Source organism: Arthrobacter sp. MYb229 (genome assembly GCF_002975405.1).
Lineage (GTDB): Bacteria > Actinomycetota > Actinomycetes > Actinomycetales > Micrococcaceae > Glutamicibacter.
On record NZ_PCPS01000002.1, the window covers coordinates 519,045 to 576,715 of the forward strand.

45 protein-coding genes (2 of these 45 cut by a window edge) are annotated in these 57,671 nt (G+C 61.4%); 20 read left to right on the plus strand and 25 right to left on the minus strand.

The window, feature by feature from the left end:
• From CQ019_RS08815 to CQ019_RS08830, 4 genes are all read left to right on the plus strand, one after another.
• Nucleotides 1-469 carry the 3' portion of an SDR family NAD(P)-dependent oxidoreductase gene (locus CQ019_RS08815; RefSeq protein WP_105569476.1) on the plus strand. It extends 221 nt beyond the left edge of the window, so 469 of the gene's 690 nt are visible here — the last part of the coding sequence; its start codon lies beyond the left edge, outside the window; its stop codon occupies nt 467-469.
• 2,281 nt (nt 470-2,750) lie between these two features.
• The gene (locus CQ019_RS08820; RefSeq protein WP_105569477.1) at nt 2,751-8,444 is read left to right on the plus strand and encodes an SdrD B-like domain-containing protein; all 5,694 of its coding nucleotides are present in this window, start codon (nt 2,751-2,753) and stop codon (nt 8,442-8,444) included.
• A 196-nt stretch (nt 8,445-8,640) separates the two neighbouring features.
• The gene (locus tag CQ019_RS08825) at nt 8,641-10,035 is read left to right on the plus strand and encodes a copper amine oxidase (RefSeq protein ID WP_105569478.1); all 1,395 of its coding nucleotides are present in this window, start codon (nt 8,641-8,643) and stop codon (nt 10,033-10,035) included.
• 233 nt (nt 10,036-10,268) lie between these two features.
• On the plus strand, nt 10,269-10,916 hold the full coding sequence (locus CQ019_RS08830; protein ID WP_105552649.1) for a 4a-hydroxytetrahydrobiopterin dehydratase: 648 nt from the start codon (nt 10,269-10,271) through the stop codon (nt 10,914-10,916).
• A gap of 110 nt (nt 10,917-11,026) precedes the next feature.
• Here the strand turns inward: CQ019_RS08830 and CQ019_RS08835 are convergent, their stop codons facing one another.
• The 4 genes from CQ019_RS08835 to CQ019_RS08850 all read right to left on the minus strand — a co-directional run bounded on the left by CQ019_RS08835 (nt 11,027) and on the right by CQ019_RS08850 (nt 15,080).
• Nucleotides 11,027-11,686, minus strand: a complete 660-nt coding sequence (locus tag CQ019_RS08835) for a GntR family transcriptional regulator (RefSeq protein ID WP_105552650.1) — start codon at nt 11,684-11,686, stop codon at nt 11,027-11,029.
• A gap of 127 nt (nt 11,687-11,813) precedes the next feature.
• On the minus strand, nt 11,814-12,806 hold the full coding sequence (locus tag CQ019_RS08840; protein ID WP_105552651.1) for a transketolase family protein: 993 nt from the start codon (nt 12,804-12,806) through the stop codon (nt 11,814-11,816).
• On the minus strand, nt 12,807-13,685 hold the full coding sequence (locus tag CQ019_RS08845) for a transketolase (protein ID WP_374954789.1): 879 nt from the start codon (nt 13,683-13,685) through the stop codon (nt 12,807-12,809). It lies immediately after the preceding gene.
• Between the two features lie 57 nt (nt 13,686-13,742).
• A complete protein-coding gene (locus tag CQ019_RS08850) occupies nt 13,743-15,080 on the minus strand; it encodes an MFS transporter (protein ID WP_105569479.1) in 1,338 nt (445 codons plus the stop codon).
• Between the two features lie 246 nt (nt 15,081-15,326).
• Between CQ019_RS08850 and CQ019_RS08855 the strand changes: the two genes are divergently transcribed.
• Both CQ019_RS08855 and CQ019_RS08860 read left to right on the plus strand, forming a co-directional pair.
• Nucleotides 15,327-16,100: an SDR family NAD(P)-dependent oxidoreductase gene (locus tag CQ019_RS08855; RefSeq protein WP_105569480.1), complete on the plus strand. Its 774-nt coding sequence runs from the start codon at nt 15,327-15,329 to the stop codon at nt 16,098-16,100.
• A gap of 274 nt (nt 16,101-16,374) precedes the next feature.
• Nucleotides 16,375-17,448: an alkene reductase gene (locus CQ019_RS08860; RefSeq protein ID WP_105569481.1), complete on the plus strand. Its 1,074-nt coding sequence runs from the start codon at nt 16,375-16,377 to the stop codon at nt 17,446-17,448.
• Between the two features lie 91 nt (nt 17,449-17,539).
• Here the strand turns inward: CQ019_RS08860 and CQ019_RS08865 are convergent, their stop codons facing one another.
• The 7 genes from CQ019_RS08865 to CQ019_RS08895 form a co-directional block, all read right to left on the minus strand.
• Nucleotides 17,540-18,349, minus strand: a complete 810-nt coding sequence (locus CQ019_RS08865; RefSeq protein WP_258137290.1) for a transporter substrate-binding domain-containing protein — start codon at nt 18,347-18,349, stop codon at nt 17,540-17,542.
• A gap of 145 nt (nt 18,350-18,494) precedes the next feature.
• The gene (locus CQ019_RS08870; RefSeq protein WP_105569483.1) at nt 18,495-20,021 is read right to left on the minus strand and encodes an ABC transporter ATP-binding protein; all 1,527 of its coding nucleotides are present in this window, start codon (nt 20,019-20,021) and stop codon (nt 18,495-18,497) included.
• Nucleotides 20,014-20,865, minus strand: coding sequence for an ABC transporter permease (locus CQ019_RS08875; RefSeq protein ID WP_105569484.1), 852 nt, complete (start codon nt 20,863-20,865; stop codon nt 20,014-20,016). The genes CQ019_RS08870 and CQ019_RS08875 overlap by 8 nt, the downstream gene beginning before the upstream one ends.
• Nucleotides 20,858-21,811: an ABC transporter permease gene (locus CQ019_RS08880; protein WP_096286113.1), complete on the minus strand. Its 954-nt coding sequence runs from the start codon at nt 21,809-21,811 to the stop codon at nt 20,858-20,860. The genes CQ019_RS08875 and CQ019_RS08880 overlap by 8 nt, the downstream gene beginning before the upstream one ends.
• Before the next feature lies 1 nt (nt 21,812).
• On the minus strand, nt 21,813-23,357 hold the full coding sequence (locus CQ019_RS08885) for an ABC transporter substrate-binding protein (RefSeq protein ID WP_105569485.1): 1,545 nt from the start codon (nt 23,355-23,357) through the stop codon (nt 21,813-21,815).
• Nucleotides 23,358-23,573: 216 nt separating this feature from the next.
• A complete protein-coding gene (locus tag CQ019_RS08890; RefSeq protein ID WP_105569486.1) occupies nt 23,574-24,857 on the minus strand; it encodes an MFS transporter in 1,284 nt (427 codons plus the stop codon).
• 230 nt (nt 24,858-25,087) lie between these two features.
• Nucleotides 25,088-25,570 carry a very short patch repair endonuclease gene (locus CQ019_RS08895; protein WP_258133894.1) on the minus strand — a complete coding sequence of 161 codons (483 nt, stop codon included), beginning with the start codon at nt 25,568-25,570 and terminating at the stop codon, nt 25,088-25,090.
• A gap of 237 nt (nt 25,571-25,807) precedes the next feature.
• Between CQ019_RS08895 and CQ019_RS08900 the strand changes: the two genes are divergently transcribed.
• The gene (locus CQ019_RS08900; RefSeq protein WP_105569488.1) at nt 25,808-26,869 is read left to right on the plus strand and encodes a 2,3-butanediol dehydrogenase; all 1,062 of its coding nucleotides are present in this window, start codon (nt 25,808-25,810) and stop codon (nt 26,867-26,869) included.
• Between the two features lie 130 nt (nt 26,870-26,999).
• On the opposite strand, the gene CQ019_RS08905 is transcribed toward CQ019_RS08900, so the two are convergent.
• Together CQ019_RS08905 and CQ019_RS08910 are read right to left on the minus strand one after the other, a co-directional pair.
• Nucleotides 27,000-28,352 carry an APC family permease gene (locus CQ019_RS08905; RefSeq protein WP_105569489.1) on the minus strand — a complete coding sequence of 451 codons (1,353 nt, stop codon included), beginning with the start codon at nt 28,350-28,352 and terminating at the stop codon, nt 27,000-27,002.
• 45 nt (nt 28,353-28,397) lie between these two features.
• Nucleotides 28,398-29,285 carry a carbon-nitrogen hydrolase family protein gene (locus tag CQ019_RS08910; protein WP_105569490.1) on the minus strand — a complete coding sequence of 296 codons (888 nt, stop codon included), beginning with the start codon at nt 29,283-29,285 and terminating at the stop codon, nt 28,398-28,400.
• Nucleotides 29,286-29,364: 79 nt separating this feature from the next.
• Here CQ019_RS08910 and CQ019_RS08915 point away from each other — a divergent pair, with 79 nt between their 5' ends.
• From CQ019_RS08915 to CQ019_RS08925, 3 genes are all read left to right on the plus strand, one after another.
• Nucleotides 29,365-30,138, plus strand: coding sequence for a FadR/GntR family transcriptional regulator (locus tag CQ019_RS08915; RefSeq protein WP_096286127.1), 774 nt, complete (start codon nt 29,365-29,367; stop codon nt 30,136-30,138).
• Nucleotides 30,139-30,655: 517 nt separating this feature from the next.
• Nucleotides 30,656-31,315 carry a dihydrofolate reductase family protein gene (locus CQ019_RS08920; protein WP_105569491.1) on the plus strand — a complete coding sequence of 220 codons (660 nt, stop codon included), beginning with the start codon at nt 30,656-30,658 and terminating at the stop codon, nt 31,313-31,315.
• A gap of 141 nt (nt 31,316-31,456) precedes the next feature.
• Entirely contained in the window at nt 31,457-32,827 is a 1,371-nt protein-coding gene (locus CQ019_RS08925) for an NAD-dependent succinate-semialdehyde dehydrogenase (RefSeq protein WP_219844250.1), read from the plus strand.
• Nucleotides 32,828-32,892: 65 nt separating this feature from the next.
• Here CQ019_RS08925 and bcp read toward each other — a convergent pair whose 3' ends face one another.
• From bcp to CQ019_RS08960, 7 genes are all read right to left on the minus strand, one after another.
• Nucleotides 32,893-33,372: a thioredoxin-dependent thiol peroxidase gene (bcp, locus tag CQ019_RS08930; protein WP_374954788.1), complete on the minus strand. Its 480-nt coding sequence runs from the start codon at nt 33,370-33,372 to the stop codon at nt 32,893-32,895.
• A gap of 404 nt (nt 33,373-33,776) precedes the next feature.
• Nucleotides 33,777-35,201 carry a GntP family permease gene (locus CQ019_RS08935; RefSeq protein ID WP_105569493.1) on the minus strand — a complete coding sequence of 475 codons (1,425 nt, stop codon included), beginning with the start codon at nt 35,199-35,201 and terminating at the stop codon, nt 33,777-33,779.
• Nucleotides 35,198-36,001: a triose-phosphate isomerase family protein gene (locus CQ019_RS08940; protein WP_105569494.1), complete on the minus strand. Its 804-nt coding sequence runs from the start codon at nt 35,999-36,001 to the stop codon at nt 35,198-35,200. Before CQ019_RS08940 ends, CQ019_RS08935 begins: the two co-directional genes overlap by 4 nt.
• A gap of 6 nt (nt 36,002-36,007) precedes the next feature.
• On the minus strand, nt 36,008-36,973 hold the full coding sequence (locus CQ019_RS08945) for a 3-hydroxyacyl-CoA dehydrogenase family protein (protein WP_105569495.1): 966 nt from the start codon (nt 36,971-36,973) through the stop codon (nt 36,008-36,010).
• 44 nt (nt 36,974-37,017) lie between these two features.
• Nucleotides 37,018-37,485 carry a ribose-5-phosphate isomerase gene (locus CQ019_RS08950; protein ID WP_105552668.1) on the minus strand — a complete coding sequence of 156 codons (468 nt, stop codon included), beginning with the start codon at nt 37,483-37,485 and terminating at the stop codon, nt 37,018-37,020.
• Between the two features lie 29 nt (nt 37,486-37,514).
• A complete protein-coding gene (gene dhaL, locus CQ019_RS08955; protein WP_105569496.1) occupies nt 37,515-39,230 on the minus strand; it encodes a dihydroxyacetone kinase subunit DhaL in 1,716 nt (571 codons plus the stop codon).
• Nucleotides 39,231-39,267: 37 nt separating this feature from the next.
• Nucleotides 39,268-40,257 (minus strand): sugar phosphate isomerase/epimerase, encoded by a 990-nt coding sequence (locus CQ019_RS08960; RefSeq protein WP_105569497.1) that lies wholly within the window; start codon nt 40,255-40,257, stop codon nt 39,268-39,270.
• 115 nt (nt 40,258-40,372) lie between these two features.
• Between CQ019_RS08960 and CQ019_RS08965 the strand changes: the two genes are divergently transcribed.
• Nucleotides 40,373-41,056, plus strand: coding sequence for a GntR family transcriptional regulator (locus CQ019_RS08965; protein ID WP_105569498.1), 684 nt, complete (start codon nt 40,373-40,375; stop codon nt 41,054-41,056).
• A 16-nt stretch (nt 41,057-41,072) separates the two neighbouring features.
• Here the strand turns inward: CQ019_RS08965 and CQ019_RS08970 are convergent, their stop codons facing one another.
• From CQ019_RS08970 to CQ019_RS08985, 4 genes are read right to left on the minus strand one after another with little or no spacing between them, the layout of a single operon-like run.
• Nucleotides 41,073-43,460, minus strand: coding sequence for a glycoside hydrolase family 3 N-terminal domain-containing protein (locus CQ019_RS08970; RefSeq protein ID WP_308727240.1), 2,388 nt, complete (start codon nt 43,458-43,460; stop codon nt 41,073-41,075).
• Between the two features lie 30 nt (nt 43,461-43,490).
• Nucleotides 43,491-44,327, minus strand: coding sequence for a carbohydrate ABC transporter permease (locus tag CQ019_RS08975; RefSeq protein WP_105569499.1), 837 nt, complete (start codon nt 44,325-44,327; stop codon nt 43,491-43,493).
• Nucleotides 44,327-45,247, minus strand: coding sequence for a carbohydrate ABC transporter permease (locus CQ019_RS08980; RefSeq protein WP_219843913.1), 921 nt, complete (start codon nt 45,245-45,247; stop codon nt 44,327-44,329). Before CQ019_RS08980 ends, CQ019_RS08975 begins: the two co-directional genes overlap by 1 nt.
• Before the next feature lie 5 nt (nt 45,248-45,252).
• The gene (locus CQ019_RS08985) at nt 45,253-46,587 is read right to left on the minus strand and encodes an ABC transporter substrate-binding protein (RefSeq protein ID WP_105552673.1); all 1,335 of its coding nucleotides are present in this window, start codon (nt 46,585-46,587) and stop codon (nt 45,253-45,255) included.
• Nucleotides 46,588-46,919: 332 nt separating this feature from the next.
• On the opposite strand from CQ019_RS08985, the gene CQ019_RS08990 reads away from it, so the two are divergent.
• From CQ019_RS08990 to CQ019_RS09010, 5 genes are all read left to right on the plus strand, one after another.
• Nucleotides 46,920-47,933 carry a LacI family DNA-binding transcriptional regulator gene (locus CQ019_RS08990; RefSeq protein ID WP_258133893.1) on the plus strand — a complete coding sequence of 338 codons (1,014 nt, stop codon included), beginning with the start codon at nt 46,920-46,922 and terminating at the stop codon, nt 47,931-47,933.
• A 246-nt stretch (nt 47,934-48,179) separates the two neighbouring features.
• Nucleotides 48,180-49,913 carry an ABC transporter ATP-binding protein gene (locus tag CQ019_RS08995; RefSeq protein ID WP_105569501.1) on the plus strand — a complete coding sequence of 578 codons (1,734 nt, stop codon included), beginning with the start codon at nt 48,180-48,182 and terminating at the stop codon, nt 49,911-49,913.
• Nucleotides 49,914-52,007: an ABC transporter ATP-binding protein gene (locus tag CQ019_RS09000; protein ID WP_105569502.1), complete on the plus strand. Its 2,094-nt coding sequence runs from the start codon at nt 49,914-49,916 to the stop codon at nt 52,005-52,007.
• Between the two features lie 204 nt (nt 52,008-52,211).
• Nucleotides 52,212-52,727 carry a hypothetical protein gene (locus tag CQ019_RS09005; protein ID WP_146113349.1) on the plus strand — a complete coding sequence of 172 codons (516 nt, stop codon included), beginning with the start codon at nt 52,212-52,214 and terminating at the stop codon, nt 52,725-52,727.
• An 8-nt stretch (nt 52,728-52,735) separates the two neighbouring features.
• The gene (locus CQ019_RS09010) at nt 52,736-52,939 is read left to right on the plus strand and encodes a hypothetical protein (protein WP_105569503.1); all 204 of its coding nucleotides are present in this window, start codon (nt 52,736-52,738) and stop codon (nt 52,937-52,939) included.
• 356 nt (nt 52,940-53,295) lie between these two features.
• Here CQ019_RS09010 and CQ019_RS09015 read toward each other — a convergent pair whose 3' ends face one another.
• The gene (locus CQ019_RS09015) at nt 53,296-53,589 is read right to left on the minus strand and encodes a DUF4287 domain-containing protein (RefSeq protein ID WP_105552679.1); all 294 of its coding nucleotides are present in this window, start codon (nt 53,587-53,589) and stop codon (nt 53,296-53,298) included.
• Nucleotides 53,590-53,908: 319 nt separating this feature from the next.
• Here CQ019_RS09015 and aqpZ point away from each other — a divergent pair, with 319 nt between their 5' ends.
• The 4 genes from aqpZ to CQ019_RS09035 all read left to right on the plus strand — a co-directional run.
• Entirely contained in the window at nt 53,909-54,661 is a 753-nt protein-coding gene (gene aqpZ, locus CQ019_RS09020) for an aquaporin Z (RefSeq protein WP_105552680.1), read from the plus strand.
• A 150-nt stretch (nt 54,662-54,811) separates the two neighbouring features.
• Complete coding sequence (locus tag CQ019_RS09025; protein ID WP_096286147.1) at nt 54,812-55,585, plus strand: CPBP family intramembrane glutamic endopeptidase; 774 nt, start codon at nt 54,812-54,814, stop codon at nt 55,583-55,585.
• Nucleotide 55,586: 1 nt separating this feature from the next.
• Entirely contained in the window at nt 55,587-56,771 is a 1,185-nt protein-coding gene (locus CQ019_RS09030; RefSeq protein WP_105569504.1) for an MFS transporter, read from the plus strand.
• A 150-nt stretch (nt 56,772-56,921) separates the two neighbouring features.
• Nucleotides 56,922-57,671 carry the 5' portion of an APC family permease gene (locus CQ019_RS09035; RefSeq protein ID WP_105569505.1) on the plus strand. The gene runs 696 nt beyond the window's last position, so 750 of the gene's 1,446 nt are visible here — the first part of the coding sequence; it begins with the start codon at nt 56,922-56,924; the stop codon falls past the right edge of the window.

Sequence of the window (57,671 nt, forward strand, 5' to 3'; positions counted from 1 at the left end):
CGCGGCCGGTTTCATGTCCACCGGCGCACTAGGCGAAATGGAGAGCGCATCCCTTGCCGAAATGTTCGCGGTGCACGTGCAGGCGCCCGCAGAGCTAGTGAATGTCTTCGCAAGAAGCTTTCCTGACGGCGCACGGGTGATTCTAATCGGTAGCCGAACGATGAGCGGGGTCGCGGGAAAAAGCCAATATTCGGCGACCAAATCTGCCCTCGCCGGATTGTCGAGAAGTTGGGCCATGGAGCTGGCAGGCAGAGGCATAACTTGCAATGTCGTGGCCCCCGGGCCGACCGATACCCCGATGATGATTGATCCGCGCCGGCGAGGGGTTCCTCCGGTCACGCCACCGCTGGGCAGCCTGGTCGATCCTCACGATGTCGCTGCGCTCGTACGCTTCCTGATCGGCGAGCACGGGAAGTCCATTACCGGACAGGTACTGACGATTTGCGGTGGTGCGTCGTTGAAAAGCTAGCGGTATCCTCATAAATTGAGGTCCCACCTCGTTTGGGGTTCTGTTATTGGGGATTGCTCATCTAGATGGAGAGCCGCTTGAACCAACCGTAGTAAATGGTCTGGAAGCTCCATTGGTGCTTTCCGACCACAACCGACTCTGGCAGGTGCGTGATCGCCCACTACACGCGATGCGAATCAATGAGCCGGCAAACCGGCATGCTCCGCCAGCACCGGGCTACATTTATAGCTTCTGGCTACTCCTGATGTTGGACGGCAAGTCTGGCCAGCAGAACGAAAGACTTCTCGAACCGAGCTACGCTTCATCGACGCGGCGAGCCTGTCAGCGGTTTGGCTTGTGAAACCTGAGCCTGATTTGGTAAATAACCCATGTTTCGCGAACCAGAAGGTTGCGTGACAGCGTGTCGTACAGCCATCGGCGACTAGGCAAGGTCGCTCGACGCCAAATAGTCCCAGCATCGCTGAAGGCTTGCTTCTCCGGGCTGTATTTTTTAGTTTATTGGCTTCAGCAATATATCCGCTGAGGTCCCTCGGTAATGGAAACCGAGCAAGGTTTCGATATCGAGAACTGTCGGAGAATGCGTCTCACAGACTGCCTGAATCATCAGAGCCTGAGGAATGTGCAACCCAGCGATAAGTCCATTGGCGCCCAGCATTTAGCAGAAGCCGTGGGGCAAAGCCGTGCGGCTCGTTTCTCGTGAACCGAGACAGCGTAGATATCGCATTCGAAGTGGCGTTTGGAGGTTGTCACACCAAGTCTTCCGCCATGCTCATCAAGCGCTGTTCCGCTGCGGCCATGCCGCCGTCAAGCCGTCGAATCGCTTGTCGAATTCACCGTTCTAGAACATGAGCAAGGTGAGCTGCAACCGTATTGGAGCATGCATAGGCGAGTAGTGCGAGCTCGGCGCATATTTCGCGAAGCCTCTCGTTCCCAGCAACGGCAATCGGCAAGCCCTCGAAGCCGTTGCGCCGGCGATCCCCCGGGAGATCTGACCTGCGTGCTATTCCATCAAGGGCTATCCGGTGCTGAATCTTCCTCCAGTAATACTGGTCGGGGCGGCTGCCAACGATACGAAACGGTGCTCGTGGCTCAGTCTCTTGGTTAGTAATCAAGAAGCATCATGGAGGACCGAATGCATGACTTTGTGTGCGGATTTGATTGGGCGGATTGCGGGGGACGTCTTCTAGAAGTGCTGGCTGTTCCTGGAAGTATCGCCTTCCCCTAGTGCGTTGTTTCAGGCTTTGTCCGTCCGCAGCAGCAACTCGTTTGCAGCGCCAAGTCGCGATCTCCGTACGCAAATTGGCTGGCAGTGGGCAATTATTGAAAAATTACTTGGTAATTTTTGCTAGTCAAATACTGCTAAAAAATGACACCTGCGAGGGTACGCAAGTTCATCTGATATTTTCAATTTCGATTCACTTGACACGTTCTGCCTTGAAAACTCAAGGTTCTTCAGCGAGCGAGACTGCTTCCGCGGAGTTGGCGCAGAGCAGCGAGAGTGAATGAAGGGCCAACAGCCTGCAAAACGTCAGCTGCAGGCAATGGAGTAATTCTTGCGCTTGGCTTGCAAGCTTCTCCATAGGCATAGTAGGGTCAAAATTACTCGCGTTTGACCAATAGATCATCACTTTCACAAGGGGATACTTATTATGTCGACGCAAACTGTTTCCGCATGGGGTATGCGTAAATGCTTTTGCTCTTAGCTAGCTACTTCAACTAACCATGCCTGATGCGTCCTATTGCTGGATCCTTCGCACGAGCGATTGAATGCCAACTATTTATGAGTTTTCGTAACGTCATCCGCTTCTAAATGGACCTCAGCTCCTGACCTGCCGCTCGAATGATCACCGCCCGCTGCGGCGCTCGAACGACTAGCCATCACGCTTTTCGAGCAATCGGCTGATGTTTTTTCGACACGGCACCCCCTCCCTAGCTCTTTGCGCTATTTTTCAGGCCCGCGGCCATCCGTAATTACTTGACCCTTAAACATATAATTGGTTGATAATACTTAAAGTAGCATGTCAGCGCCTAAGAATAAATTAACGTCATTTTAAGAAAATAATCGGAATCACTTGCTTTTCAGCTCACGGCCAGCTTGGATGTTTCTTGGGGAAACCTTGGGGTTAGCGACCAATATGCCGAAAATATCAAGGAGTCTGTCTCGATGCGACGCACTGAGCGTGGAAAGAATGCACCAGCGATAAATGCTGGATGGTGGAGACGACCACTTGCGTTAGGAACAGTTTCATCACTAGCGATCACGTCCTTCGGACTGCCAGCAATGGCAGACATCAACACATCACCAGATGACGCAACCGAATCTGCTGCCAGCATTATCGACCTGAGCCTCCTCGGCCAGGAACTCGCCGGCGGAGGGCAAACTCGGGCGCTATTCCCAAGCGGACCAGCAACCGACGAAGGCGCGCTAAACGCCTCGCTGCTTGGCGGCGAGATGCTGGACCTCGGCGGCCTGCAGCTACCAATCGACCAAATTATTGACTACGGTGAGCTCGGAGCCTTGCTTTCGCGCTCCACCGCAACCGATGCCAAGAACGGCGAAGCAATCACCGGTATTGCCGGTGCCGATGGTTCGGTAACACTGGACGGCCAAGCCGCGGACTTCGGAAACGCAAAGCTTGACCTGCTCTCGCTCTTCCGAGAGACCGGCGTAGACGGACTCACCGACGAGATCCTGAACAAAGCCGAGCTGACCGCCGGAGTCGGTGGCGCGTGGGTGCAGGCTGTTGACGGAGAATTCCAGGACCCGGACGGAGTCGGCGGAGCCGGCCAGTACCGAGTTGCGGAAGCGAACCTCGAGCTTCAGTCCCCGGTGGTGGAAACCGTTGCCGGAACCCTGTACGAGCAGATCGGCCAGATCGATCAGCTCATGGAGGAGACCGTTGGCGGTCTTGGCGATCTGACCAGCATGATCACCAGCATCACCGACGCCTTGCCAGCGGGCGCAACCCTGGACTACACGATCGAATCGAATATGCAGGATGAGATCTTCGACGAGATTCTTGCTCAGCCGATCACCTCGAAGAATGAAATCCTCACCATCGATTTCTCCACCGGCCAGGTGTACATCGACCTTGACAAGGCTTATTCGGGAGAACGTCCAGAAGGCGTGGACCTGCCCGATGGCATCAACAACCAGAACCCGAACACGGAACTGATCAGCAACGAGATCTACCCGATCATCGCCGAATCGGTGCACGATCTGATGGAAGAAGTAGTCGCCATCGCCGTGAGCGCCATTGAGGGCGCACTGGGCAGTGTCACGCTGAACCTCGAAGCCGGAGTTTCGGCGCTGGGCAATACCGCCACCGCCAACTGGAGCGTCAACCTCATGGGCGACGCGCAGCCAGTGGTCTGCGAATCCGAAGGCTTGGGCGGCGCGGCTTTGTGCGCCACGCTGGAGACCGCAATCAACACCGTGGTGGGACCAATCGTCCAGACCGCGCTGGTGCCAATCCGCGATTACATCCTTTCCGACGGTGGCAAGGCCATCTTCGAAACGCTCTTGACCGACCTGAAGACCGGCGCCATCACGCTGCCGATCCGACAGTTGCTTGAGCCGGTCTTCACCCTGCTGTCCCAGGTTATTTCGGTGCAGCTGAACCGCCAGGACGTCACCACTGCTGTGGGCCCAGACGGTGAAGTCACCGAAAGCCTCGAAGTTTCCGCATTGAGCCTGGGACTGCTGCAGGCAGCGGATGCCGGGCGCCTGAACTTCGGTACCGCCGGCGTGCGCATCGATGCGGTCGAGGATGCCATCACTCCGGCCTTGACCGTTGACCCCACCGCAGTTGATCCAGGGCAGTCCACCAACGTCACCGGCACCGGCTTCACCCCTTCGGGCGACGTGCAGATCCAGCTGACCGACGCAGAGGGCAACCCGGTAGGCGAGGCGATCACCGTTCCGGCCGACGAAGCAGGAAACCTGCCGGAGACCGCACTGCCCGTTCCGGCAGATGCAACTCCAGGGGAATACAACGTGGTGGCCACCGACGTCACCACCGGCACCCCGGTGCAGGGCCCGTTGACCGTCAACGACCCGGGACAGACCCCGGAGCCAGGCAACGGCATCATCGGTGACACCGTGTTTGCCGACGCCAATGCCAACGGCGTCCAGGATGCCGGTGAAGCAGGAGTTCCCAACGTCACCGTGAACCTGTTGGATGCCTCGGGCACCGCGGTTCCAAACGAAGACGGAACGCCGCGCAGCACGACCTCCGATGATCAGGGCAAGTACTCCTTCGGAGAACTTCCTGCCGGTGAATACATAGTTGAGTTCGTCGCTCCGGAGGGTTCGGTCTTCGCACCGGCCAACCAGGGTGATGACGACGCAGTGGATTCGGATGCTGCCGAGAACGGCCGCACCGAGGTTGTTGCACTGACCGCAGAGGCGCCAACCACCGACACGGTTGACGCCGGCCTGGTTGCGGATGACGCCGAAAACCCGGATACCCCAAGCATCACCGTTGACCCAACCGAAGTTCCTGCCGGGGACGAGACCACGGTCACCGGCGAAGGCTTCCAGCCAGATAGCACGGTCACCATTCAGTTGGAGGACGCCGAAGGCAATCCGGTCGGCGACCCGATCGAAGCGCCGGTGGACGCCGACGGCAACTTCACCAACGCCCTGCCGGTCCCGGAGGATGCGGCACCTGGCGACTACCAGGTCGTAGTGACCGACGCCGACGGCAACGAAACCACCAACCCAATCACCGTCACCGACGCCGACGGCGCGGGCAACAACGGCGAGCTCGGTGACCGCGTCTGGCGCGACCTGGATGCCGATGGCATCCAGGATGCCGGCGAAGCCGGCCTGGCCGGCGTGAGCGTGAACCTATTGGATGCCGCCGGAACCCCGGTGACCGATGCCAATGGTGCACCGGTAACCGCGACCACCGACGGCAACGGCAACTACACTTTCACCGGTCTTGAACTGGGCGAATACAGCGTTGAGTTCGTCGCTCCGGAAGGTGCCTCGTTCTCTCCTGCAGCAGCCGGGGATGACCGCGAACTCGATTCGGACGCTGGTGAGAACGGACGCAGCGCGGTGATCGCACTGACCTCCGTTGCACCGGTGAACCTGAGCGTTGACGCCGGCGTGGTTGACGCTCCGGCGGTAGAGGACGCAACGGTTACCGTTGATCCGACCGAGGTGGCACCGGGCGAGGAAACCCAGGTGACCGGTGACGGATTCGCTCCTGATTCCGAGACCACGGTGCAGCTCACCGATGGTGAAGGGAACCCGGTAGGGGACCCGATCACGGTGACGACCGATGAGAACGGCCACTTCACAACCCCGCTAGCTGTTCCAGAGGATGCAGCTCCGGGTGAATACCAGATTGTTGTCACCGACTCCGAGGGCAACACCGACAGCACCCAGCTGACGGTGGGCGAACCGGATGATGGCGGCGAAACCCCTAATCCAGATGCCAACGGCGAACTCGGTGACCGTGTCTGGCGCGACCTGGATGCCGATGGCATCCAGGATTCCGGCGAAGCCGGCCTGGCCGGCGTGAGCGTGAAGCTGCTCGACGCTTCGGGCAACCCGGTCACCGACACCAACGGTGCCGAAATCACCGCGACCACCGACGCGAACGGCTTGTACCGCTTCACGGGCCTGGTCTTGGGTGAATACACCGTCGAGTTCGCAGCCCCGCAGGATGCTTCGTTCACGCCAGCAGGCGTGGGAGAAGACCGCGGACTCGATTCGGACGCCGGAGAGAATGGGCGTACCGCAGTGCTGACCCTCACCAGCGCAGCACCGGTAAATCTGGGTGTTGACGCCGGCGTGGTTGACGCTCCGGCAGTAGAGGACGCAACGGTAACCGTTGATCCAGCCGAGGTGGCTCCGGGTGAGGAAACCCAGGTGACCGGTGACGGATTCGCTCCGGATTCCGAGACCACGGTGCAGCTCACCGATGGCGAAGGGAACCCGGTAGGGGACCCGATCACGGTGACCACCGATGAGAACGGCCACTTCACAACCCCGGTAGCTGTGCCAGAAGACGCGGCACCGGGCGAATACCAGATTGTTGTCACCGACTCCGAGGGCAACACCGACTCCACCAACCTGGTTGTCGCGAATCCGGATGAGGGCAATGGCTCCAACCCGGGACAGCTTGGCGACCGCGTGTGGCGCGATGCCAACGGCAACGGCCTGCAGGACGAGGGTGAAGCCGGCCTGTCCGGCGTCACCGTCAAGCTGCTGGATGCCGAGGGCAATCCGGTCAATGACATCTCCGGAAACCCGAAGACCACCACCACCGACGAGAACGGTACCTACCGCTTCGCCGGGCTGACCATCCGCCAGTACATTGTCGAGTTCGACGCCCCGGAGGGTGCATCCTTTGCACCAGCTATGGAAGGCTCGGACCGCGCCATTGACTCGGATGCCGGAGAGAATGGCCGCACCGAAGTTGTCGCCCTGACCAATGTCGCACCGATCAACAACGGGGTAGACGCTGGTGTGGTCGACGCTCCGGCCGCGGAGGAAGCCACCGTGACCGTTGACCCGGCCGAAGTGCAGCCGGGTGAAGAAACCCAGGTCACCGGCGAGGGCTACGCGCCAAACAGCGAGATTCGCGTGGTGCTCACCGACGCAGAAGGAAACCCGGTGGGGGATCCAATCATCTCCACCACCGATGACAACGGACACTTCAGCGTGGCGCTGATGGTTCCAGCGGATCGGGCACCGGGCCAGTACCAGGTGCAGGCCACCGACGCCGAAGGCAACGAAGACAGCACCACCTTGGTGGTTGTCGAAGGCAACGGCAACGGCGACGGATCCGGCAACGGCTCCATCGGCGACTTCGTCTGGTTCGATGAGAACGCCGACGGACTGCAGTCCGAGGGCGAGCGCGGCCAGGGCGACGTGCGGGTGAACCTGCTCGACGCCGAGGGCAACGCGGTACTTTCCACCGAAGGCAACCCGATCACCACGGTGACCGGCGAGGATGGAATGTACTCCTTCGCAGGATTGAACCAGGGCCAGTACACGGTTGAATTTGTGGCACCGCAGGGCGGAACGTTCTCGCCTTCGGCCGCAGGGGATAACCGCGCAGTCGACTCTGATGCCGGCGACAACGGCCGCAGCGCCGTGGTCACCCTCTCGCAGTCCGCGCCAACCACCACCGAGGTTGACGCAGGCATCACCTTCCAGGATGGCGATTCGGAACTGAATCCGGAGTTCACCGTGAACCCCGACAATGCAGGTCCGGGCGACACCATCACCATCGATGGCGAAGGCTATGCGCCGAACACTCCGATCGTGATCGAACTGCGTGACAAGGATGGCAATGTCATCCACGAGATCGAGGTTGAAAGCGACGAGAACGGCGAGATCCACACGGAACTCGTCATTCCGGAGGACATCGAAGACGGTGAGTACCAGATCGTCACGGTTGACCCAGATGGCAATGAGGAGTCACGGAGCATCACGATCCGCGACACCCCAACCGACACCTGCGCAACCGAGACCGCGCTGAGTATCAACCCGACGCAGGTGAACCCGGGTGAGAACATCACCATCAACGGCACCGGCTACACCGAGGGTGAGACCATTACGGTAGAAATCACCGGCGTGGACGGCAAAACCATCGAGCTCTCCCTGGCCGAGGCCAGTGCCAAGGGCATGGTCGTCATCGACGAGAGCTGCGCCTTCGAACTGAAGGTGCAGATTCCGGAAGACGCCGAGGAGGGCACCTACACCGTCAACACGAAGGATGAAAACGGCAAGGTCCTGGACTCCGGCGACTTCCAGGTTGTTGGCAACGATGGCTCCGGGAACGACTCGGATAACGAGGGTTCGGACCAGAATGGTTCGAACGATAGCAAGGACAAGGACGGCCTGGCTAACACCGGTGCCGAAGTTGTCTGGTACTCGCTGCTCGGCCTACTGGCCGCCGCTGGTGGTGTAGTCCTGACCATGGCTGCACGTCGCCGCGGCCAGCAGAGCTAAGGAAATAAGCGGCTAAGCCCCGGACCTGCTGGCAGCAGGTCCGGGGCTTAGCCCGCAAATATTTCCGCAAAGCCCTCACCCCGCTGGTGTGTGTCCAAAGAGATGGGGAACCCGGATGACCGGGTTCCCCATCTTGGCGCCTCGCCCCGGATAATGAACTGACAATAAACGCCTCGAAGTAAGAAGCCTTTGAAGTATGAGTGAGCTCGTGAATAGAAGCCTCTTGAGAGCCGCCGGCTTGCTGGCCGGCGCAGCAGTGCTGGTGTCCTGCCAAAGCTCCTCGGCAGCAAATGACCAGGGCACCGCGGTCCGTGCGCAAGCAGATCAAGGTGTCACCTCGCGCGTGATCAGCGAGCTGTCCTGCTCCGAGGGGTCCGAAGCGCTTGGCCAAGACATGACCAGCGGCGCGAACTGGTCCATGTGCTTTTCCGTAGACATCAAGCTGGGAATGGTGCTGGAGAACGTCACCTTCACCCCGCCCAACGCCGAGCCGATGGAGATCATCGATTCGATGTCGCTGTCCCAGCTTGAAGTTCCCTACGATGACGGTGGCCGTTCGACTTCGGATATCACCAGCGCCGGATTCGGCGGCGGAAATATGCACTCGCTGACCGAGATCGAATGCCCCGGAACACTGGTCAGCCACGGCATTCCCACCATCGGGGACGGCAGCAAATACGGCGAGATCGAATCGCGCCCGGTGCTTTGCAGCGATACCGTTGACGGCGGTCTCTCCTACCGCTCCGCCGAGGTGGGCCAGCTGCTGGCCAAACGCAAGAACGACTGGCAGCTTTCGACCGTGTCGAAGGTTGGCTGGTACGAGTACCTGAACCAGGTGACCTTCGGCGCCGATGGGAGCATCCGGCCGGCCTTGGGCGCCACCGGCGACCTGTCCCCGGTTGACTACAGCGACGCCGAGCATGGCGCCGCCGTGGGCGAAGGCGAGGAGCACCATGCCTCAAGCCATTCGCACAATGCCGTATGGAAAATCCATTGGGCCCTAGGCGGCACCGGTGCCCAGCAGGTCGAGCAGTACGATACCAAGGACACCAACGAGTCCGGGGAGCAGTCCCCAATCGTTGAAGGGAACTACACCAAGATCGGCGAGCCGGCCACGGCGCAGTGGACCGATGCGCGCTGGTGGAAAGTCTCCGCACCCGGGATGCTCAATGCCGACGGGCACGTGATGTCCTATGAAATCGACATGGGGAAAACCGACGGGTTCAGCTTTATCGATGACGAGAAAAACCATGGGGCGGACGGCGCAACAGACTACGACGTGGCTTTCACCAACGCTGATGACTGCCACATCTATGCCACGTACAACCGAGGCACTTGCGGGCGCGGCGTCTTGGACTTCGTCAAGAATCAGTCCGGGGAGAAGCTGGCGGATGTCGTGTCCTGGGTGGCGGTGGGCTACCACCACGTACCGCGTGATGAAGAGCAGTCACCCATGGAGGTGCATTGGCAGGGCTTCACCATGGTTCCCCGTGACCTGACCGCGCAACGCCTCGACGTTCCGGAAGAACGCAGCGAGCTGAACGGCAAACCCGAGGACTGGCAGGGCCAGTTGCCGCCCGAGGGAAACTAACGGCCAGTGCCGGGGGTGTCCTCGTCCGGCGTCGAGTGTGTTCCCAACGCGCCGCCGCCCGGGCTGGGAAGTACTGAAACCAGCGCCATGGGGTTTCGATACCGAGCCGAAAGCAGATGACTAATTGTCGCCAGGCACTTCAAAGGACCTGGCGATGGTGGGAGACTAACGGTATGCGAGAGTCGTAGTTTCGCGGTGACCGCGAATTCGTGAATGCACGAGAGGCGAGGACCATGTCGGATAAAGACGTTTTGGATCAAGCAACCCGAGAAGCCAAATTATCGCAGCTGCCGCACTGGCGATATGTGCTGGGAGTTCTGCGCACTGCCTTCAAATGCCCCTCAGCTGCCGTGGCCTTGGAGTTCTTCGCCGAAATCGGCGCCTTGGCCGAAGAGGCCAACCATCATCCGGATGTGGATTGGCGCTATGACACCTTGTTCGTGTCACTGGTCTCGCATGACGTCGGGGGAGTATCGCTGCGCGATACCCAGCTGGCCGAAAAGATCTCCGAGCTCGCCGAGAAGCATGGTGCCCCGGCGAATCTGAATCTCATTCGGCCGGTGGAAATTGCCATCGATACCGATGACCGGGAACAGATCTCGGAAATCTGGCGCACCGCGCTGGGCTACAAGGAGCAGCACGACGGCAGCCTCACCGACCCGTACGGGCGTGGACCGGCGATCTGGTTCCAAAGCACCGATACGCCCAATGACAACCGATTCCATGTGGATGTCTCGGTGCCTCATTCCCACCATTGGGACATCATCGACGGGCTCAAGCTGGTCGGCGCCAGGCTGAATCACGACCATGCGCCGAACTTCGTGGTGGCCACGGATCCGCAGGGAAACAGGCTCTGCGTTTGCACCGAGATGGGCCGCTAGGCCGGCCTGCCCCCTCGCCGGTGGCCCTCGCCGTCGCGTGGCGGGGCACTGGTTTATTGGACGACTGCGCTGTCGAGTTCTGACCGAAGTTGAGCGCGGCTTGAGCGCCGCTAGTTCATCAGGGTTTCGGCGGCAATGCGCATATGCTCGGCAATTTCCGCATTCACCGCAACACTGTCCCCGGCCTCGATGGTGTCGACCAGCTTGAAGTGTCGGGCGACATCCATGTTGCGCACCCCGCGCTCGAATCCACCGAACATGATGGACATGCGGATGGAACCTTCGAGCTGTTCCCAGGCGTGCAGCAAGGTGTCATTCTCTGAAAGCCGGCACAGGGTGCGGTGGAATTCGAGGTCTGCTTCGATCCGCTCCTCGATTTCGTTGCCTGCCAACCGGTCCATGTTGCCCACCGCGGCGCGCAGCTGTGCGAGGGCATCAGCCAGATCCTCGCGCTGCAGCAGCGTTGTGGCCGCGAGGCTTTCGAGCGAGGCACGGACCGCAAAGATGTCCTGGATTTCCTTGTTGTCCAGGTGGCGAACCGAGAGCCTTCCGCGTTCGCCGGCGGACACCAGGCCCTCTTGCTCGAGCTGGCGCAGCGCCTCCCGCAAGGTGCCTCGGCTGATTTGCATCGAGGCAGACAGTTCGGTCTCCACCAGATGGGTGCCCTGCTGCAACTCGCCGGTGGTGATGGCACGGCGCAAGGCAATCAGGGCCTGCTCGCGCAGGCTCTTCTTGCGAAGCCCTACCAGGGAAGAATCGGCGATGGCCATTGAGTGCCCCTAAAGATTGGAATCCAACTGTTGATTGTTAACTGTTGATTTTAGCGCCTTGAGGTGGGTGCGATGGAAACACCGCACCCACCTAAAGGCGAATCAACCTGCTGGACTACTCGGTGAGCTAGTCGAGCTCTGCCAGAACCTTGCTGACAATCGAGTTGATCGACAGCCCGTAGCGGTCATGGAGGGTGGGCAAGGCGCCGGCATCCAGGAACTCATCGGGCAGGCCGATCGGCACAATCTTGGAGGAGACTCCGCCGCGAATCATGGTCGAGGCCAAGGTCTCGAACAGCCCGCCGATGACCGAATGGTTTTCCAGCGTCACCACCAGGCGGTCTCCGGCGACCTCCTGCAAGACCGTTTCCGAATCGAAGGGCTTGATGGTGGGGGAGTGCACCACGGCGACATCCACATTGTGCTTGGCTAGCTCCTTCGCCGCGTCCAGGGCGCGCATGGTCATCAGCCCGCTGGAGACAAAGACTACGTCGTTTCCGCCACGCAGGACCTTGGCCTTGCCCAGCTCGAAGGTGTAGTCGTATTCGTCCAGTACGGTCGGTACCTTGCCGCGCAGCAGGCGCAGATACGTCGGGCCTGCACAGGCGGCGAGCTGCGGCACCGACTGCTCGATGTCTATCGAGTCGCAGGGGTCCACGATGGTCAGATTTGGCATGCCCCGGAAGATGGCGATATCTTCGGTAGCCTGGTGGCTTGGTCCGTACCCGGTGGTCAGGCCCGGCAAACCGCCAACAATGTTCACGTTGAGGTTGGGCTCGGCCGCGTCCAAGCAGAGGAAGTCATAGGCGCGGCGGGCGGCGAAGACCGAATAGGTCGAAGCGAAGGGCACCAGTCCCGTTTCGGCGAACCCGGCGGCCGCCCCGAACAGGAGCTGCTCGGCCATGCCCATCTGGAAGAAGCGGTCCGGATGCTGCTGGGCAAAGATATGCATGTCGGTGTATTTGCCCAGATCGGCCGTCAGCCCCACGATGCGGGGGTCGTTTTCGGCAGCCTTGGCCAAGGCATGGCCGAAGGGCGCCGCGGCGGTTTTCTGGCCGGGCTCCGCGAATGAGGCGATCATCGCGGAGGTTTTCAGGCGTGGTTTGGCGGTGGCAGACATTTAGTTGTTGCTCCCTTCGAAGCCTTCGGTCAGTTGCTCGCGGCAGATTTGCCATTCGTTTTCTTCGATGCGCATGAAATGCGCCTTCTCGCGGTCTTCCAGCAGCGGTACCCCACGGCCTACCTTGGTGTCGCAAAGGATCACCGAGGGGCGCCCGGTGCTGGAGGCCTGGGCTGCGATATTGTCGAAGGCCTGCAGCAAGGCCCGTGGGTCGTTGCCGTTGACCCGCTGCGCATACCAGCCGAATGCTTCCCATTTTTCCGTCACCGGCTCGGTGCGCAGCACCCCGGCGGTAGCGCCGTCGGCTTGCAAGGCATTGATGTCCACCATGGCGGTCAGCTGGCCCAGCTGGTGGTGCGCGGCGCCCATGGCGGCTTCCCAAGTGGAACCCTCATCCAGTTCGCCGTCGGAGAGGAAGTTGATGATTCGCTGGTTCTTGTGCTGGTGGCGCAGCCCCAACGCCATGCCCACCGCGATGGACAGGCCGTGGCCCAGCGAACCACCTGAAATTTCCATGCCAGGGGTGTACGTGGACATGCCTGACATCGGAAGCCGGGAATCATCCGATCCGTAGGTTTCCAGCTCTTCTACCGGAACGATGCCGGCCTCGGCCAGTGCGGCGTAGAAGCCAATGGCGTAGTGGCCGGTGGAAAGCAAGAAGCGATCCCGGTCCTCCCACTCGGGCTCTGCGGGGCGGAAAGCCAGCTGGTCGGCATAAACGGAGGCGAACATATCTGCTGCGCCCAATGCCTGCCCCACGTAGCCCTGGCCTTGGACTTCGCCCATATTGAGCGCGTGATGGCGGATGCGGTACGCGGCGTCGCGTACTTTTTTGGTGCGCTGATCGAGATTCAACGTCTTGTCCTTGATGGCTGTGATTGCCACGGTATGTCCTTTCAGAAGTTATTTAGCGTGGGCCCTGGTCGAATGGAGTTATTAGACGCTGCTTTTCTGCGGGTGGGCTGCGACGGCTTCGTTAGCTAGCTGGCGCTCGCGAGGACCCCAGGTTTCCTTGGTGATCAATGCCGCCCAGAGGCCGATGGCCGCGTAGCAGATAAAGAGGGTTGCCGGGCCCATCCAGCCGAACTGGATGAACAGCAGCGTGGTGATGAATGGGGTGAAGCCGGAAACCATGGCTGAAATTTGGTAGGCCAGCGAGGCGCCGGAGGAGCGGGTTTTGGCTTGGAAGAGCTCGGGGAACCAGGCGCCTTGGGCTCCTGCCATCGAATTTTGGCAAACGGCGTAGGCGATGACGATCGTGGCGATGATCATCAAGAACGAGCCGGTGTTCACCATGAGGAACATCGGGATGCCGAAGAGCGCCGCAAAGCTGCAAGCGAGAATGTAGACGGATCGCCGGCCTACCCGGTCGGTCAGCCTGCCCCAGCTGTAGGTGGCGAAGATGCCGATGGCCGAGGCGATGCTCAAGGCGGTGAGGGTCTCCCAGTTTGCCGCCAAACCGGTGGTGTGCAGGTAGGAGATCATGTAGGTGATGGAGACCGCGTAACCGGCGGTTTCAGCGATGCGCAGCCCAATGCCGCGCAGGATATTGCGCCAATCGGTGCGGATGACCTCCTTGATGGGTGACTTGACGATTTCTCCGGCCTTTTTGACATCGTCAAAAACCGGGGATTCCGGAACCTTCGAACGAATGACCAGTCCCACGATGACGAGCAGGACGCTGGCCAAGAATGGCACTCGCCAACCCCAGTCGCCTGGCAGTTGCACGCTGACCAGGAATACCAGGTTTGCCAGCAACAGCCCTACCGGGAAGCCGGACTGGACGATGCCGGTGAACCTTCCCTTGTGCTTCCACGGGGCGTGTTCGTAGGTCATCAGAATAGCTCCGCCCCATTCGGCGCCGAAGGCCAAGCCTTGGACGATGCGCACGAGGACCAGCAGGGCCGGAGCCAAGACGCCTACCTGCTCGTAGGTCGGCAGCAGCCCGATCATGAAGGTTGCCAAGCCCATGACGATCAGCGAGGTCACAAGCACCGGCTTGCGGCCGATCTTGTCGCCGAGATGGCCACCGATAATGCCGCCCAATGGCCTGGCCGCGAAGCCGACGCCCAAGGTGGCAAAGGCCGCGAGGGTGCCCGTCAGGGGGTCTGTTCCGGGGAAGAACGTGTGGCCGAAGTAGAGGGCCGCCGCGGTCCCGAATCCGATGAAGTCATAGGTTTCAATGGTGGCTCCGACACTGGAACCTACCGCAACGCGCTTGGCGTCCTTGGTGCCGTGGATCGGACCGCGCATGTTTAGAGCTTCGCTGCTCATGAGTGGGTCCCTTCGTGGTTTGTGGGAGGAGGAAAGCATTCACTGTTGACAGTCAACACTATTAGAAGTGTGAGCGCCAGCACAAGTTCTGTCAAGGGCTAATTTAACAGTTGACTGTTAACAGTAAACTTAACTAAGGTGGTGTGCACCACATGCATCGAGGGTGCTCCGGCAAGGCTGCGCCCATCGCTCACTTAGGTTTTCCGAAGCATCGCCAGGAGAAGCCGAAACGAAAGCAGGAAAGCAATGAAGCAAATCCAGCGCACCGCCATTCTGACGGGAGCCACTTCGCCCCGGGGAATCGGCGTCAGCACCGCACGCCACTTTGCCAGCGAAGGCTGGGGAGTCGTGATCCTCGATCTCGACCACGCCGCATCCGAGCAAGTTGCCCAAGATATCGCCGAAGAATTCGGTGTTCCCGCGTTCGGCCACCGGATCGACGTTGCCGATGAAGCATCCGTAACCACCGCGCAGGCCGCCGTGGCAGCCCAGGTAGCTGCGGGAGGTTTGCCGCCCACCGGAGCGGTAGTGAACATTGCCGGAATAACCTCGCCGGTCGATTTCCTCGAGACAACGCTTGAAATTTGGCACAAGGTCATGAACGTCAATGCCACCGGCACCTACCTGGTATCCAAGGCCTTCTTGCCGGAAATGATAGAAAGCGGCTGGGGGCGGATTATCAACATGTCATCGGTTTCGGCCCAACGCGGCGGCGGAGTTTTTGGCAAGGTTCCCTATTCCTCGGCCAAGGCCGCGATTCTCGGCTTCACCAAGGCGCTGGCTCGCGAGATCTCGGCTACCGGAGTGACCGTTAACGCTATTACTCCCGGGGCGGTAGACACCAACATCCGCGTTGGCAGCACCGAGGAGCAAGAGGCCGCAATTGCCGCTGGAATCCCCATCGGACGCACGGCAACCACCGGCGAAATCGCCTCGGTTATCGGTTTCCTTGCCTCGGACGGCGCCGCCTACCTGACCGGCACCACCATTGATATTAACGGCGGAAGCCACATGCACTAAGGATTGCACCGCGTCCGCAATTCCCGGCGGCTGCCGCTTGGCGGCTGGTGGGTGCGCTGCGGATTAGTGATGCCAAACGGGGCGAGTAACGGTACAGTTTCCAGCGCCGTTACTCGCTCTGCTGCGTTGGATGCCGAGAGAAGATTCGCCGTGGAAGCAGGTATGCGCGTTTCGAAATTGGCGCGTAATCCATCTCACTTGCGCTGTGAAGCAGGAATATAGTTCCCGGCTGGCAGGTTGCACGAAGCAACTACAATCTTCAGGAGTCCTACCTATGGATCTGTTCTCACCGCTTACGCTCGGAGATCTCAGCCTTTCCAATCGACTGGTGATGGCGCCGCTGACCCGTTCACGCTCCCGCAAGGACGGCGTGCCCGATGACCAAGTGGTCGAGTACTATCGGCAGCGTGCCTCGATGGGCTTGATCGTCAGCGAAGGGGTCTATCCTAGCGTTACCGGCCAGGGATTTGTCCGCCAGCCTGGGCTGGCCACCGCGGAGCAGATCGCCGGCTGGAAGAAGGTCACCGACGCGGTCCATGCCGAGGGCGGACTCATTGTTGCCCAGGTAATGCATGCCGGACGAGTGACGCATCCGGGGACCACCGGGCAGGACCACATTGTCGCGCCAAGCGCGATCGCGGTGGAAGGCGAGTCACGGACCTACACGGGCAAGCACCCCTACCCGGTGCCGCGCGCCCTTGGAGCCGTTGAACTGCCGGGAATCATCGAGGAATTTGTGCAGGGTTCGCGCAATGCCATCGCCGCAGGATTTGACGGCGTCGAGCTGCATGGTGCCAACGGGTACTTGCTGCACGAGTTCCTCGCACCGAGCTCCAACACCCGAACCGACAACTATGGCGGGTCCCCGGAGAACCGCGCGCGCTTCGTCATCGAGGTAGTGAAGGCGGTGGCCAACGCGATCGGCGCTGGAAAGACCGGACTGCGGATCTCTCCCGAGCACAACGTCCAGGGTGCCACCGAGCTGGATCGAGCCGACGTCACCGCGACGTACACGGCCTTGCTTGAGTCGATCGCCCCGCTTGGCCTGGCCGCCCTGAGCATTCTGCATAAGGAACCATCGGGGGACCTCGTCCAGGGTCTGCGCACCACCTTTGGCGGGCCGGTGCTGCTGAATACCGGGTTCCAAACGATTACCAGCTATGAGGACGCCACCGCGGTCGCCGCCGGCGGCTGGGCGGATGCGGTCGTGGTGGGGCGCCCCGCCATTGCCAACCCCGACCTTGTACGCCGCTGGCGCGAAGAGCTGCCGCTGAACGAACCGGATGCCTCCACCTTCTACACCGAAGGTGCCGAGGGCTACACGGACTACCCGTTCTGGCAGAACTAGCCGCCGTAGCAGCCAAAGGTGAATAGAAACAAGCCGCATCTACCCGATACTTATCGGATGGATGCGGCTTGTTCATTTTAACCGGTATCGGCTAGCCGAACCATGGTTTCTCCGCGGCGGCAAGAGTGCCGTCGTGCTTGGCCATGTTCAGCCACTGATCAACATATTCTTGGAATTTTTCATCGCCCAGCGGCAGCAGATAGGCCTTCTGCGAGAAGTTGAATGGCTTATCCGGATGCACGGCGCAAAGCTGAGGATGTTCATTGGCTACCCAACGCGTTTCCGAGGCATCGGTGGTCATCACGTCGGCACGCCCGGCGATGATTTCATCAAAGATCGTATTGTTGTTCTCAAAACGAATGATCTCGCCTTCCGGGTAATTCGCCTCGGCGAATTTTTCGTTTGTCCCGCCTATGGGAGTGATGGAGCGGACACCGGGCGTGTTGATTTCCTTCACGGTGTCGTATTTTTCAACATTTTCACACAGCGTGATGGGAGTTTTGCCTTCATCCAGGGTGGCTTCGCTGTAGTAGGCCTGCTGGGCGCGTTCCATGGAGATGGAGACACCGCCCACGCCGATATCGCACTTGGAAAGGAAGTCCGGCATCAGGTCCTTCCAAGAGGTCTGGATGAACTCCGCTTCGACATCCAGCGATTCGGCGAGATGCTTGGCCATCGTGATGTCGATTCCCGACCAATCTCCGGTTTCCGGGTCAAGATATGTGAATGGCCGGTAATCGCCGGTGGTGCAAACCTTGAGGATTCCCGATTCGCCGACGCTGGCCAACCGGGTATCACCTGCCGCGGTTGCCGCGTCGTTGCTCTGATCTGGAATAGGGGCGGAGCATCCAGCGGTGAGCAACACCGCGCTGAGCGCGAACACCGGCAGGAGACGAGTCACGGACTGCGGACTAGAAAAAGTTTTGGTCATAGCCCATCAATCTATAAGCCGACCTAGTCAGAGCGCAAGAGTTATGGATAGTTCTTCAGTGGTCGCGCTCCTGCACCTTGGCAGGGAGCCGACCAAGCGGAATAGGTGACGCTGTTTAAACCCCGTTCGAAGCACTGAGCGCGGCCACCAGATCCTGGCTGTGTTCATGTTCGGCGGAGGCCAAGAAGTCGTCGAGGCTGCGATGCTCAACGAGCTCGCCTTCGTAGAAAACGGCCACGTTATCGCTGACATAGCGGATCACGTCCATGTCATGGGAAATGACCACCAGGCACAACCCCAGCCGATCGCGCAGCTCCAGCAGGAGGTCCAAGATGTGGCGCTGGGCCACGGAATCCAGCGCAGAGGTCGATTCGTCACAGATCAACACCTGCGGGGCGACCAGCAGGGCGCGGGCTATGGCCATGCGCTGCAATTGGCCGCCCGAGCACTGGCCAGGCTTTCGATCCAGCAGCTGCTGAGGAAGCCCAACCTGGGTCATGGCATTCTCAACGATCTTCGTGGCCTCTAGCACGGGCAATCGGTGCACCGCTGCACTCAGGCTCTTGCGAAGCGTCAGGGCAGGATCAAAGGACGAGAATGGTTCTTGCGCAATGACTTGAACGGCGTTGGGCGTGATGCGTTCATGATGGTTCAGGATCTGACCGCTAGTTGGCTTCTCCAAGCCGGCGAGCAATCTGGCGAAGGTGCTTTTTCCTGAGCCCGAGCGCCCCACCACGCCGAGGATTTCACCGGCATGCAAACGCAGCGTGGTGGGTTCCAGAGCCGCGCGGCCCTTGGCCCGGCGTGTGTAATTCTTGCCGGCCGAACGGGCTTCGAGGATGCATCCGGAACTGATTTCGCGTCGCTGCCGCGGCCCAGCCTGGGTCGCATCAACCAGTTCACGCGTTTTGGCGTGCCGGTCCTTGGAGAAGATCATGGCAGTGGGGCACTGGTCAATGATCTCGCCGTCGCTGACCACCACGATTCGATCTGCAATATGCCGGACGCTGGCGATGTCGTGGGTGATGAGCAAAATGCCCAGTCCGCGTTCTTGCTGCTTGCGGCGCAGCAATTCCAGAACTTCGGATTTCAGGATGGAATCCAAGGAAGAGGTAGGCTCGTCGGCCAGAATGAACTCCGGGTTCCCCGCCAAGGCAATGGCCAGCATGGCGCGCTGAGTCATGCCACCGGAAAGCTGGTCGGGACGCTTGCCGGCGATCTCCGCGGCCGGGGCGAGCCCCACTTCATGGAGCAAGGCTTCGACCTGGGCCTCGTGCTTGCGGGCCTTGCCGGCGCCGTGCGCGCCGAGGGCCTCGAGCAGGTGCGCACGGACGGTGAGGCGCGGGTTCATGACTCGCTTAGGCTGCTGGAACAGCATGCCGATGCGCCGCCCGCGCACGGCATCCATGCCCCTGTCATCAAGCTGGTCAATGCGTTCGCCGCCGAGCAGGATTTCGCCCTCGGCGCGCAGCTGCGCCGGCAGAAGGCCCATGATCGCCTTGGTCAGCAACGTTTTTCCGGAACCCGAGCGTCCGACGACGGCCACTAGTTCGCCGGCACGCACCGAGCAGCTGACCTTGGAAAGCAGCGATTTGCTTCCGGCACTGACCGATAATTCGATGATTTCAAGTTCTTTAGTCATTCAGATCCGCCTTGGCCCCGGCCGCGAGGACATCTTGCCCGTTGAGCGTTTGCGTGATGCGGTTGCCCAGCAGGGTCACGCAAAAACTCACCAAGAATATTGCCGCACCCGGTGCAACCAGACCCCAGGGCGAACGAGTTGCATGTGGTTGCGCGTCGGCAAGCATGGACCCCCAGTCCGACTGCGGCGGCTGGACGCCGATGCCCAAATAGGACAGCGAACCGAGCAAGACCAGCAACAGGCCAAAGCGCAACGCTGCCTGGGCCAGCACCGGGCCGACGACAAAGGGAAGCACATGGTGGCGCAGGATGAACCAGCGTGAGGCACCCACGTGCTTGGATGCTTCTACATGGTGCGTGGAGAGCGACTGCACCGCCAGCGAACGCACCAAACGTGCCGTGGGAGTCCAGGCCACCACGCCCACGGAGAGCACCATGGTGGTGAATCCGGGGCCCATCACCGCGATGATCAGCAGCGCAATCACGATCTCCGGCAGCGCCAGCAGCAGGTCGTTGACCCGCAGGAAGATCTCGTCGAGCCAGCCTCCGCGCAGCGCGCTGAGCAGGCCCAGACAGGTACCCACCAGTAACGAGAACAGCGTGGTAATCAGCGCCACGGCCAGGGAGAAGCGTCCACCGTGAAGCACCCGGCTCAACGTGTCGCGTCCCAACGCATCGGTGCCTAGCAGGTGTGCCCAGCTCGGCGATTCAAGACGTTCGGAGAGGCTTTGCGCATCCGGGTCAAAAGGTGAAATCCACGGCGCCGAGATGGTCGCGAACAAAACGATGAGCAGGACGATCACCGGCGGGTTGAACAACAGCCCGCGAAGAGATTTTTTAGTCATGGCGTACTCCAATGCGCACATTCGGGTCGCTGAGCCGGTGCACCAGATCGATGATCCCCGTGGCCAGCACGGCGCAGGCCACGACCACCACAACCCCGCCCTGGGCAACCGGGATGTCGGCGTCCACGATGGCGTCGAAGATCAGCCGTCCCATTCCCGGGATGGCAAAAATGACTTCCACGATGACCGAACCGCCCAGCAGTCCCGCGAACCACACCCCGACCATGGTCCACAACGGAAGCAGGCCATGGGGGATGACGTGGCGGATCAGCGCCTGGCTTCGGCTCAGGCCGCGGGCCCTGGCGGCCAGCACATGTTCAGAATCCAGCGCCTGCTGCACGCCCGAGCGTACCGCCACGCTGAAAAAGCTGATCGGCCGCAGTGCCAGCACGAACACCGGAAGCACCAATGATGCGGGGGATTCGAATCCGGCCGACGGAAGCAAGGACCAGCGCACCGCGAAGAGCAAGACCAGCAGCGGAGCCAGCGCATATTCGGGAATGGCAATCAGCGCGTGGGTCACCGAGGTGATGATCCGGTCCGGCCATTGCCCGGCACGGGTGGCCGCAAGCACACCCAGCACTATGGAGACCAGGATGGCCACCAGCAGGGCGCAGCCGGCCAAAGCCAGGGTGACGCCAATGGCGGGCAGCACCTGGTCGACCACCGGAGTTCCGCTGACAAAAGAGACCCCCATGTCGCCGGTGAAAAACCGGCCAAGCCAGCGACCGAACTGCACCAGCATCGGGTCATGCAGGCCAAATTGCTGGGCATAGGCTTGCACCGCCGCCTCATCCGCGGCTCCGATGTCCATGCGCGCTCTGAGCAGCGCGCGCACCGGATCTCCGGGGGAGACAAAGGGTACGAGAAATACCGCGAAGGACGAAAGCAGGACCGCTGCGCCGAGTCCTACGACTCGGCGCAGCGCCGATGAGAGGGATAGCAACTTACTTGGTCTTCGCCAGATCCTTGGTCAACACGTAGCGGGTGAGCGGGTCCTGGACGTAGCCCTGGACCGAGTCGCCGACGGCGTCGATGGACTGTTCGTTGACCAGCCACACGTTGGCCGCATCCTCGGCAAGGATGTCTCCCGCCTCGCGGTAGAGCTGGTGGCGCGTGGCCTCGTCGGTTTCGCTGGCCGCCTTGGCAATCAGTGCGTCGTAATCCTCATTGCAGTAATGGCTCAGGTTGTAGCCGCCCTGGCAGGTGTAGTCCGCCTGCAGGAACCCGATGGGGTCTGCAATATCGATCATGCGATTGCGCTGGCTCAGGATCATGTCGTACTTGCCGGCCAGTACATCTGGTTCGGCGGCGCCGTAGGACTTGGTGACCACGTTGGCCTGGAGGCCGATCTGCTTGAACTGCTCCTGGATGATGGCGCCGACCCCGGCGAATTCAGCGCGTTCGGTGATCGCGATAATCTCCAGCGGCTGATCTTGCGCATACCCGGAATCGGCCACCAGCTTCTTGGCTTCGTCCAGATTCAGCTGGGGGACGGCCAAGTCGGGATTGGCCCAGCTTTCGCTTGGCGCGAAGGGGCCGGTGGCGGGCTGCGCGGCACCCTCGTAAATGCTTGCGGCGATGGCGGGCAGGTCTAGCGCCATGGTTGCCGCTTTGCGCAGCTTGACGTCATTGAACGGTGCCCGTGAGTTGTTCAGGTAGAGCGTCGCGGTGCGTGGAGAATCGGTTTTGAGCACGCTCACCGAGTCATCCGATTCCAAGGTGGCCAAGCTGGTGGCCGGAATCGACATGGAGATGTCGGCTTCTCCGGTCTGGACCTGGGTTGCGCGCGTGGCGCCCTCGGTGATGTAGCGGATTTCGCCGCCGGCCAGTTTCGCGGTGCCGCCCCAGTAGTTCTCGTTGCGGTCCAGGGTCAGTGACTGGCCGGCCTTTTCGGAGACCGGGGTGAACGGTCCGGTGCAGTGGCCAAACGGGTCTATGCCCTTGGACGTATAAGCATCAGGGGAGAGGACACCGGCATTCACGCTTGCCATGCGGTAGGGCAACAGCGGATCAGCAGCTGGCGTGGTGACGCGGACGGTGTCGGCATCGAGAGCGGCGACCTTGCTGATGGTCTTGGGGTTGATGGCGCGTGCCGGCGCGGCGGCTTCGAGCACGTGGCTCAACGATGCGGCCACGGCCTTCGCATCCAACGCGCTACCGTCCTGGAACTTCACGTCCGGGCGGAGCTCAAAATCCCACTGCGTATCGGAAGACTGCTTCCATGATGCCGCAAGCATCGGCTCGACTTTTTTCTCGGTCTGGTCATACCGGGTCAGGGTTTCCAAGCACCCGGAGATGGACAGCACATAGGCATCATCGCTTTCCAGCGCCCAGTTGGACACCGGCGCGCGGAAATTGGCCACAACTACGCGAGCGTCTTGATCCGCGGCCTGCTCCGGTGCGGCATCCTGCGTGGAGGTACTGCAGGCGGTCAGCGCGAGTGCAACGGCCGCGATTCCGGCGGCTGCGCTCAAACGTCCAAAGTTCATGGAAATCCTTCGGCATTACGTAATGAATAGGCTTCTAAAGCATTAGGGCCTTGGTAAGCGTACCCTAATTAACCGCACCGGAAGCCTGTCCTGAACCCATGGAATCGGCAGGCGGAAATCCGAGCTGTTTGTTTGGAAGCGAGATCGCAACCTGAGTAGTGCAGAGTTGATGGTCGGCGTGGAAATTCTGCGTCGTTTTACCTAATATGTCGTAGTTCACGAATGCTGAGCGGAGGCGCCGACCCGACGCACGAGGCGCGATGCATAGAGGGAGGCCAAGGCCAGCGGAACAAGTAGAACCATCCATGGCAGGTATCCGGGCAGCAGCTCCTGGCCGGCCCGAGTCAGGAGCAACCCGATGAGCATATTTCCCAGCAGCACCGCCAACCCGCCGCAACTGGACAGCAAGCCGAAGTAGGAGCCGGTGGCACGTGTGCCGGCAAATTTCGGGACCAGGCTCAGCGCGGTGGGATGCACGCTCATATGACCCAGGGTCAGCAGGGTCACCGCGCACATGATGCGTGCCGCTCCGGGTTCGCCGCCGAAGGCGGAGGCGGGAACGAACGCGAGCACCGCGAATCCGAGTGCGCTGAAGAGGTACCCGAAACGCAAGGTTATGAACGGACCTAGACGGGTGGCGAGCCACGCAACGGGCAACTGCAAGGTTAGCGTCAGAATGGATATCCAGGCGAAGACCAACCCCAGCCACTGGGTGGGCAAGCCTATGCGCGCCAGCTCCAGCGGAATGGCCAGGTAGAGCTGGTTATAGGCCAACAGGTCCGATGCGTGCAAACCGCAGAACGCCACAAATCTGCGGTCTTTCAGGCACGCACGCAAACTGCTCTTCGGGATGCTTCGCTGCACCGAATCATTGCCAACGCTCCGTGGGGAAATCCCTGGGGCCTCCCGGCGCAGGTTGGCCCACAAGAACAGGCCAATGACGACGAAGAAGACCGCCCCGAATCCTGCGACCGTCGAGAAGCCCCAACCCCATAGCGCCGCTCCGACCAGCGGTCCGGTGACCGCGCCGATTTCCCCGGTAATGCTCAGCCAGGCAAAGAGCGTGGTGCGTTTGGTTTCGGTCGGCTTTCCGCGTTCTCGGGCTGCTTGGGCCGCGGCCACCAGGACATTGAGCCCGGGAGAAAAAAGCGCTCCGCCAAATCCGGTCAGCAGGGTTCCGAGAATGAACATCCACAGCACCGGGGTGCTGGCCCATAACGAGGCCGCCAGGGTGAAGAATCCTGCCGCGCGAACCGCGCAGCCGATGAGGATCATATTTCGCGCGCCAAAACGGTCCGCCAGGCTGCCGCCGGCGAGGAAGAGTCCCTGCTGGGCGAAGGTGCGAATCCCCAGAATGAGTCCCACCGCGGTGCCGGCCAGCAGGAAATCATTGGTGAGGACCACGGCAAGAAATGGAACCACCGCGTAGAAGCCGATATTAAACAGCGTCTGGGTTCCGAGGAGAACGGGAACTTCGAAGCGAGGGGAGCTAGTTTTCATGGACCTTAGGGAACGCGTTGGGCCGCTTCGATATTCTGGCGATGATCAGATCCTTCGGTTTCTTAGGTTTTCGTCGGCAGTATGGCCACCGGATTGCAATTTTAGCCAGCAATAACCCGATTGTCAGAAAGCCGCCGCCGCTAGCCGTAACGGCGGGGCGGATTGTTGGCTGCTCTCGGGGTCTTGGGCAAGCCAATCGACAGCAGGGCAGAGGCGGATAGCCGCTCGAACTACATGCTCCGCGGATTGCGTGGAGGCCCCAGGAATTCCGCAGCTCTGCGCAGGACCTCGTCCATCGATTTCAGTTCGCATTCCCACAGCGTCAGCGAATCCCATCCAAGCAATGCCAAATCTTGCCGTTTGCGCTTGTCCCGGGCGATGTTGGAATCCAATTTCGGGCTCCAGTATTCAGCATTGGATGAGGGGCGGTGTTGGCCCGCAGGGCAATCGTGACCGAGCCAGAAGCAGCCATTCATGAAAATCACTTTGTTCCGGGCGCTGAAGACGAGATCCGGCGAGCCAGGCAGCTTGCCCCCGCGCAAAAGGATTTCCTGGTGTTCTTTGCGCAGCGCGGCCAACTGCCGGACAGGCAATGCTCCGTGCAACCGGAAACGGTAGCCAGCGGCATGCAGCAGACTTCGCAAGGCGAGTTCCGGGCGGGTGTTCTTGCCGGGGATCCGCGACATGAGCCGCGAGCGCTGCCCAACAGTCATGATGTCCATGGTCCATTGTGCGCACGGATCGGCTCTGCACGCCACGGTTCCACTGCAGACTATCCACGAGAGGCAGCTGGAACTCGAGGTCGGTCTGTTCTGCTGGGGCCGGGGTATGTCATTGAAACCTATTGCAACGGTTTACAAGACCCGGGCGCGCCAGTAGGTTGGGCCTCGAGAACGGCAATTCGTCGACCGTTGGCCCGGGCAGCACTGAAACCACTAAGGGGAAACTCAATGAAAGCAGCACGATACTACGACCAGCGGGACATCCGGATCGAGGACATCGACGAGCCGGAACTGAAGCCGGGCAGGGTGGCCATTGACGTGGCCTGGTGCGGTATCTGCGGGACCGACCTGCACGAATACCTTGAAGGGCCGATCTTCATCCCGCCGGCCGGGAAGCCTCACCCGATCTCGGGTGAAAGCGCACCGGTCACCATGGGCCATGAATTCTCCGGAACCGTCACGGCCCTGGGGCCAGGAGTCACCGGACTCGAAATCGGCGAAAACGTGGTGGTAGAGCCCTATATCGTTCATGAAGACGTGGACACCAGCCAGGGACAGCCCTACCAGTTGTCCGAGAATATGAACTTCATCGGCTTGGGCGGCCGCGGTGGCGGACTTTCGGAGAAAATTGTGGTCGAACGCCGCTGGGTGCACCCCATCGGCCGGATCCCGCTTGATGAAGCCGCACTAATAGAGCCGCTGTCGGTTGCCCACCATGCGTTCGTCCGATCGGGGGCCAAAGCCGGGCAGGTTGCCATTGTCGGTGGTGCCGGTCCGATCGGATTGCTGACCGCTGCGGTGCTTAAAGCCAAGGGGCTTCAGGTCTTCGTCTCGGAGCTTTCCGAAGCCCGCAAGGCCAAGGCCCGCGAAACCGGGGTGGCCGATGATGTCTTCGATCCGCGGGACGGGGACGTGGCGCAGAAAGTGCGCGACGCAACCGGAGGTCGCGGCGCCGATGTCGGATTCGAGTGCTCCTCCGTCCCTGCGGTGCTGGACATGCTCCTGGATGCGGTGTCTTCGGGCGGGGTGATCGTCAACGTTTCGATCTGGGGCCATAAGCCACCAGTTGACATGCCCAAGCTGGTGCTGAAAGAGATCGATCTGCGGGGAACCATCGGCTACGCCAGCGATCATCCGGACACCATAGCGCTGGTGCAGGGCGGGAAGCTGGACTTGGCGCCCTTCATTACCGGCCGGATCGGACTTGACGGGCTGGTGTCCGAAGGTTTCGACCAGTTGATTAACAACAATGAAGAGCATGTGAAGATCATCGTGAATCCGCGCGCCTGATCTGGCTGTTGTCGGCGCCGGCAGAGCAACCGACCGGCAGAGCTGGAGGACTGCTCTGCCGGTCGGGCTTGGCATTTGCCGTTCCCTCTGTAGGCGGGGGTCGCCACTGTTCGTGGCTCGCGGGAGGAATTTACTGCTGGACCGCGCCTTCCAGGTCATCCAGTGCCATCTGCGGTGGCTGGCGCCTGAATCCCCTGGTCGTGAAGCCCAAGATGATCCCGCCGATGACCAGCCAGATCGAGCCGATGGCTACCGCGTGCATATCCAGCTGCAAGAGCAGGAATCCGATCACCAACACGCCGATGGCCGGGCACAGGACATAGAGCAGCGGGTTCAGCTGCCTGCCGGCTTGGCGTTCTCGTGCCCAGTAGACGATCACCGAGGCGTTGACCATGATGAAGGCGATGAATGCCCCGAAATTGATGAATGACGTCGAGGTGGCCACGTCCATGAATATGGCGATCAGGCCCACCGCGGCAATGGCCAGGATCGAGAAGACCGGGGTGCTCCACCGGGCGTTCAGCTTGCCGAAGAAGCCGCGTGGAAGCACCCCGTCACGGCCCATGGCGTAGAGCAGCCGGCTGCCGGCGGCTTGGGCCGCGATGCCCGAGGTGAATTGGGCAATGACCAGGGCGGCGAGGAACACCGCTCCAAAGATATTGCCGCCGACCTGCTGGGCGATTTCGAAGCCCGCCGCCTCCGAATTCTCGAAGACGCCGCCCGGATGCACCAGCTGCACGGTGTAGGCCACCACCACGAAGATGCCGCCGCCGATCAGCGCGATCAGCATGATCGCCTTGGGTACGGTGCGCCGCGGCTCGACGGTCTCCTCGGTCAACGTGGTCACTGCATCGAATCCGAGGAAGGAATAGGCAGCGATGGCCGCGCCGCCGGCGATGCCAGCGGCGGTGGCATCGATTCCGGTGAACGGGGTGGCGCTGGCCAGTCCGCTAGCCCCGTGTTCGCCGACGACGCTGGACACGGAGAGGGCCACGAAGAAGACGATAACCAGGATCTGGAAGGACATCAGGACCAGATTCACCCGGTCGGCCACCTTGATGCCCACGATGTTCAGGATTGTCGTGGCCACAATGAAGCCCAGGATCCATACCGGCATGGGCACAGCAGGGAACTGCGCCTGCAGGTAGGAACCTCCGATCAACCAGATCACCATGGGCAGGAACAGGTAGTCGAGCATGGTGGCCCAGCCGACCAGGAAACCCACCCGGCCATCGATGGTTTTGCGTACGTAGGTGTAGGCAGAGCCCGCTACGGGGTAGGCGGCTGCCATTCGCCCATAGCTGTTGGCGGTGAAAAGCATCGCCAGCAAGGCAAGGAGGTAGGCGCTGGCGCTGGCGCCGCCGGTTTGCGAGGCGATGACCCCGAAGATGCCCAGGACAATTAGCGGTGTCAGATAGGCCAGGCCGAAGATCACCAGCGAGGGCAACGTCAAAGTGCGTGTGAGGGCAGTGGTGGTGGACATGGAAAACTCCGTTGTTTTCAGTAGGGGAGGTGAGAGGGAAACGATCTAGGAGCGGGGACCCGGTGGCCGCGGGGTCCAACGGGAGGGATCAAGCACGCCGTTGTACATCGGCAGGTTGATGGGCTGATCTCCTTGCCGGAACTGGGACCAGACCCGGTTGGTTCCGGCCGTGCCCTGCTCGCGTACGCGCTGCAGCCTGGTTGGATCGACTCGCACCACGAGCGTGTCTTCGCCCAGCCCGGCTTCGCCTAGCACCATGCCTTCGGGGTCCACCGCGATGCTGCGGCCCCGGCCGGCGGGGTGGGCGCAGTTCACGCTGAGCATGTAGACCTGGTTCACGATGGCGTTGGCTCTGGCCAGCACCAGTTCTTGTTCGCGGTCATCGCTGGTGGTCTTCACGACGTTCACTATGGCCCCGGCGCCCATCCACGCGAGATGGCGGGAATGCTCGGGAAACCACGCGTCGTAGCAGTTGGACAGACCGACCGGTCCAAAGCCGTCCAGCGCGGCCACCACGAATTCGGTGCCCGGCTGATGCGGCTCAAAGGGCCGCCAGGGGAACATCTTGCGGTAGCTGGCCGCCAGGGTTCCGTCCGGGGCGAAGAGCAGCTGGGTGTTGTAGTAGCCGCCGGCAGCGTCGCGTTCCCCGATGCTTCCCGGGCAGAGCCAGATCCGGTGTGCTTCCGCGATCCGGCCGAGGGCCGCGACGAACGGATCATCCAGCGGGACCGCGGCGTTCACCAACGCTGCACTCCGTTCGGCTTCGGGCAGATGCTCGGTGCCGTGCAAGTGCATTTCCGGGTAGGCCAGCAGATCCATCGGTCCGAAGCGATCTAGCGTCGCGGCTACGTCCTCGGCAAAACCGTCTACCGAGCTCGACACGGGCAGCGGAGCGCGTTGGGCCAGGCCGGCAATGATTTCTTGAGGCACCATGAACTTCTTTCGGAGATATATAACTGATCAATATGAGCAGTTATATAAATGTATGTGATGCAATCGATAGACTCAATACATGACGGCAAAAAATAATCCGGGTTCGGCTAATGCTGAGAAACGTGAAGCCGAGCGATTGCTGCATGCGGCACCGGGCTCCGCAGCTGTTACTCGGCTTACGGCGATGGAAACCGTCCGTGCACGAATCCTGCTGTCGGTCGAACATCGACTGCTTGCCCCAGGCGGCAAATTGCCAAGTACCCAGCTGATCGCCGCCGGCCTTGAAGTCAGCGTCATCACGGCTCGTCGCGGGCTGGAAAGCCTGGTGGCAGACGGGGTGCTCGAACGGCGTCCCGGGCGAGGCGGCGGGACCTTCGTGGTGCAAGATCCGCCGCAGCTCAATGATTCCTCGGTCCAAGCATTCCGCGCAGATGAAGGTGCGGTGCTCCGGTTGATCGACCAGCGCAGCCTCATGGAAAGCGCCGTTGCTGCGCAGGCCGCACTACGCGCCACCGAGGAGCAGTGCCAAGAGTTGGAAGAATTGATCAGCCAATCGGCACGTGCTGCAAGCTGGCATGAGCATCACATCCCCGATACCCGTTTCCACCGCCTGCTTGCCGAAATCAGCGACCTTCCCGAGGTACCTGCCTACCTCGCCGCTTACGAAGAACTGCTGAAGTACTTCGTGCCCTATCCGCAGGAGAAGCTGGAAGTTGGCCGAGGCCACCACCGGCAGCTGGTTAACGCTCTGCGGCGCCATGATCCCGTGGAGGCCATGTCGGTGACCCAGGAACATGTGGCGGCACTGAGGGGAGAGATGTTCTTCGGTCTTGGAACTGGTGGAGGGCGCTAGTGACGGCAATAGGCGGTGCGCTGCTTGCCTGTGCTCCGCTGCCTTTTCGCCGGCGAGGAAGTGTCCCTGCTTGTCGAAAGTTCGAATCCCCGGCATAAGTCCCACAGTGGTGCCGGGCGGAAGGAAATCATTGGTGAGGACGACGGCAAGAAATGGAACCACCGCGTAGAAGTCGATGTTGAACGGCCTTTGAGTTCCGAGAAGCACGGGAATTACGAAGCGAGATGAGTTAATTTTCATTGACCTCGGAAACGCGCTGGTCCGCAACGGCAATCCTGAGATGGTGAAATACCGTGCATCGCGATGCTCGCCGGGAAGGGCGGGATACCGGACCTAAATATTAGCCGGAACTTTCTTGCGACCAATGTGCTGCCGAACCGGTAGCATCGCTGGCCCAGACCCCTTTCGGTTGTGCCCTCCAAGTGGCAGACTATGGGCACAACTTCCGGCCGCCTGGCTGACCAGCCCTGCGGTTGCCTGAAACGACAGTAGCCCACCTGGACGGGAAGGATGCGTCATGGCAAAACTCAGAGCGCATAATTTGAGTATTTCGCTAGACGGCATGGGCAGCGGGGTGAACCGCAGCCTCGAAGAACCCTTCGGGCATGCAGGGGAGCGACTGCACGAATGGTTCATCCCCACCCAGACCTTCCAATCGCTGGTGGGCAACGAAATGCGCGTACCTCTGGACGAGGCTGCAGCCGAGGACGACGTTTTTGCCCGGAAGGCGTTTGACGGCCTTGGTGCCGAAATCATGGGTGCCGGAAAGTACGGTCCTCCGGGGTGGGAAGAAGACCCCAGCTGGTCCGGCTGGTGGGGAGAAGAACCGCCGTTCCATTCTCCGGTGTTCGTGCTCAGCCACCGGAAGCGTGAATCCCAGACGGTGGGGGAGACGACCTTCCATTTCATCGATGCCTCCCCGCAAGAAGCCCTGGAAGCAGCCGCCGCGGCCGCCGGCGGGCTGGACGTGCGCCTCGGTGGCGGCGTGCTCAGCGTGCGGGAATTCTTGCGCGCCGGACTGGTGGACTATCTGCACGTGGCGCTAGTTCCGATCCTCTTAGGACGCGGTGACAGGCTCTGGGAGGGTCTTGAAGGGATGGAGCGAAACTACTCGATCGCATCCACTTCGACGAGCAGCGGGGTGACGCATCTGGAATTCACCCGGATCGAGTCCTAGCGAACCGAATGTGTAGCTTCGTCACGCGCCGTCTTGCCTTCGGGCGGGGCGGTGCTGGCAGACTGGGGTCAAATGCCATGGGATCGTCGACCCGGGGTTTCCGGGCATGGCAGAAAAGCCACCAAGCGAAGGAGCATGAATATGTACGCAGTAACGAATCCTGCCACCGGAGTCGTGGAAGCAACCTACCCCATCGCCTCGGACGCGCAAATCCAGACCGCGATTACCACCGCCCATCAAGCCTATGGGCAATGGTCCGTCTCTGCGCTGGCCGACCGCGTAGCCCTGCTCGAACGCGTGGCAGATATCTATGAAGCGCGTGCCGAAGAGCTTGCCGGGATCATCACCCGTGAGATGGGCAAGCCGAAGAAGCAGTCGCTCGGTGAGATCGGCATCGTGGTGTCCATCTACCGCTACTACGCCAAGAACGGTCCGAAGTTCTTGGAAGATGAAGAACTGGAAATTGCCTCGGGCGGCAAGGCGCTGGTGCGCAAGGAAGCGGTCGGCGTGCTGCTGGGCATCATGCCGTGGAATTTCCCGTACTACCAGGTGGCGCGCTTCGCGGCGCCCAACTTGATGAACGGCAATACGATCCTGCTCAAGCACGCACCGCAGTGCCCCGAATCCGCGCTGGCCATGGAGCAGATCTTCCATGAAGCCGCAGCGCCGCACGGCGCCTACCTGAACATCTTCGCCACCAATGAGCAGGCGGCCGAGATCATCGCGGACCGCCGCATCCAGGGCGTCTCGCTGACCGGCTCCGAACGCGCGGGCGCGGCGGTGGCAGAGGTCGCCGGACGCAATCTGAAGAAGGTGGTCCTGGAATTGGGCGGTTCTGATCCCTTCCTGGTGCTGCCCGACGTCGATGTGGAACGGACCGCGAAGCTCGGCATGCGGGCCCGCTTCGGCAATACCGGGCAGGCCTGCAACTCGGCCAAGCGGTTCATCGTGGATTCCTCGGTGTATGAGGACTTCTCCCGGGCGCTCGCCGAACAGGTGTCCGCCATCAAGGTCGGCGATCCAACCCAGGCCGAGACCTTTCTCGGCCCGCTGTCTTCGGCGGCGGCCCGCGAAGGTCTGGCGGAACAGGTGCAGGACGCCATCGACAAGGGCGCCACGGTGCTCACCGGCGGCAAGCGGATCGAAGGCGTCGGCGCCTACTACGAACCGACCATCCTGGCCGATGTCACCCCTGAAATGCGCGCCTTCTCCGAGGAGCTCTTCGGGCCGGTGGCGGTGCTCTACAAGGTGGACGGCGAGGAAGAAGCTATCGCGTTGGCCAACAACTCTGACTACGGATTGGGTGCCTCGGTCCACACCAAGGACCTGGCGCGCGCCGAGCGGATCGCCGCGCGGCTGGAAAGCGGAATGGTGGCCATCAACGAACCTTCGGCCTCGGCGGCCGAATTGCCATTCGGCGGAGTGAAGCGCTCGGGGATCGGCCGGGAGCTGGGCAAGTACGGCATGACCGAGTTCATCAACCACAAGCTGGTGAAGGTCGCGGGGCGCTAGCCGACTGGTGAGTTTGGCAGCGGGCCTGTTTCCCAGAAATCTCTGGGAAACAGGCCCGCTGGTGGTTAAACGCCCAGCTTTTCGCGAAGCCTGGAGACATGTCCCTTCGCATCCACGGCGTATTCAATCTGGCTGATCGTGCCGTCCGGAGCAACCACGGCGGTGGAGCGCAGCGTGCCGACAAAGGTCTTTTCTCCGAAGCTCTTCTCGCCGAAGGAGCCGTAGGCCTTGGCCACGAGGTTCTCCGGGTCCGAAAGCAGCGGGAAATTCAGCGACTCATCGGTGGCGAACTTTGCGATCTCCGCCGGCTCGTCCGGGGAAATGCCCAAGACTGAGTAGCCGGCGCTCTTCAGCGAGTTGAGATTGTCGCGGAAATCGCAGGCCTCGGTGGTGCAGCCTGGGGTCGCTGCCTTGGGGTAGAAGTAGACGATGACGTTCTGGCCTGCGAAGTCGGACAGCGAAACCTCTTCGGACTGTGCATCGCGCAGGGTAAATTCTGGTGCCGGCTGACCCGCAACCAATTTAACTGCTTGTTCTGACATCATTCCAACTTTCGTATAACGATAATTAGTTTTCATTCTACGACTAGTTTGGGTAGATCTCTAGGGCTTTCGGCCCCGGCATCCTGAGGTGCTCAATGATGCTCCTGTACATAGAACTAGTACATCGTGACAGTTCCGTCCGAGAAGTTGAATGACCTCGAACATACCAAGCGCGATGGGATCGCGCCGCCGACTTTCGGCAGCTAGCGGTTGGCAGGACTTGGCTGGGCAACTGGGTTGCCCAGGGTTCAAGAACCTTGGGTCGCCGGGCCGACGCAATCCGGTTCCCGCGCCGTGGGTTCAGCGACTTCCATCTGGATGCAGCAAACTCCCCAGCGAACTTTTGGGTCCGCTGGGGAGTTTGTCAGCTAAAGGCCGGTGATTCGGTGCCGGCCGGCCTAAACGCGCTAGGCAACCAAGACGTAGAGCAACCAGCACAGGGCGAAGCTCATCACTCCGACGGCGGTGGCGATGACCGTCCAGGTTGACAGGGCGGTCTTCGTTGACAGACCCAGGAAGCGGCTGACCAGCCAGAATCCGGAATCGTTCACGTGGGAGAGGGTGATCGCACCGGCGACGATCGCCACCACGATGCAGGCCAGCGCCAGCGGTGATTGGTCACCGGATGCGGCGACCGCCGGGGCCATGAGTCCCGCCGCCGTGGTTCCAGCGACGGTGGCCGACCCCTGGGCAACGCGCATGATCACGGCGATCAGGAATCCAGCCAGAATCAGCGGCATGCCGACGGCTTGGAGACTGGATGCCATGGCGCCTCCAATGCCCGTCGCCGTGAGGACGCCGCCGAAGATTCCGCCGGCGCCGGTGATCAGGATGATCGAGCAGACCGGGGCGAGGGAGTCATCGACGACCTTCTCCAGCGCCGAACCGATCGGGCCTTCGTGTGGCCGGACCAACAGCAGGTACATCGCCAGCAAGGCGGAGATCAGCAGGGCAATCGGGGTGTTGCCGAGGAAGACGAGAATCTGCGCCCAGAGGGCGTCCTCCGGGACCACGCCGGTGGCTTGCAGGGTCTTGATGCCGGTATTCATGAAAATCAGCACCAGCGGCAAAAGCAGCAGGCTCAGCACCAGTGCGAAGCGTGGCAGGACCGCCTGGTCCGCTTCCTGCCTGGTCCCGAGCAGTTCGGGTACGGAGATCCGCTGCGTCCGCGCCGCGAGGAGCAAGGAGAGCCGGTAGCCTGCCACGTACCAGGTGGGCAGGCCGACCAGCAGGCCCACCATGAGCACCAGTCCGACGTCGGCGCCGACGATGCCGGCCGCCGCGACCGGTCCCGGGTGCGGTGGCACGAGTGCGTGCATGACGAGGAATGCTCCGGCCGCCGGCAACGCGTACTTCAGCAGGCCGCCGCCGACCCGCCGAGCCACCGTATAGATGATGGGCAGCATGACGATGAATCCGGCGTCCAGGAAGATCGGGAAGCCGAAGAGCAGCGATGCCACCGACAGCGCCAGGGGCGCGCGCTTCTCGCCGAAGAGCCCGATCAGCTTCTCGGAGATGACCTGGGCGCCCCCGGAGGTTTCCACGATCCGTCCCAGCACGGCACCGAAACCGACCAGCATGGCAACGTTTCCCAGTGTTTTGCCGAACGGCCCGACGATGGTTTCCAGCAGGTCCGCGGCACTCACGCCGGCGGCGATGGCCGTGAGCAGGCTGACGATGATCAGCGAGAAGAACGCGTGCAGGCGGACCTTCATGATCAGGAACAGCAGCACGGCGATCGCCAGGACCGCGATCAGCAGCAGGACGGGCACGGGCAGCGTGGCCTCGGGTGCCGCGGCTGCGGCCAGCACGAGCGTGGACGGTGATGTCATGGGGTCTCCAGGTGAAGTTGGCGGGCGCGCGCCTCGTCGAGCACGGCGCCGAAGTTGGCCGGGGCATGGGCGAAGCGGCCCAGGAAGAGGCCGTCGGCCTCCGGCAAGCGCGGCAGCAGGCCGGGGCCGGCGCTGCCGCCGTAGATGAGCACCACGGGGGAGCCCGGCACGGTCAGCTGCCCCCGGATGATTTCCAGCACCGAGTTAACGTGGCCGGGGGAGGCCGGCGCGGCGGCGCCGATCGCCCAGACAGGTTCGTAGGCGAGCAGCACGGCGGACGGGTCGATGCTGGATTCCGTCCCCGTGCCCAGGGCCGCGGCGATCTGCCGCAGGCACTGCGCGGCGGCGGCTTGCGCAGCACCGCGCTCCAGCTCGCCGACGCACAGCAGCGGGGTCAGCCCGGCGGCGGTAGCCGCACGCACCTTGGCGGCCACCACACCGTCGTCTTCGCCGAAGCCGGAGCGGCGTTCGGCATGCCCGATCTCCACGATCCGCACCCCGACCTCGGCAAGCATGCCGGCGCTGACCTCGCCGGTCAGGGCGCCGTCCGCCGCTGAGCAGTTCTGCGCGGCCAGCTGGCAACCGGTGCCCTCAAGGATCCGCGCCGCGGATTCCAGCACGGGGAAGGACGGCGCCGCAAAGGGAATCACGTCCCGCCCGCCGAAATCCTGGGCGCCCGCGCTGCGGGCGAGCAGCTCGCGGCGCACCCCCTCCAGCCAGGTGAGCGACTGCCGGTAGCCGAGGTACATTTTTGTGCTCACGCCGATGTAGAGGGAGCGCGGACGATCGATGACGGCCATGGGACGCTACTCGGCGGTGACCGAGGCCAGCGGCGCCGGACCGAGTTCCTTGAGCAGCTGGCCCATCTTGACGTAGGCCTCGTTGCGGTAGGCGATGAGGCTTTCGAGCTGATCGGCCGGGACGTCCAGGAATCCCCCGCCCGACTTGGTGCCGAGCTGGCCGGCCTCGATCTTCTCGGTGAGGATCGCCGGGGTGGCGAACCGTTCGGGGAAATCGGTTTGCAAGGACGTGTAGCAGAAGTTGTAGACGTCCAGCCCGGCCATGTCGGCAATTGCGAAGGGACCGAAGAACGGCAAACGGAATCCGAAAGTGGTGCGCACCAGGGTGTCAATGGCCTCGGCGGAGGCGACGCCGTCTTCCACCAGCTGGGTGGCCTCGTGGAAGAGCGCATACTGCAAGCGGTTCAGGACGAACCCGGTAACATCCTTGACCACGGCGGTTTCCTTGCCGGTGGCTTCGACATAGCCGACGGCCGTGTCGATCGCATCCTGCGAAGTGCCTTCGTGGGGAATGATTTCCACGCCGGGAATGAACGGGGAAGGATTGGAGAAGTGCACGCCCAGGAAGCGCTCCGGATTGGCCACTGCGGTCGCCATGTCGCCAATGGAGATGGTCGAGGTGTTTGAACCGATCACCGCGGTTGCCGAGGCGGCCGCGCTGATCCGGCGCAGGGTCTCGTGCTTGATATCCAGAACTTCGGGGACGGCTTCTTCGATGAAGTCGGCACCGGCGACAGCTTCTTCCAAGGAGGCCGCGGCAGAAAGGTTCCGTTTCAGGGTCTCGGTGGCACCTTCTGGGAACAGTCCGCGGGATTCGAAATCAACTGATTCGGCCAACAGGCGTTCCAGATTCTTCTGTGCGATTTCTGCCGAGGTGTCGGCCAAGGCTACGCGTGCACCGGCCAAGGCCAGCACCTGGCCAATGCCGCCGCCCATGTAACCGGAACCGATAATTGCTACTTTGATGTCCATGATGAGTCTTTCGTAGAAGGGGATTCGCTGACCCTATGGTGGGTTCAGTTGGTTTCGGGCTCGTAGGAGCAGATCGCATCGACCTTGGCCGCTGAGCCGCTGGAGGCATCAAACTGGTGGCCGAGCCATTCGGAGGCCAGCTTCTTGGCCAGCTCCAAGCCGATGACCCGTTGCCCGAAGGTCAGCACCTGTGCATTATTGCTGAGCACTGATCGTTCTACGGAATAGGAGTCATGAGCCGTAACGGCGCGGATGCCTGGAACCTTGTTGGCGGCGATGGCCACGCCCAATCCGGTGCCGCAGATCAGCAACGCGCGGTCAGCTTCGCCAGCAGCCACCCGCCTTGCAGCCGCGACCGCGACGTGCGGGTAGGCGGTGGAATCATCGGGACCAACCCCGGCATCCACTACGGATTCCACGCGGTCATCGGCTTCCAAGAAGGCCTTCAGTGCTACCTTGTAGTCCACTCCGGCTTCGTCATTGCCGATGATGATCTTCAGTGTCTTTTCCATGTTGTCCTTTTCTGTTGTGCTCGGTTGGGCTAGGCCAAGGTGCTGTTGGCATGCTGCGCGGAGAGACCGGCAACGATCAGCGCAAAGGAATACGCTCCGGGGTCTTGATGGCCAAGCGACTTCTCCGACAGCGGACGGGCACGACCCTTCTTCGGACGCAGATTCGAGGTTGCCAGGGCCGCTTCCCGGGCGGTGCTGGCGCTGCGTTCCAAGATTTGGCCCAGGGGCTGGCCGGCTTCGATGCCTTCCCGGATGGCTGCCGTGTAGGGGTGCAGGGCATCAACCATGGTCTTGTCACCCAGATCCGTTTTGCCCAAGGTGATGACCGCATCGCTAAAGGCCTCGACGGCTTGGGCCAGGTCTGCAGGGCCGTACTGTTCACGGTTGCCCAGAGACTCACCGAAAGCGGTGATTCCCGCGCCCCACAGGGCGCCGGAGGTTCCGCCGGCCTTCTCGCTCCATGCTTCACCGGCGGCCGCCAGGACCTCGCGCACGCTCTGCGCCCCGGCGGCGGCTTGGGCGGCGCCGAGTGCTGCTTCGATGCCGCGGCGCATGCCGATCCCGTGGTCGCCGTCCCCGGCGATGGCATCGAGATCTCCCAGTTCCGCTTCGTGGCGCACGATGATTTCACGCGTAGTTTCCAGCAGGCTGGCCGCTTGCTGGCCGAGCTGCGCGGAGAACTCGGTGGCTGCTTCGTGGGCGAGCTCCGCAGTGTCGGCCACCGCGAAGGTGCGTCGAGCTGCGGTAGTGACGTTGCCGCGCCGGAATGCAGGTGTATCGGCAGGGGCGCGCCATAGCCGTTCAAGCTCCTCGTCCACCCAGAAGAGGGTCAGCGAGGCACCGGACATGTCCAGGCTGGTGACCAGTTCACCGCATTCGGGCTCAACGACCTGCAATCCGGCGGCGGTCAGCAGGCGTTCTACGTGTCCGAAGAGCACAAAGAGTTCCTCGTATTTCACCGTGCCCAGGCCATTGACAATAGGTACTACCCGGGCCCCGGCAGCGGAAGGACGCTCCTCAAGCAGCTGGGAGACCAGCAATTCCGCCAGCTCTCGGGAGGTAGGCAACTGATGGTCGGAGATTCCTGGTTCACCGTGGATGCCCAGACCCAGCGACATGCTCTGTTCTGGCACGTGGAACAACGGGGCTTCGGCGCCGGGCAGGGTGCAACCATCAAAGGCTACGCCCAGGCTGCGGGTCCGCTCATTGGCTTTCTCGGCCAGTCGGACTGCTTCATCGAGGTCTGCGCCTTCTTCCGAGGCAGCCCCGGCGATCTTGAAGACGGTGAGGTCTCCGGCGATTCCGCGGCGTTCATGCCGGCGCTCCACAGGGGCGCTGGCAATATCGTCGGTGACCACCACGGTGCGAGTTTGGATTCCCTCGGCGTTCAATCGGTCTTGCGCCTGGCCGAAATGCAGCACGTCGCCGGCGTAGTTGCCGTAGCTGAGCAGCACCCCGCCTCCGGTGGAGGCGGCCTTGGCCACACGGTAAATCTGTCCGGCCGAAGGCGAAGCGAAGAGATTTCCGCAGGCGGAGCCGGCGGCCAGGCCGGGGCCTACCAGTCCGGCGAAGGCCGGGTAGTGTCCCGAACCGCCGCCGATGACCACGGCGACCTGGTTCTGCGTCATTTCGCTGGCACGAACCACGCCGCCGTCCACGCGTTCGAGGCGGTGGCGGTGGGCCGCGACCAAACCGTCGATGGCCGCATCGGCGAATCCGGTGGGATCGTCAAAGATTTTTGTCATGTCTTCTGGAACCTGCTTGTGCTTGTTGGGAAACGAGTTAGGAAGCTTGGAGTTGCTGCCGGCCCTGGGCTACGAGCGGGGTGCCGAGCTGGTAGCCGGTGGTTTTGGGCAGGATCTGCTCGCGCAGGTAGCGCTGGTTGGTGGCGCTGACGCTCAGTCCGTCTCCGCCGTAATGCTCGGTGCAGATGATGCCTTGGAAGCCGTGTTCGAGGGCTGCCTTGAAGGCTTCGCGGTAGCTGATCACGCCGGATTCCAGCGGGGCCGGCATGGCTGAGAAATGACCCCGGGCCAAGTTTTCATCGCGCAGGTAGTTCTTCACATGCCAGTAGTTGGCATAGGGCATGGTCTTGGCGATGAGCTCATGGATGTCCTCAATCCGGCGGTGCACCCGGACCAGATTGCCCAGGTCCGGGTTGAGCCCGACGTTGGGAAGATCGATGTCTTGCAGCAGGCGCACGGCTGAGTCGCCGGTGCCGAGGTAGGTGTCTTCGTACATTTCCAAGGAGACCAGGAGGCCAAGCTCTGCTGCATGGGTGCCCAGTTCGCGGATTCGCGTTACCGCTTTATCCCAAGTTTCGCTATCGCCCACCGGATCTTGATGTCCTTCAACGGTCCAGAACCACAGCTGTTCGCGCTGGGCTGGTGTCAAAGCCTGGTGCAGGCCGAAGGAGACAACTTCGCAACCCAAGTGGGCGGCGGCTTCGAGGGTGCGATGGCTGTAGGCGAGATTGCCTTCCCAGCTTTGTGCATCGATCACGCTGCGTCGGATGGCCGAAATGGCTGGTGCGCCGACGCCGGCCGCTTGCGCGGTGGCCTTGAGCTCATCGAGGCGCTTGGCACTGAGGTCTCCGGGGCGGACCCAGCCATCAAAGAGATCAACGTTGGTGAATCCGGCTTCGCGGACTTCGGTGAAAACGTCCAACCACACCGATGCGTCGGCATCTTGGACGGTGCCGCCGGCGGGCAGCTCATGGGGGAACTGCAACAGGGCTGCGGTGATCGGCCAGTCGGCTGCTGTATAGGGCATTCTGCCTCCAATATTTGAATCCTATTTCCTATAGGATCTAGGAAAGTGTGATCCATGTCAATAGATGGACCTGAAAGGTGGCCCCAATGAACGCCGACGAATATATGATGGTTTGATGGCTTCCGTCTTTTCCCAAACCTCGCTACCCTCACGCCAGGTTCTGGCCGATCGCGTGTATGAGGAGCTCCTCGCCGCCCTGATCGATGGGCGGTTTGAGGCGGATGCTTCGTTGAGCATCGACGGAATTGCCCGTGATCTAGGTGTCTCGCCGACACCGGTGAGAGAAGCCTTGGCGCGGTTGGAACACACCGGGATGGTGCGCCGCGCGGCCCTCAAGGGGTATCGGGTGGCTCCATTGATGACGGCAGAGGAACATGGCCAGCTGGTAGCCGTTCGAAAACTGATCGAAGCCGAAAATGCGGAATTGGCCTGCGCCCGGGCCGACGGGGAAATGGTAGAGCAGCTCGCCGACACCATCGAGCGGCTGCGCACCGCGCCGACCGGCGGGTCCTACAGCGAATTCCGGGATTACTGGAAAGCCGATGAGGACTTTCACCGACTCATCGCAGAATTTACCGGCAACCCCTTTTTACTCACTGCCTTCCAGGCCCTAGGCGGACAGGTGCAGCGCTTCCGGCTCTTCGCCGGACGCGGCGTCACGGATGCTGACTGCGCCATCTCCGAACACACCAAGATCCTGCTGGCCTTCCAGGCCGGGGATCCGCAAGCCGCCCGAGCAGCCATGGAAAAGCATCTTGAAGGCGTCGGGCGGCGAGCGGTGGAAGACAGCAGCGAATAGCTATTCGCCGGCGGAGCTAGGCTCCGCTGGGTGCAGCTTCCTGGAAATGCGGTGAATCCACGGCGTTCACCTGCACCGGCGTATCCATGACTCTTCCTTCGGGCACTTCGCGTACCTCTCCGGTAATCGTGAAGGAACCGGTCAGCGGCAGTTCCTCGCTGCTGTTGCCAACCTCCACGGCAAAGCTGCCAGGCTCCACAATGCGCTGGTTTTCCAGCCCGGTGAACGAGGTGCGATCCGCATGCACCGTGAAGCTCACGCGCTTGGACTCGCCAGCCTTCAGCGCCACCTTCGCAAAGCCGGTCAGCCAGCGACGGGGCCGAACTACCGAGGCGACCTCATCTCGCAGGTAGAGCTGGATGACCTCCGCTCCCGAACGATCGCCGGTGTTGGTGAGCGTCACCGAGATGTCCACGGTACCGTCATTGGCGATTTCCGCATCCGAAATCTGCAGATCGCGCAGCTCGAAATCGGTATAGGACAGCCCGTGCCCGAAGGGATACAGCGGCCGTGGATCAAGGTTGGAGACACCATCGGAGTACCAACCCAACGGGGGTTGGAGATAGGTGCCCGGCTGTCCGCCAATATGATCGGGAATCTGCACCGGCAGCTTGCCCGAAGGATTGACATCTCCGGTCAGTACCGAAGCGAGAGCCGGTCCGCCTTCCTCACCTGGCATGAATGCCTGCACAATTCCGGCCGCCCGCTGCGCGAAGGCACCGAGGGAGTACGGGCGTCCGGTCACCAAGACCAAAATGGTCGGAGTGCCGGTAGCCAGAACGGCTTCCACCAGGTCAGCCTGCCGGCCCGGCAACGAAAGATCCACCACATCGCAACCCTCGCCGGAGGTGCCACGGCCAAAGAGGCCCGCGAGGTCACCCACGGTCACAATGGCCACCTGGGCCGCGCGAGCCGCCGCTACCGCGGCGGCAATGCCGCTGTCATCCATATCGGTGAAATCGACACCGCGCTCGTAGCTGATCTCGGCTCCGGCCAGCGCCGGAGCCGAGATCAGCGAATCAAGGATCGTAGGCAATTCGATGCCATGCACATCTTCGCCGAAGAAGCGCGAGAGCACATGGTTGGTGAAGGAGTAGCATCCCAGATGGGCTCGCGGTTGGGTGGCCGAAGGGCCCACCACGGCGATGGATTCCGGGGCCGATGGCCCACCAAGCGGCAGCAGCCCGGTGTTCCTAAGCAGGATGATGGATTCTTCGGCCATCTTGCCTGCATGGGCGCGGTTGGCTGCCGAGTCGAAATCAACCTGATCGCCTTCCCAGTCCGCTTCCGGCGACCAATCCGCATTGAGCAGCCCGAGCTCGGCTTTTTGCACCAGCACGCGGCGCACCGCGGTGTCCAGTATTTCGGCGTTGAGTCGGCCATCGGCCACGGCTTGGGCCAGATTGCGGAAGGCATTGGTTTCGGGAAGTTCCACGTCCATGCCGGCGGCCAGCGAGAGGATGCCCGCTTCATCCTGGTCCTTGGCAATCCGGTGCATGGTTTCCAGGAAGCTGATGGCCCAATAGTCCGAGACCACGGTGCCGGTAAAGCCCCAGCGTTCACGCAGCACTTCGGTGAGCAGCCGGTGGCTAGCCGCCGGGGTTTCGCCATCGACATCCGAGTAGGAGTTCATCACCGATTTCACGCCGGCTTCGCGCACCGCACGCTCGAAGGGAGGAAGGATGACATCCTCGAATTCACGATGCCCAATGGTCACCGGGGCGTGGTTGCGTCCGGCACGGGAGGCGGAGTATCCGGCGAAGTGCTTCAACGTGGCGTGGACACCGGAGTCCTGGATGCCGCGCACATAGGCGGTGGACAGCTCAGAGACCAGGTGCGGATCTTCGCCCAGTGTTTCTTCTACCCGGCCCCAGCGGTAATCGCGCACCACATCAAGCACCGGGGACAGCCCGAGGTGCACTCCGGCCTTCTTCATATCCGCGCCGATGCGCGTGGCCATCTCATTGACCAATTGCGGATCCCAGCTGGCACCCCACGCAATCGAGGCGGGGTAACAGGTGGCACCCAAGGTGGTGAAGCCGGTCAGGCATTCTTCATGAGCCAATGCCGGAATGCCAAAGCGGTTTGCCGCCACGACCTTGCGCTGCAGCTCGGCCAGACGTGCCCGGCCCGCGGCCGGATCACGCGGGGCTGAACCGAAAGCGCGGGTGATCTGCCCCAATCCATCGACAATCTCGGTGTCGAAACTGGCTTGGTCCTTGGAGAAGGTGTTCTCCATTGGGGCCACATTGCCTTCACCATTGCTATTGCGCTCTGCCGGTCGAATCCAGAAGGAACCGAGCTGGGAGACCTTTTCTTCGATTGTCATCTCGGCCATCAATGCCTCGACGCGGGTGGAAATAGGCTGGCCGGTGTCACGCCAGATCGAATTCTCGTAGTTCACAAGGTTCCTTTACAGAAGTTTTTTTGGGGGTTACTTGCTGAAGCCAGCAGTCAGGCCCGCCACCAGCTGGCGGCGGCCGACAATATAGGCAGCGAGGAGAGGGACGCAGGAGAGGACCACTGCGGCAAGCACCGCTGGGATGTCTACCGCGAATTCGCCCTGGTAGGTCCACAGGGACAGTGGCAACACGCGCACTTCCGAGCTCTGGGTCAGGACCAGCGGGAAGAGGAAGCCATTCCACACCTGCAATGCGTTGTAGATACCTACGGCCATGATGGCCGGCTTGGACAAGGGCAGTACCAGCAACCGGAACATCTGCCAGTGGCTGGCACCGTCCAGCGTCATTGCCTCGTAGAGCGAGGAAGGCACATCGCGCAGGAAGTTGGTCAGGATCAAGACGCTGATCGGAATGGCGAAGGCGATGCTCGGCAGGATCAATGCCAGCAACGAGTCATACAGACCCATTTTCACAATCATGTAATAGACCGGGATGATGGTCGCCTGGATGGGGATCGCAATGCCCAACAGGAACAGCCGGTGGCTGAATTTCGCGAAAGCGCCGCGGTTGCGCACAATCACGTAGCTGGCCAGCAGCGAAATGATCAGCACCACGCCCACTGACACGACGGTGACCAGCGCAGAGTTGAAGAAATACAGTGCGAAGTCGTTTTCCAGGACCCTGCCGTACGCTTCGAAGGTGAGATTCTGGGGCCACGCCAGCGGGTTGGACCCGAAGTACTCTTGGCGCGGCTTCAGGCTGGTGACCACGATGTAGTAGATCGGCACCACGGTGACCAGCAACCAGAAGGTCGCCGCGAGGCCGCCGGGAACGTTCGGCGCGTACCCGGTTTTGATTTGCGATTTCATTAGGCGCCCTCCTGCTGGCTTTCCATCTGGTCGGTGCCGCTGAATCTGTTCAGCAACAGTGAGACCGCCAAGCCCACCACCACCAGGATCACCGCGATGGCGCTGGCCGCACCCATTTGGTAGCTGCGGAAACCGGTGAGGTACATATCCAGCGGCAGGATGCGCGTGGCATTGCCCGGGCCGCCGTTGGTCATGACGAACACCAAATCGAAGTAGGTCAGGGACCCGACAATCATCAGGGTGGAGCTGGTGATGACCGTGTACTTGATCTGCGGGAGCGTGACCGAGAAAAAGGTGCGCACCCGTCCGGCCCCGTCGAGCATGGCCGCCTCATTCATGGAGGTGGGAATCTGCTTAACGGCTGCTTGGTACAGCAACGAGTGGAAAGGAACGAAACACCACGAGATCACGAAAATCAGTACGTAGAAGACCAGGTCGGTGCTGCCGAGCCAGTCCTGGCTCAGCAGCGCAATGTTGAAGGCCTTGGACAACCCGAAATTCGGGTCCAGCAGTGCCTTGAAGGCGATGCCCACGGCGGCTGCAGAGAACAGCAGCGGAAGGAAGTAGAGCACCGAGTACACGGCACGGTACTTCTGCTCGCCGGCCATGAACACGCCAACCAGAATGGAGATCGGTGCCTGGGTGAGGTAGCACAGCACGGTCATGGCAAAGGTGAGCCACATGGCGTTCAGAGTGACCGGGTTGGTGAAGGTTTGCTGCCAGTTGGACAGGCCTGCGAAGGACGGGGTGCCAAGCCCATCCCAGTGCATGAATGAGAGTACGGCCACGCCCAACAGCGGAACCAGGGCAAAGATGGCAAAGAAGATGAGCGCGGGCGCCAGCAGCCATGTGCTCGGGCCGATGTTGGTGCCGAGCCGTCGGCGCGAACGCACGGGTGCGGTATGGGATTTCATCAGCATGGGGGCTACTTAATGGTTGCGTTCATTGCTTCTACAAACTGCTCCGGGGTGATGGAACCCTGGAAAATCTGCGACAGGTTGGTCAGCAGGACCTGGGCCTGGTCGGGGGCCAGAGCCTGGTCCCAGGAGAGCTGGAAATTGGGTGCGCTTTGTACCGACTGGTAGGCGTAGCCCAGGAAGCCTGCGTCCTCACTGGCGGCAATGGCCTCTTCGGCGCCGTCAACCGAAGGCACCAGGCCCAGGCCGATGAAGCTCTTAACCGATTCTTCGTTCAGCGTGTAGTCGTTGAGGTATTCGAAGGCCGCCTGCTGGGCTTCTTCGGAGGCATCGGCCGAAACCGACCAGAAGTTGGCTGGGTTGCCCACGATATTTGATGGATCGCCCTTGCCACCATCGATGGTTGGGAATGGTGCGAAGCCCAGATTCTCTTCCTCATACCACTGCGGGGCATCGGCCTTGAATCCGGCGTATAGCCAGGAACCCTGCAGCAGCATGGCGGCCTTGTCGGTGTGGACCAGGGCGGCGTCGGCGTTGGCGTCGGCGACCACCGAGCCGTAGGAGTCGCCGAAGCCGCCGGCCTCGACCAGCTCCTGGATCTTGGTCAATGCTTCGGTGACCGCCGGGTGGCTCCAGGCATTGGGTTCATTGTTTTGGATGGCCTGGAAGACCTCCGGGCCGCCGATGCGGTCGGTCAGGTAGGCGATCCACATCAGGTAGGGCCACTGGCTCTGTCCTGCGACAGCGAAGGGGATGATGCCCTCGGCCTTGAATGCCTTGACCACGTCGAGGGTTTCCTGCCAGGTGGCGGGGGCCTCGACGCCTACCTGTTCGAAGAGCTTCTTGTTGGTGTAGAGCACCACTGGCTGGGTGCTGTTATTTGGGACGGCGTACTGCACGCCGTCAACTTCACCGGTCTTCTCGATGGCCTCGATGGCACGTTCTTCCAGCGCATCGACCTTGCCGGTCAGATCCACCACATTGCCGTTGGCCACATAGTCAGCCAGGGTGCCACCGGACCAATTGAAAATCAGGGTCGGGGCGTTGCCGGCACCGACGGCGGTGCGGACCTTTTCCTTATAGGCATCGTTGGCGAAGAAATCGGCGGCGATGGGCTGTTCCTGATTCCTTTCATTCCACTGGGCGAAGGAATCCTTGAATGCGTTCTGCTGGGTGCCGGTCAGTGCCCAAGCGGAGAATTCGCCGTTGGCTTCTCCGCCCGGCTGTGCGCCCCCGCAGGCGGCCAAGGCCAGCGGGGCAATCATGGCAGCAGAAACCAGCAGCCGTCGAGGGGTGCTGAATTTCCGCGAGGAAGAGGAGGGCAAGTTCTTGGCGTTGCGCATTGCGGGATTCCTTTGCTTGGCAGGGGAGAGACAACGTTCAACCGACACGTATGAACGAAAGTTTCGGAAAGTTAGCGACGGTGGAGAAAGGTTATAGTGTGGCCTAGGTCTCGTCAAGGGGAATTGGCCGAAACGTCGGGTTCCCGAATTTTCGGCCGGGATAGGTGGGGAGGGTGCGTGGAATTCTCATTTTCGTTCATTTGTTCCGTAGACTCATGGCGAAAGTTTCGTAGATTTTCTTGACAGATTTGCGATATATTATGTCGTGCATCACAGATGATGCCAGTCGGGTGCTGAGCGTTCGGCGGAACGCATGATTAGGAGGTGGCTCTGTGGGTATTCGCCTTCAGGACGTTGCTGCAGCCGCAGGTGTGTCAATGTCTACGGCTTCAAAGGCACTTAATGATCGCGGGGACGTCAGTGAATCCGTGCGTCGAAAAATTGCGGCAATTGCCGAAGACCTGGAATATGCGCCCCGCCCTCGTTCGAAAGCGAACAATGGAAGCAAGCGAGTGGTTATCGTGTTCGATCACTTCGACAGCCCTTATGCGGCAACGGTGCTGAATGGGGCGATCCGCGCTGCGAAGCGTGCTGGGGTGGACCTGGTGAATACCTGTATCGAGGGGGAGGCTCGGGGGCACGATGTGCTGTCGATGGCTTGGCTTCGCGAGCAGGTGAAGAGCGGCGTGGCCGGGTTGATTCTTGTTACGACCTTCCTGGAGGACAGCAAGGTCCGCTGGTGCCGGAGTCATGAACTGCCGGTGATCGTCATTGACCCCTCCGCCCCCAATGCGGAGCATATGGTCTCCATCGGGGCCACCAACTGGCAAGGTGGAAAGCAGGCAACCGAGCATCTGCTTGCTCTGGGCCACCGAAGAATCGGATTCGCTAGCGGCCCGCGTCATTCCGTGCCGGCAGGCGAGCGATTGCAAGGCTTCCGCACCGCAATGCAAGAAGCCGCCGTTCCTGTTGATGAATCCCTTATTGCCGGCGGTAGCTTCAGGCCTGAATCTGGACGTGCCGCAGCGTTGAAAATGCTGCATGCAAAGAACCCTCCGACTGCGATCTTTGCGGTTTCGGATGATGTGGCATTGGGTGTGCTGCGTGCGGCGGAGGAACTGGGCGTTGGAATTCCTCAGAAGCTCAGCGTGGTTGGCTTTGACGATGTAGCTGCTGCGTTGTGGATGTCTCCGCCGTTGACCACGGTGCGCCAGCCATTGGATTCCATGGGGCAAATTGCCGTGGAGCGGCTGCTGGCGTTGGTCGATGATCCGGGCAGATTTGCCCACCCTTTTCAGTTGGAGACCAAGCTCGTTGTCCGCGAATCAACAGCCTCTTTGAAATAGCGGCGCAAGCTATCGAGCGGGAGTTTTGATGGGTGTTGTCCGGTCGCGTCCGCGGGGAGCCGGCGCCAAGCGTGCGCAGATATTCACCGAGAATTCGGAAGAAATTAATGATTGGCAAAAATCAATCGCAAGGATGATCTTCACTGTCGGCAGCACGGGCTAGACTGACATTCGCGCTCGAAACACCCTGCCTTTAATCCGAAGGTGCAGGATGCTTCGGTGCAGATGGAGTAAGGACAAAACCTCATGCTTCTGAAGATCATCCTCAGACACAGCAAACCCTACGCCGGCTGGATCACCGCCGTCGTCATCTTGCAGCTGGCCACCACGATCGCCACGCTGTATCTACCCAGCCTGAACGCCAAGATCATCGACACCGGTGTGGTCAATGCCGATGTCGACTACATCTGGCGGACCGGCGGAATCATGCTCGTGGTCGCCTTCATCCAGGTTGCCACGGCGATCGGCGCCGTGTACTTCGGGGCCAAGACCTCGATGAGCGTCGGCCGGGACATCCGTCAATCGGTGTTCGAGAAGGTCTCCACCTTCTCCGCCCAAGACGTGAACAAATTCGGTGCCGCCACGCTGATCACCCGCGGCACCAACGACGTGCAGCAAGTGCAGATGCTCACCTTGATGGCGCTGAACTTCATGATCACCGCGCCGATCATGTCCATCGGCGGCGTGGTCATGGCCATCCGCGAGGATCCGGGATTGTCCTGGCTCGTCTGGGTTGCAGTTCCCCTGGTGCTGGTTGTCGTCGGCATCCTGGTGATCAAGCTGATGCCGCTGTTCCGCGATATGCAAAAGCGCATCGACGGGATCAACGGCGTGCTGCGCGAGCAGATCACCGGTATCCGCGTGGTGCGCGCGTTCGTGCGCGAGCAGCATGAAACCGAACGCTATGCCGATGCCAACCAGAAGCTGACCATCCTCGGGGTCAAGGTCGGCAATCTGTTTGTGCTGATGTTCCCCGCCATTTCGATGATCCTGCACCTGTCCACCGCGGCCGTGCTGTGGTTCGGCGGGCATCGCGTGGACAACGGCCAGGTGGAAGTCGGTGCGCTGACCGCATTCCTGCAGTACCTGCTCCAGATCCTGATGGCGGTCATGATGGGTACCTTCATGGCCATGATGGTCCCGCGTGCGATGGTTTCCGCAGACCGCATCGGCGAGGTGCTCGACAGCGATCCGAGCATGGTCGACGCGGCGAACAACGGCATCGCGCTGCCCACCCCGGGCACCGTTGAATTCCGCAACGTCAGTTTCGGCTACCCCGGTGCGGACGCACCGGTGCTCTCTGACGTGTCATTCCTCGCCAAGCCCGGCCAGACGACCGCGATCATCGGGTCCACCGGCTCGGGCAAGACCACCTTGCTGAACCTGATCCCGCGGCTCTACGACACCACCGAGGGTCAGGTGCTCATCGGCGGCATTCCGGTGCGCGAGCTAGGCCGCGAGCTGCTCTCGGAGAATATTTCGGCAGTTCCGCAGCGCCCCTACCTGTTCTCCGGAACCGTGGCCAGCAACCTGCGCTTCGGCGCCCAGCAGGCCAGCGAAGAAGAACTCTGGGAAGCGCTGCGCATCGCCCAGGCGGATGATTTTGTCGCCGCCCGCGATGAGCAGCTCGACTCCAGGATCTCCCAGGGCGGCACCAACGTCTCCGGCGGCCAGCGCCAGCGCCTATGCATCGCCCGCGCGCTGGCCGCGAAACCCAATACCTACCTCTTTGACGATTCGTTCTCCGCCTTGGACGTGAGCACCGACGCCAAGCTGCGTGCGGCGCTGGACGAGCCGACCAAGGACGCCGCGGTAATCATCGTTGCCCAGCGCGTGTCAACCATTACCGGGGCAGACCAGATCCTGGTGCTGGAGCATGGGGCGATCGTTGCCCGAGGCACTCACGAAGAACTTCTTCAGTCCTCGGAAACCTACCAAGAAATTGTTTCATCCCAGCTCAGTGCGGAGGAGGTGGCCTAAATGGCAGCGAAGAAAAAAGGCGGCGAGAAGCTCGCCGAAGTCGATGCGGCCCTCGCCGAGGTAGACGAGTTCGAGGTGGCCGCGGCCTCCGGAGGCTGGGAGGAAACCCCGGTGCGCAAGGCCGAGCACTTCTGGCCTTCGGCCAAGCGGCTCATCGGCCTGATGGGCCCCTACAAGGTGGGCATGAGCGTGGTCTTCGCGCTGATCACCGTGTATGTGGTGCTCTCGGTGATTGCACCGCGGATCCTGGGCCGCGCCATGGACGTGATCTTCGCCGGGCTGATCGGCAAGGACATGCAACTGCCCGCGGGAACCACCGCCGAGCAGGTCATTCAGGGGATGCGCGATGCCGGGCAGGACTCCCAGGCGGACATGCTCTCCCGGGTGGAATTTGTCCCCGGGCAGGGCATCGATTTCGCCCAGCTCTCGCAGTACATCCTGATCGTGCTGGCCATGTACTTCGTGGCCTCGATCTTCTCCTGGGTCTCGGGCTGGCTGTTGAACAAGCTAGTCATGAAGGTGGTCTACAACCTGCGCAAGGATGTGGAAGACAAGATCAACAGGCTTCCGCTGAACTACTTCGACAGCCGGCAGCGCGGGGACATCCTCTCCCGCGTGACCAACGACGTGGACAACATCCAGAATGCCTTGCAGCAGGCGCTGAGCCAGCTGGTCCAGGCGCTGATGACCGTCATCGGCATCGTGATCATGATGTTCGTGGTCTCCTGGCAGCTGGCGCTCATTGCCCTGGTGGCGCTGCCGCTGTCCGGCGTGGGCGCAGGCATTATCGGCTCCAAGGCGCAGAAGCTGTTCACCGCGCAGTGGAAGAACACCGGTGCGCTCAACGGGCAGATCGAAGAGTCCTTCTCCGGCCATGAGCTGATGAAGGTCTTCGGCCGCGAGGACGACATGGTGGAGCGCTTCACCACGCGCAACGAAGAGTTGTACAAGGCGAGCTTCGGCGCGCAGTTCGTCTCCGGCATGATCATGCCGGTGATGAACTTCGTGTCCTACCTGTCCTACGTGGGCATCGCGGTAGTCGGCGGGTTGCGCGTGGCTTCCGGGTCGATGTCTCTGGGCGATGCCACCGCATTCATCCAGTACTCGCGAGAGTTCACCCAGCCGCTGGGCCAGATTGCCGGCGTCGCGAATATGCTGCAGTCCGGCGTCGCCTCGGCCGAGCGCACCTTCGAACTGCTGGACGCCGACGAGCAGGATCCAGAAGATGCCCAGCGCCAGCTTCCGGAACGCACCGACGGGCACGTCTCCTTCGAAAATGTGAGCTTCTCCTACAATCGGGAGCAGCCGCTGATCGAGGACCTGTCCTTCGAGGCGGACCCGGGGCACACCGTGGCCATCGTCGGTCCTACCGGCGCGGGCAAGACCACGCTGGTGAACCTGGTGATGCGGTTCTACGAGCTGAACTCGGGCCGGATCATGCTGGACAACGTCAACGTCACCCAGCTGTCCCGCGCGGATCTTCGCTCGAAGGTTGGCATGGTGCTGCAGGATGCGTGGCTGTTCGGCGGATCCATTATGGAAAACATCCGCTATGGCCGGCTGGACGCCACGGATGAGGAAGTCATCGAGGCCGCGAAGGCGACCTTCGTGGACCGCTTCGTGCGTGCCCTGCCGGACGGTTATGACACGCTCATCGACGAAGAGGGCACCAACGTGTCCGCCGGTGAGAAGCAGCTGATCACTATCGCCCGCGCGTTCGTGGCGAACCCTTCGCTGCTGATCCTGGACGAGGCTACTTCGTCGGTGGATACGCGTACGGAGGTGCTGGTGCAGCGGGCCATGGCGGCGCTGCGCAGCGACCGAACCAGCTTCGTGATTGCCCACCGCCTGTCCACCATCCGTGACGCGGACACCATCTTGGTGATGGAAGCGGGCAAGATTGTGGAGCAGGGCAACCATGAGGAACTGCTGGCTACCCAGGGTGCTTACTACAACCTGTACCAGTCGCAGTTTGCCGGGCCGGCCGAGGATGTGGATGCGAATCCGGATACCGCCGCGGTTCCGGTCACCGGTGGCGTACCTGTTGCGGGCGCCGTGACGCCGGAAGCTACCGGCAAGGACGAGAAAAACTAGGTCGTCGCACGGAGCAGGTGGCCCATTTCCTCGAAGGAATTCTTCGGAGAAATGGGCCACTTTTCTTATGGGAAAATCCGCTAACAGGGCCTGATGGTCGGGGCTTGCGTGTGGGTCTGGCGTCCCATCGTTGGGTGTGCCGCGCGTTGGGCCGTCTCACAACGCAGCGCGCCCCCGGCCTGCAGCGGCTCGCCGCTGGTACTGATGCCCCAGCCGCAGCCCAGCGCCGTGAGCAGGGTTGCGACTGAGTCATCGGCAAAGGAGCTTACCTGCTATCGCTTACTGCTTCGCCGGTATCCAGGCAGCGCCGGTTGCCAGCTCGAAACCCATATCCGTTCAGGCTGCTCGCCATCCCTTTCCGCACCGAAGCAAGCCGAACTGCTCAGTGGCCAAGCCGAACGCTTGTGTGCCGAATCGATTCGGGAATTAGGACCAAAGCTGGCCAACGATAAAACTCTGGATGCGGTGATCGTGGCAGCCCAAGGCAATAAGCGCCAGTGGGTTTCCCCGCCCGGCGACGAGTTCGCGGATCAAAAGACCGAAGGGTTTACCGCCCTCTGGAGTTCATGGACCGACAAGGGCAAGATAGTTGCGGTTTTGCAGGAAGTTCCTCGACTTGGCAACAAGAATGTGCCCACATGCGTGGCCGCGAATCCCAATGACCCGCAGTCTTGCTCCGTTGCTCGCGTCCAGGGGGGCTATCCATTCGGCACAACCTGAAGAAGGCATTGGACAGCGAAACCGTTCCGGAAGGTATCGTTCATGCTGACCTGACGAACGGTATCTGCACCGCGGAGCGTTGCTTTGCGGTCATTGGCTCTTTGCTTACCTACTTCGACCAGTCGAATCTGTCTCAAGATTTTGCTCGTTCGCTCGCTCCCGAGCTCGGCAAAGAACTAGCCAAGGATCCGCTCATCGCCGCAGCCAAGTAGGTTCTCGTTCATTTGGCTAGGCCAGTAAAGGAAGAATCAACGAGTTGAAAACGCTTCTCGCGTAAATTCCGAAAGCTAGCGGACTTGCTGCGGTGCTCAGCGATTACCGAGACGCAGCTGCACAGGTCATTGGCTAAACCGCCGGAATTCTAGGCGTGGCAGGATTCAGCAGACAACACCGGGCTGAGACCGGCGGATTCATGTCAGCTTGGTTGGTTCCTCACCGGTAAAGACCGAAAGCTGCGTATCTGCTCCGCGAATTCGGATTTCTGTCCGAGCTTTGCTTCAAGTGAAAGCTCGCGCTGCGGCCCTTCGACTTCCCGGCGTGCTCCAGGGCTTTGGAGAGAATGAGTTCATTAAGTGGCGTTTGGGTTTGTAGCTTTGCCATCCAGCCACAATGTATTACTGGCATCTGCGTGTACTCCGCCGCTAGCAACATGCTTGTCGCTGATTTGTGTACCTTTGGTGATCACATGAACCATGGCCATGGCATGGCCGCGCCCCAATCCATGTTCTTCCTTGAGCCACTGGATAATCGGAGTCGCTTTGGTGGCGGAACCGAATCCACGGTCTGTTGCCTGTGCTAACAGCTGCCGTGGAGTGAGCCCTGTCTTGGTTTCAATCGTATCGAGGTAGGCCTGAAATGACATGTGGTTGCCTTCGCAGTGAAGAGGAACGTGGGTTTTCAACCTATACCGAGGAAATATGGACGACAAGGGCTAAGCCAACAGTTCGCAGTCGTTCCTCAGAACATTGTGCGCGCTTTTTGATCGGTTCATAGCATTTCCTCTTGGCATCGTCCGCCGCAACTGTTGCGCCCAGGCCAAGGGGCCGCGCCACCGTATTAACGAATTCTGCTGGTGCACCAGAACGATTCGTAGATTTTTTGCCAATTGTTTCTATAATTTGTGCAGACCAACGCATAGACTGTGGCTATCTGGCGACAATTCCTCCTAGAAAGAGACAAACATGTCACAGTCATCATCACCCACCATGGGCTCGCGGTTGACCGCAGAGTTCCTGGGCACTTTCGTTCTGGTCTTCGGCGGATGCGGTTCGGCGATCTTCGCCGCCCAGGTCCTCGACGGCGACACCATCAATATGGGGATCGGTTTCCTCGGTGTAGCCCTTGCCTTTGGTCTGACCGTGCTGGTCATGGTCTACGCCGTAGGCCATATCTCCGGTGGGCACTTCAACCCAGCGGTCACCCTGGGCGCTGCACTGGCCAAGCGGGTGGAGTGGAAGGCGGTTCCTGCATACATGATCACCCAGGTCATCGCCGCTTCGGTGGCCGGCGCCGTGCTCTTGGCCATTGCCTCCGGAAAAGACGGATTCAACGCCGCCGAGTCGGGGTTTGCCTCAAACGGCTATGCCGACCGCTCGCCGGACGGCTACTCGCTGGTCTCCGCGCTGGTTGCCGAAATCGTGCTGACCGCGATCTTCCTGTACGTGATTCTCGGATCAACCGACCGGCGTGCGCCGGCAGGTTTCGCCGGGGTTTCCATCGGCCTGTCGCTGACCCTGATTCACCTGATCTCCATCCCGATCACCAATACCTCGGTCAACCCGGCTCGGTCCTTGGGTGTTGCCTGGTTTGCCGGGCCGGAAGCACTCGGCCAGGTTTGGCTGTTCATCGTGGCCCCGCTGATCGGCGCGGCCATTGCCGGGGTGAGCTACTCGAAGATCTTCTCCGATCTGGTGACCGCCGAGGCAGCGAAGTAACTCCTCGAATTACACCGGCCGGCCACACCAAAGTTTGGTGTGGCCGGCCGGTGGCGTTTGCGGGTAGATTGAGTCGCTTTTCATAGGAATCAACGGCGAACCCAGGCCGTGAATGCAAGGGGCGGTGCGCTCACTGGATAGGCTAGGAACATGCAGCAGCCCCCGCCCTACCCACAGCAGTATTTCCTGCCACGCCGCAAGCAACGGGTATTCGACCCCGGAGCGATGACCCGCGGTGACTGGTGGACGGTGGGTTCCTACATCGTGTTCTTCGTCTTCGGCGGAGCGGCACTCATTGGGCTGATCCCGGGCTACTTCACGGCCTTCGAAACCGAAGAGCAAGCCCTCTTCGGAATCAATCTGATTCTCTACACCAGCTTCTTCATCCTGGCGATGGTCCAGTGCGGAGCGCACTTCTTCGACTCCTTTAAAACCATGAAGTACTACCCGTGGGCCAAATGGCTGATGCTTCCCGGTGGTTGGCTGCTGACGATCATCTTCTCCGCCATCGTGACAACGATCTTTGGCGGACCGCAGATCAGCGAAAATCAGGAAGCCTTGCAGGGCATGACCACCGCCGTCCCGCTCCCGGTGATGTTCGTAGTCACCGCGGTTTTCGGGCCCTTTGTCGAAGAGTACCTCTTCCGCCACCTGCTGATCGGCAAGCTTTCGCGCAAGCTCAATATCTGGGTGTGCGCGCTCATTTCCACCCTGGTTTTCGCCGGAATCCACTTCCTCAATGGAGGCGGAATCTCCTCGATCGTCCAGGTTCTGCCCTACCTGATGCTCGGCATTCTGATGTCCCTGGCCTACATCCTTTCGGGCAAGTCGCTGGCCTACGCTTACCTGCTGCATTTCATCAACAACGCCATGGCCCTGCTCATGCTGTACTTGGTCTACCCGCTGCTTCCGACCGGCGTCTAGGTTGAGTTTTACCGGGCACGAACCGCATTCGGTTCCCTACCGCGGCATGCTGCTGGCCCTGTTCGCCAGCGGCGTTGCCACCTTCTCCCAGCTCTACTCGGTGCAGGGCCTGCTGCCGAGCATCGCCGGTGAGCTGAACATCAGTTCATCCCAGGCGGCCTTGACCGTCTCCGCGGCCACCCTTGGCCTGGCGCTCGCCGTCACTCCGTGGGCCATCATCTCGGACCGCATTGGCAGGAGGCGGGTCATCGCGATTGCGTTGCTCGCCTCGGTGGTCCTCGGCCTAACCAGCTCCATGATGAGCGGTTTCGAACCGCTGCTCGTGGTCCGCTTCCTCGAAGGCATTGCGCTGGCCGGTGTTCCGGGCAGCGCCCTGGCCTACCTTGCCGACGAGCTGACCCCACGCGCGGTTGCCCTGGCCAGCGGTACCTACATTTCCGGCACCACCCTTGGCGGGTTGGCCGGACGCTTGGTGGCCAGCTGGGTGGGGGAACCAGCCGGATGGCGTTGGGGCGTCGCAGCGGTCAGCCTTATGGCGGCCGTGGGCACGCTGTTCTTTCTGCTCAAGGCCCCTGCAGCGCTCGGATTCATCCCGACCGAGCAACGCGGGCTGCGACCGATCCTCGGCAAATTCAAGCGGGCGCTCGGCGGAGGCATGCCGCTGCTCTACCTGCAGGGCTTCTTGCTGATGGGCGGATTTGTCGCCGTCTACAATTTCCTGGCCTTCCGGTTGGAGGCACCTCCGTTCATGGTGCCGGTGTCGCTGGCTTCCCTGGTCTTCATCGCCTACCTGTCCGGGACCTGGTCTGCGGTGGCCAGTGGCCGACTGGTCACCAAAATAGGCCGGCGCGGGGCGCTGCTGCTGAGCATTGTGCTGAGCATGGCTGGACTGCTGTTGACCCTGCCCGGAAACCTGGTGGTGATCATCGTGGGGATGGTGATCTTCACCGCTGGTTTCTTTGCCGCGCATGCGGTGGCCAGCGGTTGGGTGCCGTTGCTTGCACCCGCCACCCGGGCCCAAGCCGCGAGCCTCTACAACCTCTTCTACTATGTGGGTTCTTCGCTGCTCGGCTGGCTGATCGGGGTTCCCTTCATGCACTACGGCTGGACCACGTTAGTGCTGTGCGTGGTGCTGTTGCAGATTCTGGCCGTCATCTTCGCCTTGGGGCTGAAACACAAGAAGTAATCCGGAGTATCAAACCTCCGTTTATCGCGTTTAATCTACCGTTCACCGCTTGGGGTTACCATGATTTTGTGAGCTGTGGAATGCGCGCCTGTGATGGGCCGGACAATGGCTAACGATCCTTACTTCGTTCCATCAACACGGAAGTGCAACATGAGCAGAAATACCGCCGACTCATCGGCATCGCCAACCACCCTGGCGAAGACCTTAGGCAACTGGGACGCGCTGGCCCTGGGCTTTGGCGCCATGATTGGTTTCGGCTGGGTAGTGCTCACCGGAGGCTGGCTTGATAACGCCGGCACCATGGGCGCCATCTGCGCGATGCTCGCCGGTGGCGCCATCATGGCCATCGTGGGCCTGACCTACGCCGAACTCACCGCGGCCATGCCCAAGGCCGGTGGAGAGCACAACTTCATCCTCCGCGCCTTGGGCGCGCGCACCTCGTTCATTGGCTCGTGGGGGATCATCGGCGGTTACGTGACCATCGTGGCCTTCGAAGCGGTCGCCTTCCCGCGGACCGTGGAATACATTTTCCCCGGCATGAGCCAGATCCCGCTGTGGACCGTGGCGGGGTTCGAAGTGAACCTCACCTGGGCGCTGGTAGGTGTGGCCGCCGGCGTGCTCGTCACCTGGATCAATATCCGTGGCGTGAAGCAGGCCGGCATCGTGCAGACCTTCATCGTGCTCTTCCTGCTGGCCATCGGCGTGCTGATGATCTTCGGTTCGGCCACCAATGGTTCGGCGGAGAATATGGAGCCGTTCTTCACCCCGGGCATGAGCGGCTTCTTCGCGGTGCTGGTTGCCGTGCCGTTCCTGTTCATCGGCTTCGACGTGATCCCGCAATCGGCCGAAGAGGTGAAGATCCCGGCCAAGCAGATCGGCAAGCTGGTGGTGATCTCCGTG

Excerpts from the sequence above, each read along its gene's own strand:
- CQ019_RS08820 (WP_105569477.1), top strand. The coding sequence starts at position 2,751 with ATGGCAGACATCAACACATCACCAGATGACGCAACCGAATCTGCTGCC.
- CQ019_RS08825 (WP_105569478.1), top strand. The coding sequence starts at position 8,641 with ATGAGTGAGCTCGTGAATAGAAGCCTCTTGAGAGCCGCCGGCTTGCTG.
- CQ019_RS08830 (WP_105552649.1), top strand. The coding sequence starts at position 10,269 with ATGTCGGATAAAGACGTTTTGGATCAAGCAACCCGAGAAGCCAAATTA.
- CQ019_RS08835 (WP_105552650.1), bottom strand. The coding sequence starts at position 11,686 with ATGGCCATCGCCGATTCTTCCCTGGTAGGGCTTCGCAAGAAGAGCCTG.
- CQ019_RS08840 (WP_105552651.1), bottom strand. The coding sequence starts at position 12,806 with ATGTCTGCCACCGCCAAACCACGCCTGAAAACCTCCGCGATGATCGCC.
- CQ019_RS08850 (WP_105569479.1), bottom strand. The coding sequence starts at position 15,080 with ATGAGCAGCGAAGCTCTAAACATGCGCGGTCCGATCCACGGCACCAAG.
- CQ019_RS08855 (WP_105569480.1), top strand. The coding sequence starts at position 15,327 with ATGAAGCAAATCCAGCGCACCGCCATTCTGACGGGAGCCACTTCGCCC.
- CQ019_RS08860 (WP_105569481.1), top strand. The coding sequence starts at position 16,375 with ATGGATCTGTTCTCACCGCTTACGCTCGGAGATCTCAGCCTTTCCAAT.
- CQ019_RS08870 (WP_105569483.1), bottom strand. The coding sequence starts at position 20,021 with ATGACTAAAGAACTTGAAATCATCGAATTATCGGTCAGTGCCGGAAGC.
- CQ019_RS08875 (WP_105569484.1), bottom strand. The coding sequence starts at position 20,865 with ATGACTAAAAAATCTCTTCGCGGGCTGTTGTTCAACCCGCCGGTGATC.
- CQ019_RS08885 (WP_105569485.1), bottom strand. The coding sequence starts at position 23,357 with ATGAACTTTGGACGTTTGAGCGCAGCCGCCGGAATCGCGGCCGTTGCA.
- CQ019_RS08890 (WP_105569486.1), bottom strand. The coding sequence starts at position 24,857 with ATGAAAACTAGCTCCCCTCGCTTCGAAGTTCCCGTTCTCCTCGGAACC.
- CQ019_RS08895 (WP_258133894.1), bottom strand. The coding sequence starts at position 25,570 with ATGACTGTTGGGCAGCGCTCGCGGCTCATGTCGCGGATCCCCGGCAAG.
- CQ019_RS08900 (WP_105569488.1), top strand. The coding sequence starts at position 25,808 with ATGAAAGCAGCACGATACTACGACCAGCGGGACATCCGGATCGAGGAC.
- CQ019_RS08905 (WP_105569489.1), bottom strand. The coding sequence starts at position 28,352 with ATGTCCACCACCACTGCCCTCACACGCACTTTGACGTTGCCCTCGCTG.
- CQ019_RS08910 (WP_105569490.1), bottom strand. The coding sequence starts at position 29,285 with ATGGTGCCTCAAGAAATCATTGCCGGCCTGGCCCAACGCGCTCCGCTG.
- CQ019_RS08915 (WP_096286127.1), top strand. The coding sequence starts at position 29,365 with ATGACGGCAAAAAATAATCCGGGTTCGGCTAATGCTGAGAAACGTGAA.
- CQ019_RS08920 (WP_105569491.1), top strand. The coding sequence starts at position 30,656 with ATGGCAAAACTCAGAGCGCATAATTTGAGTATTTCGCTAGACGGCATG.
- CQ019_RS08925 (WP_219844250.1), top strand. The coding sequence starts at position 31,457 with ATGTACGCAGTAACGAATCCTGCCACCGGAGTCGTGGAAGCAACCTAC.
- bcp (WP_374954788.1), bottom strand. The coding sequence starts at position 33,372 with ATGATGTCAGAACAAGCAGTTAAATTGGTTGCGGGTCAGCCGGCACCA.
- CQ019_RS08935 (WP_105569493.1), bottom strand. The coding sequence starts at position 35,201 with ATGACATCACCGTCCACGCTCGTGCTGGCCGCAGCCGCGGCACCCGAG.
- CQ019_RS08940 (WP_105569494.1), bottom strand. The coding sequence starts at position 36,001 with ATGGCCGTCATCGATCGTCCGCGCTCCCTCTACATCGGCGTGAGCACA.
- CQ019_RS08945 (WP_105569495.1), bottom strand. The coding sequence starts at position 36,973 with ATGGACATCAAAGTAGCAATTATCGGTTCCGGTTACATGGGCGGCGGC.
- CQ019_RS08950 (WP_105552668.1), bottom strand. The coding sequence starts at position 37,485 with ATGGAAAAGACACTGAAGATCATCATCGGCAATGACGAAGCCGGAGTG.
- dhaL (WP_105569496.1), bottom strand. The coding sequence starts at position 39,230 with ATGACAAAAATCTTTGACGATCCCACCGGATTCGCCGATGCGGCCATC.
- CQ019_RS08960 (WP_105569497.1), bottom strand. The coding sequence starts at position 40,257 with ATGCCCTATACAGCAGCCGACTGGCCGATCACCGCAGCCCTGTTGCAG.
- CQ019_RS08965 (WP_105569498.1), top strand. The coding sequence starts at position 40,373 with ATGGCTTCCGTCTTTTCCCAAACCTCGCTACCCTCACGCCAGGTTCTG.
- CQ019_RS08975 (WP_105569499.1), bottom strand. The coding sequence starts at position 44,327 with ATGAAATCGCAAATCAAAACCGGGTACGCGCCGAACGTTCCCGGCGGC.
- CQ019_RS08980 (WP_219843913.1), bottom strand. The coding sequence starts at position 45,247 with ATGCTGATGAAATCCCATACCGCACCCGTGCGTTCGCGCCGACGGCTC.
- CQ019_RS08985 (WP_105552673.1), bottom strand. The coding sequence starts at position 46,587 with ATGCGCAACGCCAAGAACTTGCCCTCCTCTTCCTCGCGGAAATTCAGC.
- CQ019_RS08995 (WP_105569501.1), top strand. The coding sequence starts at position 48,180 with ATGCTTCTGAAGATCATCCTCAGACACAGCAAACCCTACGCCGGCTGG.
- CQ019_RS09000 (WP_105569502.1), top strand. The coding sequence starts at position 49,914 with ATGGCAGCGAAGAAAAAAGGCGGCGAGAAGCTCGCCGAAGTCGATGCG.
- CQ019_RS09005 (WP_146113349.1), top strand. The coding sequence starts at position 52,212 with ATGCCCCAGCCGCAGCCCAGCGCCGTGAGCAGGGTTGCGACTGAGTCA.
- CQ019_RS09015 (WP_105552679.1), bottom strand. The coding sequence starts at position 53,589 with ATGTCATTTCAGGCCTACCTCGATACGATTGAAACCAAGACAGGGCTC.
- aqpZ (WP_105552680.1), top strand. The coding sequence starts at position 53,909 with ATGTCACAGTCATCATCACCCACCATGGGCTCGCGGTTGACCGCAGAG.
- CQ019_RS09025 (WP_096286147.1), top strand. The coding sequence starts at position 54,812 with ATGCAGCAGCCCCCGCCCTACCCACAGCAGTATTTCCTGCCACGCCGC.